This window comes from Streptomyces sp. DSM 110735, assembly GCF_016482685.1.
GTDB lineage: Bacteria > Actinomycetota > Actinomycetes > Streptomycetales > Streptomycetaceae > Streptomyces.
Window position 1 is genome coordinate 113,842 of the sequence record NZ_JACYHF010000013.1, and the last position, 50,393, is coordinate 164,234.

Here is a 50,393-nt window from a genome sequence, read left to right on the forward strand (position 1 = left end):
GCGGCCATATCCCGCTGGCCGAGGCGGCGGAAGCGGTCCACCGTCTGGAGAACAAGACCGGCGACCCCATCCGCCTGGTGCTCATCCCCTGAGCGGCGGGAGCGGCTTCGAGTCGGACCAGCGCATGCCTTGAAAAGCCTTACGGAGCTTGGTCTTTGTTCTCTGTGCATGCGTCAAGTCGTCATGCCTGTTCCGACGCCGAATCCATACGGTCATGGCATACATCACGTCAATTTCCGCCAGTTTCATGGAAATTGAGGAGTATGGTCGAAGATGCCATTGAAAGTAAGCCCTTGAGCTTCATTCTCCAAGAATCTTGAGGGGCAAAGAAAGGAAAGATGATGGCATTCAAGATTGCGCGTCGAGCCGGCATTGCGGCAGCTTCCGTCGCTGTCGCCGGAGGCGCGCTTCTCGCCGCCGGCGGTTCGGCCTCGGCCGCGACTCAGCCGGCCCACTCCCCGGTCTCCGCCTCTGTGGAGTCCGCCGGATTCGCCTCCCACGACGGAAGCGGCCGCGGTGTATGGGGGCACTACGGGAACTCGAACCACGGAGAGCGTCGGCACGACGCGAACCGTGGCTGGGACCGCGACCGCGACGGCTTCCGTCACGGGGACCGCGACTGCGACCGGTTCGGCCACGGCAACCAGTACGGTTACGGCGAGAACCGCTGGCACAACAACAGCGAGCGTACAGAGCGATTCTGACGCGGCAGTTGGTGTGAACAGGTGAGGAATGCTGTCTTCGGTGGACACGGAACGTCCACCGAAGACAGCTTTCAGGGTACAGCAGGTCGGTTCGTTTCCCCTTGGCTGGCGCGATTATTTGGTGTTCTCCTGGGAGGCCGGTGTGCGCACTCGCCTTGCGGTTCTCCTTTTCTTTCCCGGGCGCAGTGCTCGCGGCAGGAGGAACCACAGGATGGTGAAGATGATCAGGGTCCCCGCCGTGATGCCGATGGCCGTGGGGAATCCGAGGACGAAGTCGGTCACCAGCAGAACGGCGCCGTTGAGAGCCAGGGCGAGACACGCAAGACCGGTCCTCGCCAGATACGCCGCTATGGGGACGATGGTCGGGTTCCTTCCGCTGTGGCCCATGCGGCGGTGCAGTGCGATAGGGGTCGCGATGATGGCGGTGGTGACGACCGTGAGGATGAGAGTTCCGATGTAGACGCCGACTTCGAAGTCGTCCAGCAGGGTGAAGCGCCCACTGAAGGCCAGGCCGAGGAGAAAAGCGAAGAGAATCTGTACGCCTGTCTGGACCGCGCGGAGTTCCTCGCGCAACTCGTCGAGGGTGAGATCGCGTAGCTCGCGGGCGCTCTCACGGCGCAGTGTCCTCAGATGGCGTGGCAGCGGCATGGCTTCCCTCGGCGACGAGGACCAAGTGGGCCCGCACGCGGAGCGTGCTCGCAGTCGCCCAGCGCGGGTGGCCTCGCTACGGCTCTTCGGGATCAGGATCCAGCATCGGGGTGCGTCTCCCTTCTTCCATGCTAGGAGCCGCGCGGCTGCCTGCAATTCGGGCATGGAGGTGACCCTCCGCAGGCGCTTCACGCCGTACGGCATTCCTGTCGGCGCCCTGCGATGCCGTAGCCCCATGGAGCCGGGCGCGTACATGCGGGGTCGCCCGCTGCCAGGAGGGGGAAGCCGTGGGGGCTGGAGCCGCCGGGTCCAGTGGAGCTGGCAGGGCGTATATCAGATGGGGTGTCAGCCGGTGTGCGCGACCGCGGTGGTGAGCACGTCGGCCAGCCCCTGGGTGAGGCGTTCCTCGTGGACGGCCAGTTCCCTGGCCAACGTCGGGTCGCGTGCCGCGTGAACTCCATGGACACCAGGAACCACTGGCGTTCCTGCGGGGTTGCACTAGTGGTTCTCGATGTCCGGGACGCACGTGCCTCCGGGAGTGGCGGTTCGACGGTCGGCTCACTCCACGGGCGTCACGACACTGAATGCAGCGTGTATCCGATACATGGTGTATGCGAACCAGCGGGCGGTGCCGCCGCCGCTGTGCGGAGAGCACGAACTGCCGGGCGATGTTGGTGCTTGCAGTCCATTTCGCATGCTCTGAGACGTGCTTAGGCTGTTTGTCGGAGGCGCTGGAGACGGCACGCCGAGCAGCCGTCAGGCCGTTCATCCGCTGTACGGTGTTTCCGTGGATACGGACAGTATTGAAGTGACCGATCTGCTGTCGGCGGTGGCATCGAGAGTCAAGGTGTATGTCGCTGAGGTCAACAGAGACATCTGGGATCACATTATTTCCGAAGTTCCGGAACTCCGTGGCGATGAAGCAATTCTCGCCATGCATCGGGCGAGTGTCGAAGAGAACGTCGCCGCGGTCCTGAATACGTTCGAAAGCAGTATTCCCGTAGAGAATGTCGGAAGCCCTCCGGCGGCCCTTGAATACTCGCGGAGACTGGCACAGCGGGGCATCTCGGTGACTGCGCTCGTAAGGGCGTATCGCATGGGGCATTGCCGTTTTCTGCAGTGGTGCCTCGACGAACTTCGCAGGCAGTCGACCGGCGACCAGGTCCATGCCGCGGCCACGCAGCGGATGCTGCGTATCAGCTTCAGGTACATCGACCGCGTCTCCGAAGCCGTGATCGAGGAACATCAGGTCGAACGGGACCGCTGGTTGCGCAACCAGAGCGCGGAGCGCGCGGCATGCGTGCGGGCGTTGCTGGGGCGAGAGCAGGTGGACACCGGCCGTGCCGAGGAGACGCTCGGATACCGGCTGGACCAGAACCACGTGGGCATCGTTCTGTGGCTGCCGGAGGTGACCCCTCCCGGGGAAGGGCTTGCCCGCCTGGACCGGCTCACCAGCGAGATCGCCGAACGGGTCGGACGCCAGGAGCGCCCCTTGTTCGTCGCCCAGGACGAATCCCTGGCCTGGGGATGGCTGCCCGGCGGCGAAACGCGATCACTCTCCCTCGACCTCGTCGCGGACGTGGTCGAGGACCGGGATCCCGCGGTGCGCGTCACGGTAGGCGCTGTCGAGCGGGGCACCAGCGGCTTCTGCAGAACGCACAGACAAGCCGTCAGGACCCAGGAGCTGGCCATGGCGGCGAACCCCGGTACGCGGGTCACCGTCTTCGAGTCCGTCAGCCCCATCGCCCTGCTGTGCGCCGACATCGACGACACGCGTGGCTGGGTGCAGCACGTCCTGGGAGATCTCGCCGTGGACGACGAGTACTGCGCTCGGCTTCGGGAGACCCTGTACGTGTTCCTCACCGCCGGCTGCAGTTACACCGCCACGGCCAGCAGGCAGATCCTGCACAGGAACACCGTGCAGTACCGGGTGCGCCGAGCGGAGGAGACCATCGGCAAGTCGATCAGCGACCGGCGGACGGATCTGGAGGTCGCCCTCCTGGCGTGTCAGCACCTGGGGGCGTCGGTGTTGCAACCGCCGCTCGCGCCGACCGCGGACGAGGTGAGCCATGCTCAGCCGCCCGGAAGCACGGCATAGCGGAGCCCTCTGGTGGTGAGGGACTCTAACGGGCGGGCGCGCCGACCCCGGCCAGCCCGGTCAGCGATCCCACCGAGACGATCTCGCGGGGCGCTTGCTCGGCGACCGGTCCGTCCGGAAGCGGCACGGCGCGCAGATTGCCGCCGAGATCGGAGACGTAGGCGACACCCGCCTCCCCGTCGACAGCGAGACCGATCGCCTCCTGGAACCCGTCGGCAAGAATCTCGGGCGCCTCGCCCCGTTCTCCGGCCGCCGGAAGGGGCGCCCGGTTGAGCGTGTTCCCGGTCGGCGGTGCGCCACGATCGGTCCAGTACAGCCGGTCGCCGTCGACGTGCAGGTCGATCGGCTCCGGCAGGCCGTCCCACAGCACCTCGATGTCGGAGCGGTTCTCGGCGGTCTGACCGGCGGGTATGTCGAGCCCGGCCCGGAGGATCCGGCCCACGCCGCCCTTGGCGGGACCCTTCTGGGTCCAGTACAGGTGCCCGTGGGCGGGATCGACGGCCACGCCGACGCACTCGCCCATGATCCCCTCGTCGGCGGGGTTCACGACCAGATCGGTCAGCCCGGTGCCGTCCACGCGGACGCTGCTGACCCGGTGCCCCTCGCGGTCACCCCAGTAGAGCCTGCCCCTGCCGTCGGAAGCCAACTGCTTGCCGGTGGTCATCGCCCCGAGCGGGACCAGGTCACGCCGCCCTCCGCCGTCCAGGTTCACGGCGTGCACGCTGCCGTTGCGCGCGGAGAAGTCCAGTCCGGCTTCCCCGGGAGTGGCTTCATCGATCTTGGGCTCGCCCATTGTCGTCCAGTAGACGGTGCCGTCCTCCACCACGATGCCGTCCGGTGCGGGACCCGCGTCCGGCAGGAAGGTGGACACCCGGCCGTCCGGGACGCTCACCCGGAGCACCCTGCCCGACTTGATCTCCAGGGCCAGCAGTTCTTGCCACATCGCGGTCATCCTTTCTCGTCGTCGCTCGCCGTGGCGCCTGTCACGGAGCCCGGTCACTTCTCCTGGTCGTCGGCGGTCGGCGGCTGTGGCCAGCCCAGCGGTTCGAGAACGGCGCGGGTGCGCCCGTCCCGGAGGGCGACGAGCTTCTCGTAAGCCGACTCGCCGGTGCCGTACGCCTCTTCGACCGCGTCGAAGACCTCGCCCATGCGGGAGGGATCCGGCTGGCCGATCTCGAAGGTCATCTGCGAGCCGACATGCTCCGCCAGGTGCCGAAGACCCGCCGGACCGCCCCCGAGGGCGCCGCTCTGGAACGGACCGACGGTCGCGTAACGCAGGCCCAGTGAGGCCCGGACCAGGTCGTCGAGGTCCGCCACGTCGATGACGCCCTGCTGTACCAGGTAGGTGGCCTGCTCGTTGAAGACCTTCTGCAGCCGGTTGCCGACGAAACCCGGAATCTCCCTCTTCAGCCGGATCGGCAGCTTGTCCAGCTCGCGGTAGACCTCGACCGCCCGGTCCATCGTGCGCTCCGAGGTCGCGGGTCCGGGCACCACCTCGACCAGGGGCATCAGCTCCGGCGGATTGAACGGGTGGCCGATCACGATCCTGTCGGCCGCCGGATTCCCGGCCGCGATGTCGGACGGCAGAAGCGAGGACGAGGAGGAGGCCAGCACCACGTCGTCACGGGTGTGCGCGGCGAGCGTGGCGAACATCTGCTCCTTGATCTCGATCCGCTCCGGCCCGCATTCCTGAACGAAGTCGGTGCCGTCGGCCGCGGCGGCGAGGTCGGTGAAGAGCGTGACCGGCACGCCGGTGAGCTGCTGCTCCACCACCTCCGCCAAGTCGGGCCGGGGATCGCTGATCCGCACCTCCCACCCGGCCGCGCCGAACAGACGGGCCCAGGAGAGCCCGATCACGCCCGCACCTACGACTGTGACTACTGCCATGACGAAACACTCCTGCCGAGTGAAGGAGACGAGGAAAGACGTGCGCCTTCCCGTCGGGCGACCGGACGGGAAGGCGGGAAGGGTCAGCGCGGTGTGGTGCGCCAGGCCGGCTTGTCGGCCCCCATGGGGCTGAGCACCGTCGTGAAGTCCCCCTGACGCAGGGAGGAGAACTCCAGTTGGTCGGTCATGCCCTGGTAGGCGCCGAGCGGGGTCTTCGCGGTGAAGAGGTCGGGGTCGACGAGGGTGTGCTCAGGAGTGGAGTCGACGGTGGCCTGCACGTAGTCCCGGTCGAAGACACCGAGGGACATGAGCCACAGGCAGATCTTCGTCAGCGAGACCCTGACGCGGTAGGAGCCGCCTTCGCTCGCCCGCCGCCGCAGCGCCGCGAGGGTGCCGATCGTCCCCAGCCACCCGACCACGTTGTCGACGATGGGCAGGATCGGGGGCTGCCTGGGGTCTTCGAGGGTGCCCTCGAGTGCGAAGATTCCCGCGACGCAGGCACCGATCTCGTCGAACCCGGGGCGGTTCGCCCAGGGACCGGACGGGCCGTGCAGGGTCACCTCGGTGTGGATCAGCCCGGGGTATTTCGCGGCAAGGTCCTCGGCCGTCAGCTTCTGCTTCGCGAGGAACCCGGGGTGCCGGTTGGAGAAGAACACGTCGGCGTCCGCGAGAAGCTGTTCGAGGCGTTCACGGTCCGGCTCGGAGTCGCCGAGATAGGCCGAACGCATACCGACCTGGGTGTCCCAGTAGAACGGCTCGATCTCGACATCGTCGGGACGCCAGATGTTCAGCACGTCCGCGCCGAAGGAGGCGAGATCGCGCCCTATCGCCGCGCCCGCGATCACGTGGCCCATGCCGAGCGCGCGGATGCCGTCGAGCGGCTGTCGCGCACCGTCCGTGAACGGCACGGGCGCGCTGTCCGCGATCTTCTCGACCTCGATGAGCGGAAGGTCGGCGAGCACGTCGGTGTACTGGGGCTCGGTGAGGAACTCCTCCAGGGAGCGCACCTTGGCCAGGACGATGCCCGCGTCCGCCGCCGCCTTTTCGAGCTCGTCCGCGTCCCAGCCGGCGATGGCGGCGTCCAGGGCCTCGGTCGTGTCCGGGCAGTCCAGGAGGGCGAGCGCCTTGCTGCGGAGTCCCGGATAGACGTTGAGCGTGACGACGCTCTTGCCGTCCTTGGTCCGGCGGAAGAACGGCAGGTTCACGAAGGGGTTGCGCTTGTTCCACTTGATCGACGGCTTCCTGCCGTTGATCAGCTCCCACCGGAGGTCCGCAAAACCGGCGAACCGGCGGAACGCCTTCCGGACGTCGATGGTGACATCCTGGGGCTCTCCTCCGCGGTCCCGCCAGATCGCCGACGCCGCGACCCCCTTGCCCGCGAGGGCGATCGCGGCAGCGGACCCGAACCGGAAGCGACCGGGTACCAGGGGATCCGCCCCCGAGGTGAACGACACCGAACCGCCGCAGTCCTCCGGCGACAAGCCGGCCTCGCGCAGGATTTCCTCGAGGTGCCCAGCGAAATCGAATTCGTCCGACGTGATCGGGTTCTCGAGCGCATGACGAAGCCGCTTGGTCAAATTCATCGCTTTGCCTCTTCCTTCCGAGGTGACACCAGCAGTCGGCAACCCATGTCGGGTGACAAGACACCTGGAGGGCAAGAGGGCGACACGCCGGGGTCAATTACATATTCTATCCGCTCGGCCCGGAATTGCCTTGTTCTGAAGGGGTGGCCCAGTCCGGTGTGCCCGCTTGGTCAATTCGAGCACCTGTGAACCAGTTGACACCCGTCGGCTGGCGTCTGTCCAATACATGATTCAGTCATGATCCATACGATTCAGGGTATGGCTCTGCTCTGTGATGTCTACTTACATGTCGTTTCACCATGAGGCTGCCGCGGAGTCTGCGGCCGTCTTCCTTCATCGGAGCTGGACCGGCTACGGAGTTTTCGCGGCGATCTTCGCGCCGGTCGACGGCCGAGAGGTCGGCGTGACACATCGCCTGCAACCGCTCCGGTCACGTCCTGCACAGCATCTACGGACAGAACTTGACCACCCCGCGCGAGGGCGGCGGCGAACCACTCGCGCAGGACGGCCCGGGCGAACTCGCGGACACCATCGCCCAATCCTTCGGTGACTTCGCCTGGTTCAAGACCCAGACGTCCAAGGGCGCCGACGCCACGCAGGGAACGGGCTGGGGCGTGCTGGCCAGCCCTTTCCGTGTTTCGGTCACTGATGCCGCGCGCCCCTGACGCCATGCCGCCGAGCCCCGGTGACGGCGCTGCCGCCCGCCACCAGGAGCGCCAGTGCCCACAGCGCCTCGGTACGCGCGTCGGTGCCGGTCGCGGCGAGTTCGCCGTCGGCGGTCGCGTCGTTCCCGCTCGTGTCGCCCGGTACGTAGGCGCTCGTGGTGTCCGACGGGGTCGGGGTGTCGGGCACGGTGCTGATGTCGGGGGGTGCGGCCGACGACGTGGCCGAGGGTGAGGCGGTGCCCGTGTGGGAGGGACGGGGCGTGGGCGACGGTGAGGTGGAAGCGCTCTCGCTGGGTGACGGCGGCGGAGAACTCGGGGTGCCGCTGAGGGACAGGGTGCCGAAGGAGATCCCCGTCGAGCCGCCCAGCGCCTGGGTGGAGGCGCGTACGTCGGAGCCCTGCTGGCCGTCGGCGGCCACGTTGAAACCGCCGTCGGCGTTCTGCTGACCCGCGAGGAAGGCGAGGGTCTTGGTGATCTGCGCCTGGTAGGTGTCCGCGTCCAGGCTGAGGCCCTGCACCGCCAGGCCCGCCGAGTTGGTGGAGTCGCCCGCGGCGCCGGGGAAGTCGCCGTCCGCCTTCTGCTGTTTCGCGATCCAGGCGACGCCCTTCGTCACGGCGGCCGAGGCGGACTCGTCGTCAGGGAGGAGCGCCAGGGCCATCACCGCCATCGCGGTGGAGTCCACGTCCGTGTCGCCGGTCGAGGGAATCAGGCTCGGCCAAGAGCCGTCGGCGTTCTGGAGCTTCTTCAGGTACGCGACCGGCGCGGCCGCGTTGGCGGTGTCGCCCGCCCGTAACTGGGCCATGACACCGAGGGATTGGGAGAAGACGGACGGCGCGTAGCTGTAGGCGCCCGGCGCCGGGCAACTCGTGTCCGCCGTACTCGCCTCGGTGCACACGGCGTTGTCCAGGGCGGCGATCAGGTCCTGGCCGCCGAATGCGCGGGGGTCCCTCCCCGCCACCTCCGCGAGCAGCGCCTCCTTGCCGATCGCGCCGCCGCTCGCGTACGAAGTGCCGATCCCTGTCCAGTCGTTGACCGTACGGGCGGTGCCGTCGGTCTTCCGCTGGTCGAGGAAGTCCACGATCTTCGTGAAGGCGGCGTCGTTCTTGCGGGTCGCGGCCAGCGCGTACGCCCCGTCGATCGTCAGGCCGAAGTCGGCGAAGCCGCCGCCGAAGGGCTCGTAGTAGTGCCCGTCGGTCAGTTGGGCCGGGGCGACCAGATAGGCGGTGCCCTTCTCCAGGTCGGGGGTCGCGGCCCGTACGGCGGGGACCCTGAGCGGCGCCGCCCCGGACGCCGAGGGGGTCGCCGGGGCCAGGGGGGCGGCGTGGGCAGGGAGAGCCGCCGTCCAGAGGGAGACACCGGGCGCCGACAGCAGCAGGAACGCGGTGGCGACCGCCGCCGTTCTCCCCCCGCTGCTCGGTCTTCCACTCGGAACTCGGTGCACGTCGTCCCCCTCGGTCGGCCGCGAGCGACGCGTGCGCGGAGGCGGAGTCCGGACCGGGGCAACCCGGAGGAGCGCTCCACACCGCAGTCCTCGACGGTGTTGGATCGTGTGACGGTCTCAGCGCAGGTAATCCGGCTCGCCCATCTCCCGATGAGCCCACGGTTGCGGGTCAGCGCCGGATTCCGACCGGCTTCCCCTGGCCGCTGAAACGCAGAGCATCTCACCATGGCCGGGAGGCGTCGTCAACGCGTCACGACGAGTGAGTAGTTGAGTGGGAGGAGCCGAGGCGGTCGCCCCGGCTCCCGCCCGCGTCTCAGTGCGCCCGCACCGAGTCCGGGGTGAACTTCGGCTTCCCGGTCGTCCCGTCGATGCTCGTCGAGCCGTAGACCCACGCCTCGACCTCACCGGCCTTCGGCTTGTCGCTCATGGCGCCGAGCGGGCTGTACGTCCAGGTCGACTGGCCCGCCGGGGCGATCCAGTAGGACCAGTACGCGGAGGCGGGCGGGGTGAGGACGCAGGCGTCCTGCGCCGGGGTCGGGTACTGAGTCCCGCTGTTGAAGCCCGAGTTGCCGATCCGGCAGATGAAGGCGGGACCGTCGTGCTGCGTACCGGCGGTGGTGAAGCCGCCGTTGTGCAGCAGGTTGTAACCAGTGGTCGGGCTGGCGTCGCAGCCGCGCACCACCGAGCCGCCCCACGGCGCGAAGTCGACCGCGACGATCGCGCCCTTGGTCGGAGTGCAGCTCGACAGCGGATCGGCCGCCGCCGGGGTCGCCGTACCCGTCACGGCGGCTCCCGTCGCGGCCAGGGCGAGCGCGGCCGCCGCGAGCGCTCGCGGAACGGCACGTCCGGCAACGGCACGTCCGGCAACGGTGCGTTCGGTGGCGTTCTTCATGGCAGCCCCTCCAACTCGGCCGTGGGCGACCGGGCGTGGAAGGTCGGCGGCGCACGGGCACAGCCCCGTACCGCCTTCCGGTCCACGCCGCAGTCCACGACGGCGCTTCGGTCCTGGCTCCAGCCCAGGTGCTCCGGCTCGCCCATCCGCCGACGGGCCTACGGTTGCGGGACAGCGCCGGACTTCGACCGGCTTCCCCTGAGTGCTGAAGTGAAAGCGCGTCATGCGACCACGGTCGAGCCGCCCGCGTCAATGGGTGGCCACATCGCCGCTGAGACGGCGGGCGTGCGCGCCGGCCCGTCCTTGACGGCCGCACAGCCCCGTCCTTGACGGCCCTTTCGGATCGTGCTCAAATCCGCCTGAGAAGCAACAAGTTCCAGGGGAAGCCGGTCGAAAACCGGCGCTGACCCGCAGCCGTGGGCCCACCAGGAGGTGGGCGAGCCGGAATGCCTGGAGCGAGATTCAGAGAGCAACTGACGCCGTCGCGGACTACGGCGTGGTGCGAACGGCTGTCGTACCCAGGGCACTTGAGCCCGGTGCGGGAGCCTTGAGCCACGTTCCCGCCTGCGCCGGTCTCGACGCGTACGAGGGGGACGGCGATGGGCACACCGGGGCACAGAGACACGCGGAGGCGGGGCAGACTCGCCGGACTCCTCGCGGCACTCGGCTTCACGGCAGCCCTGCTCACCGCGACCTCCCCGCCCGCGAGCGCGGACCCGCAGGCCATGGGTCGCTGCACCACCACCTCCGGCGTCGTCCTCGCCGTCGACTTCAGCCATTGGGGCGGACCGATCCTGCGTTCCTGCGGCACCACCCCCACCACCGGCTACGCGCTGCTGAACCAGGGCGGCTGGCGGACGACCGGCACCGGTCACGACGGTCCGGCGTTCATCTGCCGTATCGGCTACAGCGGTTACCAGGGCGGCAGGCAGTACCCCACCCCCGCCGACGACGACTGCGTGCTCACCCCGCCCGCCTCCGCCTACTGGTTCTACTGGCACGCCGACCCCGGCGCCAAGGACTGGACCTACAGCCAGCTCGGCGCGATGCTCTACCGTCCCAAGCCCGGCAGCGTCGACCTGTGGGTCTTCGGCGGCACGAACATCGAGGGCACCCAGGGCCGCCCCCAGGTCAGCCCCGACCAGGTGCGCGCCCGCAACACCGCCCCGCAGGGCGACGCGGGCAAACCCGCCTCCACCGCGAAGGCGCCCCCGCTGCCGCCGGACGTCGACACCGGTCCGGCGCCCGGACGGCAGCCTGACCGGCCGTCCCGTACCGCACCCGCCGTACCGAAGCCGCCGATGAAGAAGCCCACGCCCACGTACAAGCTCAAGGCCGAGCCGAATCCGTCGAAGAGCGCGAGCGCCACCCCGTCGTCCACCGCCAGCCCTGCCCCGACCGTGTCGGTCAAGGCCGCGCCCACCACCCGTACCAAGGTCGTCGACGCGGCCCCCGCCGCCGACGCCCAGCACGACTCCGGCTCGGTGCTGCCCGTCGCCGCCGCGGGCGGACTGGTCGTGCTGATCGGCGGCGCGGCCGTGTTCGAGGCACGCCGACGCCGTCGCGCCGAGTGACCCCGATGGCCCGTACGACCCTCACGGCGGCGCCCGCCACCCCGGTCGGTCCGGCGCCGGACACGGGCGGCAGGCGCCTGCCGCGCACGCTGCATCCGGTCGCCTGGTGGGTGTGGGCGCTGTCCCTCGCCACCGCCGTCAGCCGGACGAACAACCCCTTGCTGCTCTTCCTCGTGCTCGCCGTCCTCGGCTACGTCGTCACCGCGCGGCGCACCGAGGCGCCCTGGGCGCGGGGCTTCACGTACTACCTGTATCTCGCGCTCACGGTCGTCGCGATCCGGGTGGTCTTCCGCGCCGTGTTCGCCACCGGCGTCACCCCGCACGACCACTTCCTCTTCTCCCTGCCCCACATCCCCACCCCCGACTGGTACGCGGGCATCCAGCTCGGCGGCCCGGTCTCGCTGGAGGCGCTGCTCTCGGCGGCGACCGACGGACTGCGGCTCGCCTGCATGCTGTGCTGCATCGGCGCCGCCAACACCCTCGCCAACCCCAAGCGCGCCCTGCGTGTACTGCCCGGCGCGCTGCACGAACTCGGCGTGGCCGTCACCGTCGCGATCAGCGTCGCCCCCCAGCTCGTGCAGAGCGTTCAACGAGTCTCTCGCGCACGGAAGTTGCGCACCGGACGGACCAAGGGCGCCAAGGCGCTGCGCGGTATCGCCGTACCCGTCCTTGAGGACGCGCTCGAGCGCTCCCTGCGCCTGGCCGCCGCCATGGACTCCCGGGGCTACGGTCGCGCGGGCACCGCCACCCGCCGCTCCCGGCGGATCACCGGCGCGCTGATGCTGCTCGGCATGTGCGGCCTGTGCGCCGGAGCCTACGGACTGCTCGACGCCAGTGCGCCCGCGTTCCTGGGGCTGCCCGCGATGGGCGTCGGAGCCGCGCTGTGCGGGGCGGGACTACGGCTCGGCGGGCGCCGTGTCACCCGCACCGCCTACCGGCCCGACCCCTGGCGGCTGCCCGAATGGGCCGTCGCCGGAAGCGGCGTGCTGTCCGCCGTCCTCCTCTTCGCCAACCTCGGCTACGACCCCGCCCAGCTCAACCCCACCTACTATCCGCTGACTTGGCCGGAACTCCCCCTCGTCCCGACCGCCGCGATCCTCCTCGCCGGTACGGCCGCCTTCGCCGCACCCCCGCCCCACCCGCACCGGAAGGCGGGACCCGCGTGATCACCTTCGACCAGGTCACCCTGCACTACGACGACATGCCCGAACCCGCCCTGCGGGACGTCGACCTCACCGTGGAGGAGGGCGAACTCTGCCTGGTCGTCGGGCACACCGGCGTCGGCAAGTCCACCCTGCTCGGCGCCGTCAACGGTCTCGTGCCGCACTTCACCGGCGGCACCCTGTACGGTCGCGTCACCGTGGACGGACGCGACACCGCCCGGCATCCGCCGCGTGAACTCGCGGACGTGGTGGGGGTGGTGGGCCAGGACCCGCTTGACGGCTTCGTCACCGACACCGTCGAGGAAGAACTCGCCTACGCCATGGAGCAGTTGGCGATCCCGCCCGCGACCATGCGCAAACGCGTCGAGGAGACCCTGGACCTGCTCGGCCTGGCGGACCTGCGCCACCGCGCCCTGCGTGAACTCTCCGGCGGACAGCAACAGCGCGTAGCCATCGGCTCGGTGCTCACCGCGCACCCCCGCGTGCTCGTCCTGGACGAACCCACCTCCGCGCTCGACCCCACCGCCGCCGAAGAGGTCCTCGCCGCCGTCACCCGGCTCGTGCACGACCTCGGCGTCACCGTGCTGATGGCCGAGCACCGCCTCGAACGCGTCGTGCAGTACGCCGACCGCGTCATCCACCTCCCCGGCGACGGCCACGCCCGCATCGGAACGCCCGCCGACATCCTGCGCACCTCGTCCATCGCCCCGCCGATCGTGGAGCTGGGCAGGCTCGCGGGCTGGTCACCGCTCCCGCTGTCCATCCGGGACGCCCGCCGCGCGGCAGCGCCCCTGCGCACCCGGCTCGCGGACGTGGTCCCGGACCCGGTCCGCACGCCCCCGGCGACCACCCCGGCGACGCTGCTCACCGCGCGCGGTGTCACGGTCGCCTACCGGGGTGTGCCCGCCGTCCGCGAAGTCCAACTGGACCTGCGCGCAGGGGAGGTGACCGCGCTGATGGGCCGCAACGGCTCCGGAAAGTCCTCCCTGCTCTGGGCGTTGCAGGGCTCGGGACCGCGCCGCTCCGGCACGGTGAAGGTCGAGCACGCGGGCACCTCGGTCGACCCGCACAGCGTGCCCGCCGCACGGGCCAGGCGCCTGGTCGGACTTGTCCCGCAGACCCCCGCCGACCTGCTCTATCTGGAGAGCGTCACACAGGAACTCGACCAGGCGGACGCCGAGTCGGGCACGGACGTACGGGCTCGCGAACTGCTCGACCGGCTCGCGCCCGGCATCGACGACACCACCCACCCCCGCGACCTCTCCGAGGGACAGAAACTCGCCCTCGTCCTCGCCGTCCAGCTCTCCGCCGCACCCGAGGTCGTCCTCCTGGACGAGCCGACCCGGGGTCTGGACTACCGGGCGAAGGAACAGCTCATCGCCATCGTGGACGCGCTCGCCGCCGAGGGCCGTACCGTCGTGATCTCCACCCACGACGTCGAGTTCGCCGCCCGTGCCGCCGACCGCGTGATCGTCATGGCCGAGGGGGACATCGTGGCCGACGGTCCCACCGCCGAAGTCATCGTCTCCTCACCGGTGTTCGCGCCCCAGACGGCGAAGATCCTGGCACCCGCGCCGTTCCTGACGGTCAATCAGGTTCGCACCTGCACGGGGGACCCGGCATGACGCCGCACGCCATCCGGCTCACCCTGCGCGTCGGCGTGGTGATGGTCCTGGCCGCCTTCCTCGGAGTGGTCGCGTTCTTCTGGCCGTTCGTCGTCGCGCCCGGCACCTTCGGCTCCAGCTACGCGCCGCCGCTGATCTTCGGCGTCCTGCTGGTGCTGGTACTGTGCGTGGTGCTCTCGGAGATCGCGGAGGGCGGCATCGACTCCAAGGCGCTCGCCATGCTCGGTGTCCTGTCCGCCGTCAACGCTGCCCTGCGCCCCCTCGGCGCCGGAACGGCGGGCATCGAGACGGTCTTCTTCGTGCTGGTCCTGGCCGGCCGGGTCTACGGCCCCGGCTTCGGCTTCACCCTCGGCTGCACCTCACTCTTCGCTTCCGCGCTCATCACCGGGGGAGTGGGTCCCTGGATGCCGTACCAGATGTTCGGCTGCGCGTTCGTCGGGATGCTCGCCGGATTCCTGCCGCGTGCGAGCGGTCGCCGCGAAGTGCTGATGCTCGCCGTCTACGGCTCGCTCTCCGGCTACCTCTTCGGCTTCCTCCTCAACCTCTCCTTCTGGCCTTTCGCCCTCGACCCCAACAGCTCCATCGCCTACCTCCCTGGCCTCCCCTTCACCCAGCAGTGGCACCGCTACGTCGCCTTCGACCTCGCGACCTCGCTGGGCTGGGACACGGGCCGCGCGGTGACCAACTTCGTGTGCGTGCTCCTCGCGGGACCGGCGGTGCTCACGACCTTCCGCCGGGCGGCCCGGCGGGCGCGGTTCCGGGCGCCGGTGCGGTTCGCGGCGCCGTGAGAGACCGGCACCTCCTGAACTCCGGCCCTCACCCCTCGTCGTAGACGTGGAACCCGCGCCCGGTCTTCCGTCCGAGGAGCCCGGCCTCGACCATGCGCTGGAGCAGCGGGGGAGGGGTGTAGAGGGGTTCGCGGAACTCGTCGTACAGCGACTCCGCGATCGAGGCGACGGTGTCCAGACCGATGAGGTCGGCGAGCTTGAGCGGACCCATCGGATGGGTGCAGCCCAGCTCCATTCCGGCGTCGATGCCGGCGGCGGTGGCGAAGCCGGACTCGGCCATCCGGACGGCGGAGAGCAGGTAGGGGATGAGCAGGGCGTTGACGACGAAACCGGCGCGGTCCCGCGAGCGGATCACCGTCTTGCCCAGCGTGCGCGTGGCGAAGTCCTCGACGGCGAGCGTCGTCTCGGCCGAGGTGTGCAGTGAGCTGACCACCTCGACGAGGGGAAGGACGGGGACCGGGTTGAAGAAGTGCAGGCCCACGACCCGGTCGGCGCGGGAGGTGGCCATGCCGAGCCGCATGACCGGGAGGGAGGAGGTGTTGGTCGCGAGAACCGCCGCCGGATCCGTGACGATCTTGTCGAGGGCGGCGAAGACCTCGGTCTTCGCGTCCGGGTTGTCCACGACTGCCTCGACGACGAGCTGCCGGTCGGCCAGGTCGTCCAGAGTGCCGGTGAACACCAGCCGGGCGAGCGCGTCCCGTGCCGCCGCCCGCTCCAGCCTTCCGCGCCGTACCGCGCGGTCGAGCGATGCGGCGACCCGGTCGCGTGCCGCACGCGCGGCGACCGCGTCCACCTCGCAGACCACGGTGTCCAGCCCCGCCCGCGCGCAGACCTCCGCGATACCTGCGCCCATCTGGCCACCCCCGACGACGCCGACGCGTGCGATCACCGCGCTCACGCCCGAGCCTCCGTCCGGTGCACGAGGTGGTGGGTGTAGGCATCCGGGGTGAAGAACAGGGGCAACTCACCCTTCATGGCGGTCCGTTCGAAGAGGGCGCGGATCTCGTCGACGGGTGCCCACGGGTACTCGGCGCCGAGCGCGACGATCTCGTCGTCGAGTATCCGCTCCACGGTCCGCCGGTCGACGACCTGGTGGCGGAGCCACTGCCAGATCTGCACCCGGGCGATCTCGGCGGTGGCCGCGTCCTCCATCAGCCCGTCCAGCGCGACCGCGCCCTGCCCGCGCAGCCACGCCGCGAAGTAGCGCAGCGCGACGGAGATGTTGGTGCGCACGCCCTCGGTGGTCGGCGGACCGCTGATCCGCCGCACCGACAGCAGGTCGGCCGGTGTCACCGCCACGTCGTCCCGGGTGCGGTCGATCTGGTGCGCCCGGTCGCCGAGGACGCCGTCGAACACCTCGCGGCACACGGGGACGAGCGCGGGATGAGCCACCCAGGACCCGTCGAAGCCGTCCTCCGCCTCCCGCTCCTTGTCCACGCGCACCTTGGCCGTCGCGGCTTCGTTCGCTGCCGGGTCCTTGCTCGGGACCTGTGCGGCCATGCCCCCGATGGCGTGGGCGCCGCGCTTGTGGCAGGTGCGGACGAGGAGTTCGGTGTACGCCCGCATGAAGGGCGCGGTCATCGTGACCTTGGCCCGGTCGGGGAGGAGGAAGTCCGTGCGGTGCCCGAAGGTCTTGATGACGCTGAAGAGGTAGTCCCAACGACCGGCGTTCAGGCCCGCGCTGTGCTCGCGCAGCTCGTAGAGGATCTCCTCCATCTCGAACGCGGCGGTGATCGTCTCGATCAGGACCGTGGCGCGGACGGTGCCGCGCGGGATGCCGAGCAGGTCCTGGGCGGCGATGAAGACGTCGTTCCACAGCCGGGCCTCGTACCGGTTCTCCAGCTTGGGAAGGTAGAAGTACGGCCCGTACCCGGCGTCGATCTGGCGCCGCGCGCAGTGGAAGAAGTAGAGACCGATGTCGACGAGCGCGGCGGACACGGGGCGCCCGTCGTACTCCAGGTGCTCCTCGTCCAGGTGCCAGCCGCGCGGGCGGACCATGATCGTGGCGACCTGCTCGCCCAGTTGGTACTCCCTGCCCTCGGGCGTGGTGAAGTCGATCCGGCGCTCGATGGCGTCGAGCAGATTGAGCTGGCCGCCGATCACGTTGTCCCACAGCGGCGCGGTGGCGTCCTCGAAGTCCGCCATCCACACCTGGGCACCGGAGTTGAGGGCGTTGACGGTCATCCGGCGGTCGGGCGGACCGGTGATCTCCACGCGCCGGTCGGTGAGCCCGGGCGCGGGCGGCGCGACCCGCCAGCCCGGATCGTCACGCAGGGCGGTGGTGACGAGGGGGAAGCCGAGCGGGGAGCCCGACGCCAGTCGAAGCGCCTGCCGACGGCGCTCCTTCATCAGATCGCGCCGCCGCGGCTCGAACTCCTCGGCCAGCTTGCCGACGAAGTCCAGGGCGGCGGGTGTGAGGATCTCGTCGTGCCGGTGGCCGGGTGCGGCGAGGACACGGACCCGCTGGGTGAACGTGGTGATGGACATCGGGATCTCCTCGGGGGTGGGAGCGGAGGGGGACGGAGACGGTCGTCCCCCTCCGCTCGGCTACGGCGGCTTAGTGGAACTGCTCCTGCTCCGTGGAGCCCGACAGCGCGGTGGTGGAGGAGGCGGGGTTGACGGCGGTGGACACCAGGTCGAAGTAGCCGGTGCCGACCTCCCGTTGGTGCCTCACGGCGGTGAACCCGTGCTCCTGCGCGGCGAACTCCCGCTCCTGGAGGTCGACATAGGCGGTCATGCCGTGCTCGGCGTAGCCGCGCGCCAGGTCGAACATCCCGTGGTTGAGGGAGTGGAAGCCCGCGAGGGTGATGAACTGGAACCGGTAGCCCAGCGCGCCGAGTTCGCGCTGGAACTTGGCGATCTGGTCGTCGTCCAGCGCCGCCTTCCAGTTGAAGGACGGCGAGCAGTTGTACGCCAGCATCTGGTCCGGGTACCGCGCGTGGATCGCCTCGGCGAACTCGCGGGCCTGCTCCAGGTCCGGGGTGCCGGTCTCGACCCAGAGGAGGTCGGCGTACGGGGCGTAGGCGAGACCGCGCGCGATGACCGGCGCCATGCCGCCTCGGACGCGGTAGAAACCCTCAGCCGTGCGCTCACCCGTCACGAACTCGGCGTCGCGCTCGTCGACATCACTGGTCAGCAGGTTGGCGGCCAGCGCGTCGGTGCGGGCGACGATGACGGTCGGCACGTCCGCGATGTCGGCGGCGAGGCGGGCCGCGTTGAGGGTGCGGATGTGCTGCGAGGTCGGGACCAGGACCTTGCCGCCCAGGTGGCCGCACTTCTTCTCGGAGGCGAGCTGGTCCTCGTAGTGGATGCCCGCCGCGCCCGCCGCGATCAACGCCTTGGTCAGTTCGAACGCGTTCAGCGGACCGCCGAAGCCCGCCTCGGCGTCGGCGACGATCGGCGCCAGCCAGTCGGTGGTGTCGCCCGCGTCCTCGGCGGTGGCGATCTGGTCGGCGCGCAGCAGCGCGTTGTTGATCCGACGGACCACCTGGGGAACGGAGTTGGCGGGGTACAGGCTCTGGTCGGGGTAGGTGTGCCCGGCCTGGTTGGCGTCCGCGGCGACCTGCCAGCCGGACAGATAGATGGCCTGGAGACCGGCCTTGACCTGCTGCACCGCCTGGCCGCCGGTCAGCGCGCCCAGGGCGTGCACGTAGTCCAGCTCGTGGAGTTGGCGCCAGAGCCGCTCGGCGCCGCGCCTGGCCAGCGTGTGCTCCTCGCGGACGCTGCCGGAGAGCCGTACGACGTCCTCGGCGGTGTAGGTGCGCTCGATGCCCTGCCACCTCGGGTCGGTGGCCCAGCGCCGCGCCAGCTCCTCGGCCGCCTGCGTCCTCGCTTCTGCCATGACTGTCACCGTCTCCTCGATCTGTGCCGGTTGCCAATCCCGCCGTCCGGATGAACCGGGGGTGGCACTGTGTGTCGTCATGTTGGGATGCGGCCCGCCGGAGCCCCGGGAGGCGGAACTGAGCGATGGTGCGGTACAAGCCCCCGCCACTGCCGGGATGTCCGACGTCAGGGCAGTGAATCGCACCCCGGTTCCGGGCGGTGGCCGCTGGGTTCCGGCGGGCCGTGCTTCGACTCTGGCACTGGCACCGAGTGCCATCAAGCGGGGATCAGTGCCAACTTCTGCGAATCTTCTCGCCGCCTTTTGCCAACTTTGCGAAGGAGTTGACAGGGCTTCGGTCCCGTACGCTGACCGAATCCAGTCCCCGGTACGGAGGAGCGGTCGGTGGGCAAGACGTACGCGGGGGCGCGGCTGCGGCGGCTGCGCGAGGAGCGCCGGATGAGCCAGGCGGAACTGGCCCGGGTCCTGGGCATCTCGCCGAGCTATCTCAACCAGATGGAGCACGACTCCCGGCCGCTCACGGTCCCGGTCCTGCTGCGGCTGACCGAGACCTTCGGCGTCGACCCCGGCTTCTTCTCCGAGCGGGACGCGACCCGGCTGGTGGCCGACCTCCGCGAGGCGCTGGCCGGGGAGATCGCCGAGTCCCGTGTCTCCGCCGCCGACATCACGGACCTCGCCGCCCGGCTGCCCGGCATCGCGCAGGTGCTGGTCGACCTCGGCCGCCGCAACCAGCGGCTGTCCGAACGCCTGGCCGGAGCGGCGGACGGCCGAGGCGGAGACGGAGCGACCGTTTCCTCACCCCACGAGGAGATCCGGGACTTCTTCTACCGCCGCCAGAACTACCTGCACGACACCGACCTCGCGGCCGAGCGCCTGGCCGAGGAGATCGGCATCCGGCCCGGCGAGGTGATCGGCGCCCTGACGACGCGACTTGCCGAGGTCCACGGCGTCCGCCTCTCGGCTGAGTCCGGTGAACGCCTCCACCGCTACGACGACAAGAGCCGCACCCTCCACCTGTCGTCCCGGCTGCGCCCCGGTCAGCGCGCCTTCCGCATGGCGACCCAACTGGCCCTGCTGGAACACGAGGAGGACCTCACGCTGCTGGCCGCCGAGGACTTCGAGCCCGGCTCACCCACGCACGCCCTGGCCCGCATCGGCATCGCCCACTACTTCGCCGCCGCGCTGATCCTGCCGTACACCGCCTTCCACGCGGCCGCCGAAGAAGCGCGCTACGACATCGAACGCCTCACCGACCACCACGGCGTCGGCTACGAGACCGTCTGCCACCGGCTCAGCACCCTCCAACGCCCGCGCCTGCGCGGGGTTCCCTTCTCCTTCGTCCGGGTCGACCGGGCGGGCAACATGTCCAAACGGCAGTCGGCCACCGGCTTCCACTTCTCCCGCGCGGGCGGCACGTGTCCGCTGTGGAACGTCTACGACGCGTTCGCCGCGCCCGGCCGCATCCACGTCCAGGTCGCCGAAATGCCCGACGGGCGACGGTACTTGTGGACGGCGCGAGCCGTCACCCGGCACCGCGGCGGCTGGGGCGAGCCCGGCAAGACCTTCGCCGTCGGCCTGGGCTGCGAGATCCGCCACGCCCACCGCCTCGTCTACTCCGACGGCCTCGACCTCTCCCGTACCTCCGCGGCCACCCCGATCGGCATGGGCTGCCGCGTCTGCGAACGCCTCGACTGCTCCCAGCGGGCGGCGCCACCATTGGGGCGCCCCCTGCTCATCGACCAGAACAGCAGCACGTTCGTGCCCTATCCGGCTGAGGACGGTGCGGTCGTCGGGTGACCGGGTGCGGGCTGCGGCTGCAGAGCGTGTTGACGGCGTGGGGCCCAGCGGACAGCAGGTGATGCAGAGGGCGATGAGTGGAGTGCGCTGCGTGGATCAGAGCATCACGGGAAGCGAATCCAGCCCGCGAACGAGACGGGTGTGCCGCCACCCCAGTCGATCCGGCGGTACGGCCAGCCGGATTCCGGGGAACCGTGTCAGTACCGCACACAGGGCGATCTCCGCTTCCGCCTTGGCCAGCGGAGCGCCGACGCAGCGGTGGATGCCGTGGCCGAAGGCGAGATGCGCGGTGGCGTCTCGGGACAGGTCGAGCAGGTCAGGCGAAGGGAACCGTTCCGGGTCGCGGTTGGCCGCGCCGAGGGCGACCAGGACCGGGGCACCGGCGGGGATCTCCGTACCGCCGAGCGTGACGGGCTCCGTGGTGAAGCGGAAGGTGGCGGTGCTGACGGGGGAGTCGAACCGGAGCAACTCGTCCAGTGTGGACGGGATTTCGTCCGGGTTCTTCCGAAGGCGGTCCAGTTCCGCGGGGTGTTGCAGCAGGGCGAGGAGAGCGTTGCCGAGGAAGTTGGTGGTGGTCTCGTGTCCGGCCACGAGCAGCAGGACCGCCAGAGACACCAACTCCTCCTCGCTCAGCCGGTCGTGTCCGTCGCGAGCCGCGACGAGCTGGTCGAGGAAGGAGTCGCCGGGGTTCGTTCGCTTGGTGGCGATCAGGTCCGTCATGTAGTCGGCCATGGAATGCGAGGCGGCATCGATGACATCCGGTTTCCCCGCCGCGAACAGCTCCCCGGACCAGCGCTGGACCTCGGACCGATCCTCCTGCGGCACTCCGAGCAGCTCGCAGATCACGATGACGGGGAGCGGCACGGCCAGTTCGGCCACGAAGTCGACAGGCAGCCCGTCGGCGCGCCATCGGTCCAGCAACTCGTCGGTGACCCGGGCTATGAACGGACGGAGCTTCGTGACGGCCCCCGTCGTGAACGCCTTGGTCACCAGTCGGCGCAGCCGGGTGTGCCGGGGCGGGTCGGTGGCCAGCATGGTGTGTGCGACGGCGGGGTGCAGGCGACGTCCTGATTCCCTGCCCGCGAAGAAGGTGACCGTGTCCTTGGAGAGCCGAGCGTCGCCGAGGGCCGCTCGTGCTTCCGCGTAACCGGTCACCAGATAGCTGGGGCGTCCGCCGGAGCCGCCCGGTAGGGGCTGTACGGGGCAGGCGGCCCGCATGGTCGCGTAAGCGGGGTACGGGTCCTGGAGGAAGCGGGGGTCCTGTGTCGGGTCGGTCATGCTCTCAGGCTCCAGCCGGCTCCGGCTCGTGGGCGTCAGCGACACGCCCAACGGGGCGCCCGTAAGCACGAATTGCCAGGAGAAGCCCCGTCCAGGCGGGCGGCGTTCGCGTCCAACGCGGTCCGGGCGACAGGGCCACGGTTCCCACGAGGTGCGCGAGGAGCCCGAGACACACAGAGAGGAACACGCCCCGTCCGGATGCTCCGGACAGGGCGTTTCGGCGATGGCTGCGACGGGTCGCGCCGGACGCGTCGTACCAGGGCCGTCAGAAAGAGTTACGGCTGTCGGCCTCGGCGCGGGCGATGGCCTCGGCTTCGGCATCGGCCAGCGCGATCGCGACGCCGAACGCCTTGGCGATGTGGCCCGCTGCCGACATGACGCGTGCCGTCCCCACGATGGGGGCGATGGCGACGAGAAGATCCTGCAGTTGCTCGGCGGTGAAGTCGGCTTTGAGCGCGGGGTCTATGTGCGCCAGGTAGGAGACCGCCGGGGCGTCCATCGCCACGAGCGCGGCGATGCGGCTGAGGACGAGCGTGTTGTCGTCCATGTGACAGCGCTCGAGGGAATCGAGGGTCATGGCGGCGATCGTGTCGATCACGGGGGCAGATGCGGTGGCCATGGTGAACCGCCTTTCGGTGCTGCGGGGAACGGGCACCGCCCTCCACGGACCGTGGACCCCCCGCCTGCGGCGGCATATCTCCAGCTAACCACCGAAGGGTCGTCGGTGCGTGCCGAGCCGGAGCGCCGCGGAACTGCCGCACTCACGCCGCCGACGGGTACGCCGGTGCGCCGAAAAGCCCCGGCTGGCCGCCCGGATCAACTCGGCGCACCATGGATGGCACGGGGCACCGCGATGCCCCGGACCGGCAGCGGACGCGCCCGCCCGGTGCCCCCGCCTCGTCATCCGTTCCCGATGGTGCGAGGTCCCCCCGAGGCACGGACTCCTCCGGAGAGCCGCCGGAGGGACGACGAAGGGACAGCGCCGATGAATCTCGCGTACGACTACCCTCTGCTGAACGCCTTCTGGACCATGCTGTGGTTCTTCCTGTGGATCATGTGGTTCTTCCTGCTCTTCAAGGTCATCGTCGACATCTTCCGCGACGATGACCTGCACGGGTGGGCGAAGGCCGGCTGGCTGGTCTTCGTGGTCCTGCTGCCCTTCCTCGGCGTCTTCGTGTACGTCGTCGCCCGAGGCAAGGGCATGGGCGGACGCGAGCGCAAGCACATGACGGAGCAGCGCGCGGCCTTCGACGCCTACGTCAAGGACGCGGCGGGCGGTCCGGTGCCGAACAGCGCCGATCAGCTCGCCAAGCTCTCCGAACTCCGCAAGCGCGGTGACATCACGCAGGAGGAGTTCCAGCGGGCGAAGGAAATGGTCCTCAGCGGCGGAGACACCCCGGACCGCCCCCGGCCCGGAACACCCGCCACCTGAGGACCGGGTGCTCCGGCTGTCGGCGGTCTCTGCGCGGGCACCAAGGTCGACGCGTCGGCAGTGTTCTTGACGGACCGTAAATAACACTGCCGACGTCGAGCCGGGGGAACCGGGCGAGTCGGCGACGGCCGCCGCACCCGCCGTCGCCCCGCCCGACGACTTCCCGTCAGAGGACCTTCGCCACCGTCAGCAGCAACGTCGAGTCCTCCAGCGCCTCCAGCCCGTGCCGGGTCGGCGGTACGACGAGGAAGTCACCGGTGCGCCCCTCCCAGGAGGTGTCGGCGCTGGTGAGCCGTACCCGCCCGCCGAGCACCTGGACGGTCGCCTCGCCCGGGTTCTCGTGTTCGGCGAGGACGGTTCCTTCGGTCAGGGCCATGAGGGTCTGCCGCAGTGTGTGCTCGTGGCCGCCGTAGACCGTCGTGGCGCTGCGTCCGGTGGTGGCCTCCTTCGCACGCTGGAGCTGCGAGCGGGCTTCGGCGTCCAGGGAGAGCTTGCGCATGGGTCGTCCGTTCTCCGGAGATGTCGGTGCCTGGCAAGAACAACGATGCCGGACGGTGCCGGTTCGCGCCCACGCACACCGCTCTCACGTCGTACGAGGCATCAGTACGCCGGGTCCAACGCCACCTTCCCCACCGTCCGCCGCGCACGGAGGTCCTCCTGGGCGCGAGCCGCCTCGGTGAGGGGATAGACGGTGACGGGGGGAACCCGGAGGTCCCCGGATCGGACCGCAGCGAACAGATCGTCCGCTGCGTCCGTCAGCAGCTCGCGCTTTCCGTAGAGGAGGGGGAGCCAGAAGCCCTGGATGGACTTGCCGGTCGACATCAGTTCCCGGGTGTTGACGGGGGACTCCATCGTGACGGCGCCGCCGTACACGGCCATGCGTCCCAGGGGAGCGAGCGCGTCCATCGTCGCGCGCAGCGTGTCGCCGCCGGTCATCTCCAGCGCGGCGTTCGCGCCGCCGCCCGCCGCCTCCGCGAGATCGTCGGCGAGGGAGTCGGACCTGCTGTCCACGACGGCGTCGGCGCCCAGCTCCGCCGCGAACGCCCTCTTCTCCGGCGACCCCGCCATCGCCACCACGCGCGCCCCCGCACGCTTGGCGAGCTGGACGGCGAGCGAGCCGATGCCACCCGCGGCTGCCGGGACGATCACGGTCTCCCCGGACCGCACCTGCAGCACCGTGTGCAGCAGATGCCAGGCGCTCTGCCCCTGGAGGGTCAGCGCCAGCGCGGTGTCGTCGTCGATGTCGTCCGGGACGGGGAAGGCGGTGGCGAGCCGGGCCTGCGAGACCTGCGCGTAGCCGCCGCCTCGCATCAGCGCGGCCACGCGCTCACCGTCGGAGCGGCCGACCACCTCGTTCCCCGGGACGAAGGGCAACGGCACGCCGGTGAGGTAGTCGTCCTCGCGGACCAGCAGATCCGCGAAGTTGACCCCCGAGCGAGTCACCTCGATGCGCCGGTGCTCCGGCTCGATCCCCGGCTCCGGAACGTCCCGCACCTCAAGGACCTCGGGCCCTCCGTAGCGCTCCATCACGACTGCTCGCACCGCGTACCTCCGTGCTCTCCGGGCGTTCCCGGGCCGGGCTCCGGCTCTGTTTGCACACCCGTCCGGCGTGTGACACCTTCGCTGTGGAGGCACTCCCTCCCGACGATCGTGGCGCCCCCGACGATTGTGGCGCCGAAACCGAGCACGGGCATTCCGATCGAGCGCTGTCCGTGGTCCGTCCCGCAGGGCGTGAAGCGAAACAGCCGCAAAGGACCGAGCCGGTATGACAACCTCGCGCGTTCCGCTGTCGATCCTCGACCTCGTGCCCGTCGCCTCCGGCACCGACACGACCACCGCGCTGAACCAGTCCGTGGAACTGGCACGCCTCGCCGACTCGCTCGGCTACCACCGCTACTGGTACGCCGAGCACCACAACGTCGTCACCTTCGCCTCCTCCGCCACCTCGCTGCTCATCGGCCGCGCCGCCGAGCACACCGAGCGCATCCGGCTCGGCTCGGGCGGCGTGATGCTGCCCAATCACAGCCCCCTGATGGTCGCGGAGTACTACGGCACCCTCGCCGAGATGTACGGCGACCGCATCGACCTCGGACTCGGCCGCGCCCCCGGAACGGATCCGACGACAGCCGCCGCGCTGCGCCGTGGCGCCGCCGCCACCGACACGTTCGTCGAGGACGTCGTGGAGCTGCACCGCTACCTCGGTTCCCGCGACGGGGGACCGGGAACGGTGAAGGCGCTGCCGGGCCGGGGCACCGAGGTCCCGCTCTGGATGCTCGGATCGAGCCTCGACGGCGCCGCCGTCGCCGCCTATCTGGGTCTGCCGTACGCCTTCGCCTCGCACTTCGCGCCCCAGATGCGGCACCAGGCGCTGTCGCTGTACCGCTCACGCTTCTCGACGGAGTTCAGCACCGCCGAGCTCAAGCGCCCGTACGCCATGGTGGGCGTCAACGTGCTCGTGGCGCCGACCGACGACGAGGCGCGGTACCTGTTCACCACGGCCCAGCAGATGGCCGCGGGCATCTACACCGGTCGGCGCGGTCCGCTGCAACCGCCGGTCCAGGACCTGGCCGCCGTGCTCAGTCACGAGGTCGCCCACTTCGTGGACGACTTCCAGCAGGTGCGCGCGGTCGGCTCGCCGGAGACGGCCGTAGCCGAGCTGGAGGCGATCGTCGCGGACCTGGAGGCCGACGAACTCATCATCACCACCTACACGTACGACCCCGCGCACCGGACGCGTTCGTTCGCGCTGCTCGCCGAGGCGTGGGGTCTGGACAGCCACGCCGAGTGAGCCGAGGAAGCGAGGGGCGATCATGGCAAGGATCCTGATGGTGCTGTCGGGCGTCAATTACTGGACGCTCGACAACGGCGACAAGCACCCGTGCGGTTACTGGGCCGAGGAGTTCGTGGTCCCGCACCGCGTCCTGAGCGAGGCGGGGTTCACCGTGGACATCTCCGCCCCCGACGGCGGCAAGCCCGTGCCCGACCCGGTGAGCCTCAAGCCCGAGGTCGCGGGTCCGAAGGCGCCCGAGTACGCCGCGTACATCAAGGAGCACGCCGCGGAGTTGGCGAGCCCGCTGCCGTTGTCCGAGGTCGATGTGGACCTGTACGACGCGATCTTCATCCCCGGCGGGCACTCCCCGATGGAGGACCTCGCGTACGACCCCGATCTCGGCCGGATCCTGCAGGAGGCCGAAGCCGTCAAGAAGATCATCGCGCCGGTCTGTCACGGTCCCGCCGGGCTGCTGTCGGCGAACCTGCCCGGTGGCCGCTGGCTCTTCGAGGGGCGGACCATGGCCGCGTTCAGCAACGAGGAGGAGAAACTCAACGGCACGGCGGAACACGCCCCCTGGCTGCTGCAGAACATGCTCACGGCGCGCGGTGGCACGGTCGAAGATGTCAAGGCGTGGGACCCGCACGTCATCGTCGACGGCAACCTGCTCTCCGGCCAGAATCCGGCGTCCGCCGGACCGCTGGCCGAGAAGGTCGTCTCCGTGCTCAACAGCCGCTGATCCGCGTTCAACAGCCGCTGACCTCAGCCCAGTTCATACGACTGGGCGCCCGCGCCCGCGAGGTTGCCCCCGTCGACGATGAGGTACTCCTCGCACATCGGACGCCCCTCGAAATAGCACTGCAGGATGTCGAGGGTTCCGGCGGCATAACGCGCCTGCGCGGAAAGCGTCGTACCGGAGATGTGGGGCGTCATGCCGTTGAACTGCATGGTGCGCCAGGGGTGTTCGAGCGGCGCGGGTTCGGGATACCACACGTCGCCCGCATAACCCGCGATCTGACCGGACTTGAGCGCCTGAACGACGGCGTCCCGGTCCACCAGGCGTGCGCGTCCACAATTGATGACGTACGTCCCGCGCTTCATCTTGCCGAACATCTCCGCGTCCAGCATGTTCTCCGTCGACGGATACAGCGGCAGTTGCAGGCTCACGATGTCGATGTCACGGATCATCGATTCCAGATCGGAATGATAGGTGAGGCCCAACTCCTTCTCGATCTCCGCATCGAGAGGGTGGCGCTGGTGGTAATGCAGTTCCAGGCCGAAGGGCTTCAGCCGCTCCAGCACGGCACGGCCGATCCGCCCGGCGCCGACGGCTCCGTACTTCATCCCCTGTACGTCGTAGCCGCGCTCCACACAGTCCGCGATGTTCCAGACGCCACCGGCGGAAATGGTGTGCGACGGAAGGTAGTTGCGGACCTGGGCCAGGATCATCATGACGACGTGCTCCGCCACGCTTTTGCTGTTCGAGCCCGTGACCTCCGCGACCGTCACGCCCGCCTGCGCGGCGGCTCCCAGATCCACGTGGTCGGAGCCGATCCCCGCCGTGAGCGCCAGCTTCAGCTTCGACGCCTTGGCCAGGCGCTCCTTCGTGAGATACGCGGGCCAGAACGGCTGCGAGATGACGACCTCGGCCTCGGGGAGGTACTTCTCGAACTCGGACTGCTCTCCGTCCTTGTCGCTCGTCACGATGAACGTGTGACCGAGCTTTTCGAGATAGTCACGCAATCCGAGTTCGCCCGACACGCATCCGACAAGCTCACCCGGAGTGAATCCGAGAGGGCCCTGAGGAGCGGGAGCCGGTCGACCGTTCGGATACCAGGGGACTTCCGGGATGTCGTCCCGGGCATAGACCGGCGGATATCCGGACTGAGGATCGGGATAAAGCACGCACAGAACCGTCGCCATCAGTGAACCCTTCGCGATTTAAGGGGGAGTTGTCCGGGTGCACGACCCCGACCGTGCACATCATGGGGCGCCCGTCGACAAGGCCGTGGGCGGTCGAGCGGCTACGGCACGGTGAGCAGCACCTTGCCGACATGACTCTCGTCCATCACCCGGTGTGCCTCGGCGGCGTCGCGCAGGGGCAGTTCGCGGTCGATGACGGGGCGAATCTTCCCCGAGGCGATCAGCGGCCAGACGTGCTCGCGCACACCCGCGACGATGGCGGCCTTCTCCTTCAGCGGCCGGGACCGCAGCGAGGTCGCGGCGACGGACCCCTCCTTCATCAGCAGGGCGGCGATGTCCAGCTCGCCCTTGGTGCCTGCCTGGAGACCGATGATCACGAGGCGTCCGTTGACGGCGAGCGCCGCGACATTGCGGTCCAGGTACGTGCCGCCGCCCATGTTGTCCAGGATGACGTCGGCGCCCGCGCCGTCGGTGGCGCGCTTGATCTCGGTGACGAAGTCCTGCTCGTGGTAGTTGATCAGGATGTCGGCGCCCAGCTCGGCGCAGAGGTCCAGCTTCGCCTTCGATCCGGCGGTCACCGCGACCCGGGCGCCGAGGGCACTGGCGAGCTGGATCGCCATCGTCCCGATGCCGCCGGACCCGCCCTGCACCAGGAACACCTCGCCCGCGCGCAGATGGCCGACCATGAAGACGTTCGACCACACCGTGCACGCCACCTCGGGCAGCGCCGCGGACTGCACGAGACTGAGTCCCTTCGGCACGGGCAGCAGTTGCCCCGCCGGAACGGCGACCTTCTCGGCGTACCCACCGCCCGTGAGCAGCGCGCACACCTCGTCGCCGACGGACCAGCCGGAGACGCCGGGACCGAGCGCGGCGATCCTGCCGGAGCACTCCAGACCGGGGTAGGGGGACGCGCCGGGCGGCGGATCGTAGACCCCCTGCCGCTGCATGATGTCGGCCCGGTTGACGGCAGCCGCCGCCACATCGACCAGCACCTCACCCTCGCCGGGCACCGGATCGGGCACCTCGCTCCACGTCAGCTTCTCGGGCCCACCGGGTTCGGAAATCGTGATCGCGTGCATGGCGGCGACGGTACCCCTGCGGGGGGCGTGTGCCGGGGAGGCGGTTTCGACCCGTTTGGTGGTGTTCCCGAATTGCGCCATGCGTGTCTCGATCCGTGGGGGAGGCGTTGGAAGGTTGCCGGTCTCGTGAGCCGAAGGGCGGATCAAGGTGAGCAGGAAGCGCAGGGTGGACGTCGTCGTGCTCACCATGAACGACCGGGACGAGGAGTTCCGTACGGCGACGGCGTCCGTCCTCGCCCAGCAGGACGTGGACCTGCGCGTCGTGATCGTCGGGAACGGCGTGCAGCCGGACCACGTACCCGACGGCGTACTCGGCGTCGCGCTCGCCTCCAACACGGGTATCCCGGAGGGTCGCAACGTCGGAGCGGACGCCCTTGCCGCGGGCGGCGCCGAGTTCGTGCTGTTCTTCGACAACGACGCCGTCCTCCCGGACCCGCACACCCTCACCCGGCTCATCGCCGAACTGGACCGCCACCCGGACGCCGCCTACGTCCAGCCCCGCATCGCCGACCCCGCCACCGGCGAGACCCTGGGCCGCTGGGTGCCCCGGCTGCGCGCCGGGGACGCCCGGCGCTCGGGCGTCGTGACCGTCATGGCTGAGGGCGTCGTCCTCGTCCGCCGGGCGGACTTCGACACCGCGGGCGGCTGGCCCGGCCACTTCTTCCTCTTCCACGAGGGCATCGACCTCTCGTGGCGCCTGTGGGACCTCGGTCGCACCGGCTGGTACGCCGCCGACACCGAGGTCCACCATCCGGCGACGAACCCCGCCCGGCACGGCCCCTACTACCGCCTGGTCGCCCGCAACCGGGTCTGGCTGGCCCGACGCCGCCTCCCCGCTCCCCTCATCCCCGTCTACCTGACGACTTGGACGGTGCTCAGCCTGTGGCGCCTGCGCACCTCCGGAAACCTGACCGTCTGGCTCAAGGGCTTCGCGGAGGGGCTGCGCGGAGGCCACGGGGAGCGGCGACCGATGTCCTGGCGGACGGTGTGGCGACTGACGCGGGCGGGGCGGCCGCCGGTGGTGTGACGCCGACTGACTTCTACCGGGAGGGCGCGCTTCGACGGTCGTGCTCGTCCTCCCAGACCATCAGCAGGACTTGGGGGTCGGCGCCGCACGCCCTGGCGTAGACGATGGTGAAGCGCCGGGTGGGGAACCGGCGCCCGGTGAGAACGCCGGTGATGTGGTCGAGGCCCGTGCCGGTCTTCCGTGCCAGGGCTTCCGGGCTCAAGTCGGCTTGCCTGCGGACTCGTTCCATGACGTGTCCGATGTGAGCCGGGCTGCTCCCCGCGTGGCTGGATTCAGGTGACATCGAGAGCCTCGCGGGCGCCGGAGTCCTGGGGGCGCTCCGTCTCCAGAGCGGGTCGGTCGTGCGTGCGGGGAACATGGGGGCAGCGCCGTCCGACCACGCGCAGCAGCAGAAGACCGGCACTCATCGCGATGCTGAGCCAGTGTTCGGACGGGTGCGTGAAGAGCGATTGCCCGGCGGGCCCGGTGGCCGCTTCGAGTGCCTCCACCACGCAGACCGGGCACGGGTGGACGAGACGCATACGGCGCGGGCGGGCATGGCGCGGTTTACGGCGCCGTCGCCCCGGGGAAAGGGACATGGCGGCCTCCTAGGGGATGTCGTTGACGCCGGGCCCCGGTCGTTGACCTCGAAATCACTGCACCGGGGCCCCGGTGCCGCTCGGCGCATCGCCGAGTACGAAGGACGCTAGGGCGAACTCCGGCTTTGCGGAATCCACTTGAGCGGCAGAACATGGCATTGCCAGTCCGGTCGGCGACTCGACTGCGCGGCGCATTCACGAGCGCAGCCCGCGCGGCGTTCGATTTTCTCGAAGTGTGCGCCCCATTTACGCGCCCCTTGATTTCCTGTTGAGAGCCCCTGTGGCGCGGTGCAACTCGTCATCTTTTCTTAGGGTGTACGAAATACCTGGCGCCTGGCTGTGCCGGGTGCATATTCCAGGGTATTTTGCATTCGCGGTCCGGGGGGCGGCGAACTCGCCGGAACGTCCGGCGCACTTGCACGGGCGAGCCAATCGAATCAAGACATTGTTGCTTCAACCATGCATACATGGCGCGGGGAGCGGCGATCCTCCCCACGTCGGGCCGGATGCAATTGCATCCCGGCAACGGGGAGTTCGTTCACCGCAGGAGGTTGCCCGGTGGGGAAACCGACGATTGTGAAGCGGCACAGCGCGCAGCGGGCTGGTGTCGCGTGGCGGAAGAGTTCGTACAGTCTCCCGGAGGGGTCGTGCGTGGAGGTCGCGGAGCCGACCGGTGACCACGTGCTCTTCCGTGATTCCAAGGACCAGGGCGGTCCGGTGATGGCGGTGTCGAAGGGGACTGCCGCCGCGTTCGTCGCCGCTGTCGACAGCGGCGACCTCTGAGGCAGCCGACCGGGTCGCCGGGAGATATCGGCCGCCGCCGCGGTCGGTTTCTCCCGGCGGCCTTTGCGCGGAGCCGTGTTCGTGCGGTCCGTGCGGTCAACTCGGCAGTGACATCTGTTCGGGAAGTCGAGAAAATCGTTCAGCTATGGACATCGCCGCTGAACGGCCGGTACGGATGGGAATAATGCAAGTGCATTCCGCACCTGGCACGGACGGGTGTTCGCGAATGCCGGGGAGGAGCATGGTGGGGGAGCGGGCCGCACATGGGCACGGGCCGGACAATAGCGATCTGTTCTTAAGGCAGGACCGCGCACACAGCGCGCGGATGTACGACTACTACTTGGGCGGCAAGACCAACTACGCCGTGGACCGCGAGGCGGCCCAGGCGGTGATCAAACTGTTTCCGGCGATCGAGACCGTGGCCCGTGTGAACCGCGCCTATATGCACCGCGCCGCACGGTACATGGCACAGCGGGGAGTGCGGCAGTTCATCGATGTGGGGACGGGAATCCCCACGGCGCCCAACCTGCACGAGGTGGTCCAGAAGGTCGCCCCCGAGTGCGGGGTCGTCTACATCGACAACGATCCGATCGTCCTCGTCTACGCGGACGAGCTTCTCGCCGGTACACCGGAGGGTCGAACGGCCTTCGTCCAGGCGGACGCCACCGATCCGGAGCGGCTCTTCGCCGCGGTCGAGGCTGAGGACATCGTGGATTTCAGCCGGCCGGTCGGTCTCAGCCTCCACGCGCTGCTGCACTTCATCCCCGATGACCAGGCGCCGTACGACATCGTCCGCGGATTCATGGACCGGCTGCCGTCCGGCTCCTGTCTGAGCCTGACCCACTGCACGGGCGACTTCGCCCCCGAGGCGTGGCAGGCCATCATCGACACCTATGTGCGGCGCGGAACCCCCGCCCAGGTACGTACCCGGGCGGAAGTCCTGCGCTTCTTCGACCAGTTGGAGCTCGTCGAACCCGGACTGGTACCGGCGCACCAGTGGCGCCCGGAGGTGGGCAGCGGACCGGGGGTTCTGAGTGACCGGCTGGTGTCCTTGTATGCCGGGGTCGCGCAGAAGGTCTGACGGCGCCAGGCCGGCGCGGTCACTTCTTGTAGAAGCCGGTCGTCAGCATGTCTGTCAGTCGCCGCTTCATCGCGTGGGGCGCGAGCGAACTGGCGGCAAGCGCGTCGAACGCCTTCACCCGGCGATCGACCATTTGCTCATCGTCGATGACCAGGCCCCCGTCGTACCCCTCCGCGAAGGCGATCGTGGGGAGGCGGCCCGCGAAGTCGAAAATGGTCGTGGCGCCCAGCTCGACGTGCACGTTGTAGTCGTTCAGCGGGGCCAGGTGGAGCTGGAAGCGAGGATCGGCTGTCAGCGTGATCAAGTGCTGCAGTTGTCCGCGCATGATCTCCGCTGATCCGACGGGACGCTTCAGCGTGGCCTCGTCCACAACGCAGATCAACTTCCTGTCCGGTTCCGCGGTGAACCGCTCATGGCGCTCGGTGCGGAACCGGGCCAGTTCGTCGTGCCCGCTCGCAGAGCCGCGGCCTCGCTCGATCAGCGCGCGGGCGTATTCGGGCGTCTGCAACAGGCCGTGCAGATATATGGGTTCGAAGGACCTGACCCGGGTGGCCATGTCCTCGAAGCTGACCACGGCCTGAAGGTACTTCGGCGCGACCGCCGACCAGGGCTGCCACCAAGCGGGCTGACTGGCCGTCACGGACAACTCGTACAGCCGCGCCTGTTCTTCCGGATCCGTGATCCTGTACAGCGCGTAGAACTTCAGCAGATCCTGCTGCTTGAGGGCGAACGTGCCGGACTCGATCCGGCTCACCTTCGAGGGCGAGCCCCCCAACTGCCGGGCTGCCTCACCCGCGCTCAGACCGATGGCCTCCCGGCGATGGCGCAGGGCGTTGCCCAGCACCATGCGTGCCGCGAACGGCGCTGCCTCGTTCTGCAGGTAGCGCACCGCACCCCTACGCCCTGCCTTCTGGCCGGAGCCGTCGTCGGGCTCCGCGGGGATGGGCAACTGCTTGGCCACCTATGCTCCTTGGTTCCTGGACTCACTGTGATCCCCCGGGCACACATGGTGCCCGTCGCCGCCTTCTCGGGAGAGGGAATCGCAGAAAAGTCCGGTTTTGCTCAGACGTCCGACCGGAAGTCACCCGCCCGTCACTCCTCATCAGGGTCGAGAGGCAGGGCGGCACGAGTCAACGTGGCTCGCCCTGGCGTGAGTTGGCGGGACGTGACGCATACGGGACCCGGGTGGTCACCCCGACGGACTGCTGTCCGTGCGGGACTCCTCCAGGGCGCGGAGGACCTCCTCGTCGGTGGTCTGGTCGAAGTCGTCGTACCACTGGCCGACGGCCTGGAAGTCGGTCGGCTGGTACAGGCAGATGATGTCGTCGGCGACCGGGCGCAGGTCGTGCACGGCGCCGGGGGCGCCGACGGGGACGGCGAGGATCAGGCGGCCGGGGGAGCGGGTGCGCAGGTGGTGGAGGGCGGCGCGGGCGGTGGCGCCGGTGGCCAGGCCGTCGTCCACGAGGATCACCGTCCGGGCCGTGAGGTCGGGGGTGGGGCGGTCGCCGCGGTAGAGGTGCTCGCGGCGATGCAGTTCGGTGCGTTCGCGGGCCACGTCCGGGGCGAGTTTCTCCTCGTTCAGGCCGAGGACCGCCAGTGCGCGGCGGTCGAACAGCGGGGGGTCGTCGCCCACGATCGCGCCGATGCCGGTCTCCGGGCGACCCGGTACGCCGATCTTGCGGACCACCAGGATGTCGAGCGGTGCCCCGAGTGCTCGGGCGACCTCGGCCGCCACCGGGACACCTCCCCGGGGCAGCGCCAGAACCACGGGCTCGACGAGATCGCCGTCGGCGGCCCACTCCATCAGCCGGACGCCCAGTTCCTGGCCGGCGTGGCGGCGGTCGGGGAATCGCATGGGCGGTCACCTGCCTTCCGGCGACTCCTGCGGACGCATCTCCCGGTCCCCGGGGTTTCCCGTGGGCGGCTCACCAAACCCTGCCCGTCCGCCGGACCCCGGCTGTCCGTCGAACCCCAGCCGTCCGCCGCACCCCGCCCGGACGGGCGACCCGCCGGGATGATCGGCGTGCGTCGGGGTAACCGGCACCTCATGAACAACTCCGCCGAATACATCGCACTGTCCGGGGGCGGCTCGCTGTGGTTCCTCGTGGTGGGGATCATCGTCGCCGTCGTCCTGCTCGGCGCGTTCTGGCTCGGAAGCCGACGGGCGCGCGAGCGCCGCGCGTCGACTCCGGCGCCCGGCTCCCAGGCGCGCCGGGGCGGCATCGAGAGCCGCGAGGGCGTCGGCTGGAGCACGCCGGACGCTCGCAAGGACGCGGAGGACTGACGGCGGTCCCCGGCTGAGGGCGCGCGCACAACTGACCGGCGGCGGAACAGGGTCGTAACCCGCTCCGCCGCCGTCACCGGCTCCGGCCCGCCGTGGGACGGGACCTCAGTGCCCTCAGTGGGCGCCCAGGCCCCCGCCGCCGAAGGAGCCGCTCGAACCCTTGCTCCAGCGCGGGCGCTCCTTCGCCGTGCTGGGCTTCGTACCCATGTTGGACAGCTCGTACGGGGTCAGCGGACGCCCGCCCTTGGGCATCTGCGGGACCTCGTCGGGCTCCCGGTTCTCCTGAACCTCCCGGGTGGCACCCTCCGGAGGCAGATGTGGCTGCTCCTCGGGGCGCGGCCGGGGTGGCTCGCTCTGCTTGACGCGGGAAGTGATCCAGAAGCCGCCGCCCAGCAGTGCGAGCAGTGCGACGGCGATCAGAAACAGTACGAGACTCAGCAGGCCGCTCGGCGCCGCCAACTGGACCATTGGAGTACTCATACGACCGGAGTACCCCGTACGAAACGGGATGAACCGGACTCGATGAGTGGGGAAACGCGCACCCTGCGCAACCCCCCCTCCGGCGTCGCACCGGCGTCGCGCCGACGCGTTTACGCCGCCCCGCCACGGCTACCCGCCCCTTCGTGACCACACCGCCGCCCCCGCGAGACGCGCCCTACCAGTTCCTGGAGGACCGCTTCGCCTGCGCGCAGGCGTGCGCCGAGTGCGCGCGGGAGTGCGCGGTCCGCGCGAGCCTCGTCGGGGCGTACGGCTCCGCGCGGCGGATCGGGATCATGTGCGCGGAGGTCTGCGACACGACCTGCCATCTGCTGTCCGAGGAGGGCAGCGTGGAGGTCGACGGCACCGAGACACGGATCAGGCTCCAGTTGGAGTGGTGCCGCTCCGTCTGCCTGGAGGGCGTCCACGCCTTCGAGGGGCTGACCGGCGCCGAGGCAGCCGCGACCGCGTGCCGGACCTGCGCCGAGGCGTGCACGGCCTTCATGGCCGCCCTCGACTGACCCGCACACGCGAGCGCACTCGCCGTTCCGGTGACGCGTACCCGAGAGCGCACTCGCGCTGCCCGGACCCTCCCCGTCGCCCACGTCTCCGCGTTAACCTGCGCCCATGGACGGCATCCGGTCCGCCGACCCCGGCCTGTTCACCCCGCGCTCGGTGACCTGGCAGATGCACGGCGACCCGATGATGTGGATCGCCGGGATCCGCGCGCTCTACCTCCAGGCACTCCACCCCCGCGCCGTGCGCGGCGTCATGGAGAACTCCGACTTCCGGCGCGACGCCTGGGGCAGGCTGATGCGCACCGCGGACTTCGTCGGGGTCACCACCTACGGCACCACCGACGCCGCCGAACGGGCGGGCGCCCGGGTCCGCCGCATCCATCGCACACTGTCCGCCACCGACCCGGACACCGGCGAACGCTACGGCATCGACCGTCCCGACCTGCTGCTCTGGGTGCACTGCGCGGAGATCGGCTCCTATCTGGAAGTGCTGCGCCGCTCCGGCTTCCCCCTCACCGACGCCCAGGCCGACCGCTACCTCGCCGAACACCGCGTCAGCGCCCGCCTGGTCGGTCTCGACCCGGACACCGTGCCCGCCGACCGGGCAGCGCTCGCCGCGTACTTCGAGAAGACGCGCCCCGAACTCGTCGCCGGACCCGACGCCCGCGAGGTGGACGACTTCCTGCGGCGACCGCCGATCCACCCCGTGTTCGTCCCGGCGCGCGCACTGCTGTGGCGGCACGTGGCCCGGCTCGCCTACGCCTCGTTGCCGCCGTACGCCCACGAGCTGTACGGCCGCCCGGCGCCCGAGCCCGCCGTCGTCGACCGGCGGCTGCGGGCCACCGGCGCCCTGCTGCGCGCCGTCCCCGGTCGGCTGCGCAGACGGCTGCCGCCGCAGCACGTCCTGCACGCCGTGGCGCGGCTCGGTCCGGCGGCCAGTCCCTCGCCGCGCAAGGTGCGGTGAGGCGCCGGACACGCACCTCTATCCGTCGAAGATCATCCCGTGTTACCAAGAACCATGCCTGCACGCGAGGGAACCCGGACGTACGACGTCGTGATCGTCGGCGGCGGACACAACGGCCTGGTCGCCGCCGCCTATCTGGCCCGCGCCGGCCGCTCCGTACTGGTGCTTGAGCGGCTTGACCACACCGGGGGCGCCGCCGTCTCCACCCGCCCGTTCGCCGGGGTCGACGCCCGGCTGTCGCGCTACTCCTACCTGGTCAGCCTGCTGCCGGACAAGATCGTGCGCGATCTCGGTCTCGACTTCCGCGTCCAGAGCCGGACCGTCTCCTCGTACACCCCGATCGAGCGCGGCGGACGCGCCACCGGACTCCTCGTCGGCGGCGGGGAGGAGCGCACCCGTGAGGCGTTCGCCGCGCTGACCGGCGGCGAGCGCGAGTACGCCGTCTGGCAGCGGTTCTACGGCATGACCGGGCAGGTCGCCGAACGCGTCTTCCCCACGCTCACCGAACCCCTGCCCACCCGCGAGGAGCTGCGCCGCCGGGTCGACGACGAGACCGCCTGGCGGGCGCTGTTCGAGGAGCCGATCGGTGTCACGATCGAGGAGAACTTCAGCGACGACCTGGTCCGGGGCGTCGTCCTCACCGACGGCCTGATCGGCACCTTCGCGGACGCCCACGATGCCTCCCTCGCCCAGAACCGCTGCTTCCTCTACCACGTCATCGGCGGCGGAACCGGCGCCTGGGACGTGCCCGTCGGCGGCATGGGCGCCCTCACCGACGCCCTCGCCGGAGCCGCCCGCGCCGCCGGAGCCGTCATCGCCACCGGGCACGAGGCGGTCCGCATCGACACCGACGGGCAGACCGCCGAGGTCACCTACCGCACCGCCGACGGCGAGGGCACCGCCGTCGCACGGCACGTCCTGGTCAACGCGTCGCCGCGAGAGCTGGCCGCGCTCACCGGGGACACCGCTCCCGAACCCGCCGAGGGCGCCCAGCTCAAGGTGAACATGCTGCTCAAGCGGCTGCCCCGGCTCCGCGACAGCACGGTCGACCCCCGCGAGGCATTCGCCGGGACCTTCCACATCGCCGAGGGCTACGGGCAGCTCGCCACCGCCCACGCCCAGGCCGCCGCGGGCGAACTCCCCGCCGCGCCGCCCTCGGAGATCTACTGCCACTCCCTCACCGACCCCAGCATCCTCGGCCCCGACCTCGCCGCACGCGGCTACCAGACCCTCACCCTCTTCGGCCTGCACACCCCCGCCCGGCTCTTCGCCCGGGACAACGACGCCGTACGCGACGAACTGCTCAAGTCCACCCTCGCCCAGCTCGACGCCCACCTCGCCGAACCCCTCGCGGACTGCCTCGCCACCGACGCCGACGGGCGCCCCTGCATCGAGGCGAAGACCCCGCTCGACCTCGAACGCGACCTCGGGCTGCCCGGCGGCAACATCTTCCACCGCGCCCTGTCCTGGCCCTACGCCCAGGAGGACACCGGCCGCTGGGGCGTGGAGACCCGGCACGCCAACGTCCTGCTGTGCGGCGCGGGCGCGGTGCGCGGCGGCGGGGTGAGCGGCGTACCGGGACACAACGCGGCGATGGCGGTCCTGGGGGAGTAGCCACCTCGGCGAGAGTCACCCCGGCCCTTCGGCAACCCGTCCGGCCGAGCCCCGAGGATCTTGACCTGGGGCCCGGCCGGCCCCAGGATCGGCTGACATGACACAGGGGCTGACATGACACAGGGACAGGGCAGCACGGTCGACGGGGTGCTGCGGCGCAGCGCCCGGCGCGTCCCGGCGCGCGTCGCGCTGGAGTACGGCGAACGGACCTGGACGTACGCGGAACTCGACGACGCCGTCTCCCGCGCCGCCGCGCTGCTGCTCGCCGAGGGACTCGTCCCCGGCGACCGGGTGGCCGCCTACGGTCACAACTCCGACGCCTACCTGATCGCCTTCCTCGCCTGCGCCCGCGCGGGCCTGGTGCACGTCCCCGTCAACCAGCACCTGACCGGCGACGACCTCGCCTACCTCCTCGGCCAGTCGGGCAGCGCGCTGGTGCTCACCGACCCGAAGCTGGCCGCCCAACTCCCGCCGGACGTACGGCGGATGCCCCTGCGTGACGCCGACGACTCCCTGCTCGCCCGGCTGCCCGGCACCGAGCCGTACGACGGACCCGAGCCGCGCACCGAGGACCTGGTGCAGTTGCTCTACACCTCCGGGACCACCGCGCTGCCCAAGGGCGCGATGATGACCCACCGGGCGCTGGTCCACGAGTACCTGAGCGCGATCACCGCCCTCGACCTGAGCGCCGGTGACCTGCCCGTGCACGCGCTGCCGCTCTACCACTCGGCGCAGATGCACGTCTTCCTGCTGCCCTACCTCGCGGTCGGCGCGAGCAGCATCCTCCTCGACGCGCCCGACGGCGACCGTCTCTTCGACCTGATCGAGGAGGGTCGCGCCGACAGCCTCTTCGCCCCGCCCACCGTGTGGATCGCGCTGACCAACCGCCCCGACTTCGCCGACCGCGACCTCACCGGTCTGCGCAAGGCGTACTACGGCGCCTCGATCATGCCGGTGCCCGTCCTGGAGCGGCTGCGCGAGCGGCTGCCGAAGCTCGCCCTCTACAACTGCTTCGGGCAGAGCGAGATCGGTCCGCTCGCCACCGTGCTGGCACCCACCGAGCACAAGGGCAGGCTCGACTCCTGCGGCCGGACCGTGCTGTTCGTGGACGCCCGGGTGGTGGACGAGAACGGCGAGGACGTGCCCGACGGGACGCCCGGCGAGATCGTCTACCGCTCCCCACAGCTCTGCGAGGGCTACTGGGACAAGCCCGAGGAGACCGCCGCCGCCTTCCGTGACGGCTGGTTCCACTCCGGGGACCTCGCGGTCCGCGACGCGCACGGCTACTTCACGATCGTCGACCGGGTGAAGGACGTCATCAACTCCGGCGGTGTCCTGGTCGCCTCCCGCCAGGTCGAGGACGCGCTCTACACCCACGAGGGTGTCGCCGAAGCCGCCGTGATCGGGCTGCCGGACGAACGCTGGATCGAGGCGGTCACGGCCGTCGTCGTCCCGCGCGGCGAGGTCACCGAGGAGCAGCTCGTCGCCCATGTCCGCGAGACACTGCCCGCGTTCAAGGCGCCCAAGCGGGTCCTCTTCGTCACCGAGCTGCCCCGCAACGCCAGCGGGAAGATCCTCAAGCGGGAGCTGCGGGACAGGTTCGGCGACTGAGCGGCGGTCCGGACCGGGCGACGACCCGGCGCTAGCGCGGTCGCAGATCCACGATCCGGCGTATCTTCCCCACCGACCGCTCCAGGGACTCCGGCTCCACGATCTCCACGGACACCGACACCCCGATGCCGTCCTTCGCCGCGGCGGCGATCGACCGCGCCGCCGCCTCCCGCACCTCGGGCGTGGCACCCGGCCGGGACTCCGCGCGCACGGTGAGCGCGTCGAGCCGCCCCTCCCGGGTCAGCCGCAACTGGAAGTGCGGCGCCACACCGGGCGTGCGCAGCACGATCTCCTCGAACTGGGTCGGGAACACATTGACCCCGCGCAGGATCACCATGTCGTCGCTGCGTCCGGTGATCTTCTCCATCCGGCGGAACGCCCGCGCCGTGCCCGGCAGCAGCCGGGTCAGATCCCGCGTGCGGTACCGGACGATCGGCATCGCCTCCTTCGTCAGCGAGGTGAACACCAGCTCACCCGGCTCGCCCTCCGGCAGCACCTCGCCGGTCACCGGGTCGACGACCTCCGGATAGAAGTGGTCCTCCCACACATGGAGACCGTCCTTGGTCTCGGCGCACTCCTGGGCCACGCCGGGACCTATCACCTCCGACAGCCCGTAGATGTCGACGGCGTCGATCGCGAACCGCTCCTCGATCTCCCGCCGCATCTCCTCCGTCCACGGCTCGGCCCCGAAGATCCCGACCCGCAGCGAGGTGCTCCGCGGGTCCACGCCCTGGCGCTCGAACTCGTCCAGGAGCGTCAGCATGTACGACGGCGTGACCATGATGACCCGGGGTTCCAGGTCCTGGATCAGCCGCACCTGCCGCGCCGTCATGCCCCCGGATGCGGGCACGACCGTACAGCCGAGGCGTTCGGCGCCGTAGTGCGCGCCCAGCCCGCCCGTGAACAGCCCGTATCCGTACGCCACATGGACCACGTCGCCGGGGCGCCCGCCCGCCGCGCGGATCGAGCGGGCCACCAGGTCGGCCCACAGAGAGAGGTCGCCCTCCGTGTAGCCCACGACCGTGGGCAGTCCCGTGGTGCCGCTGGAGGCGTGCAGACGGCGGATGCGCTCGCGGGGGACGGCGAACATGCCGTACGGGTAGTTCTCCCGCAGGTCGCTCTTCACGGTGAACGGGAAGCGCGCGAGGTCGGCGAGCGATTGGCAGTCCTCCGGGTGTATTCCGGCCTTGTCGAAGGACTCCCGGTAGAAGGGTACGTTCTCGTAGGCGTGCCGCAGCGTGGCGCGCAGGCGCTCCAACTGGAGGGCGCGCAGCTCGTCGAGTCCGAGCCGCTCGCCCGCGTCGAGCAGATCCGCCGTGTCCGTCATCGGAAAAGGCCCCCTCACGCGCCACGCACATACGCAATACGGACGACCGATCATTCGGTCGTTTCCTTCGAGGCAAGTAATTCAGGCCGACGGTTCCGAGGCAAGAGGCGGGGACCCGGATTTTTCCCAGGGGCGCGCGCCGACCGGCGCACGCCGTCCGCACGTCCCCCTCACGTGGCCTGTCCGCCGCCCGGACCGGTCGCTAGGCTGACTCGCGGACGACGAACCGGGAGGAGCACGGACGTGGCCGAGAGCATCACCCAGCGGCAGCCGCTCGCGGACTGGGACAAGGACAAGCCGGACCTCGACCTCAGCGGAGCGCAGTGGCGCTCCGGCAGCCGGGGGCTGGGAGACGTCCAGATCGCCTTCGTCGAGGGCTTCGTCGCGATGCGCAACGGCGACCGTACGGAGGCCGCCTCCCTGATCTTCACACCCGCCGAATGGGGCGCCTTCGTCTCGGGCGCCCGCGCCGGGGAGTTCGACCTGACCTGAGCGTCCCCACCAGGACATCCGGAGCCGAACCGGGGGTGTTCACGCCCGATTTCCGGACACGCGACCAGGGGCGGCCCGCCGGAGCGGGCTGCTGAGCCAGGCTGGCCCCGACAGGGGAAGGTCGTGTTCCGGAGGTGAGGAACGATGAGCGCAGCGCCGGTCATCGCGGCGGTGGACGGGTCCGAGGACAGCGTGCGCGCACTGGAGTGGGCGCTGGACGACGCCCGCAGGCGCCAGGCACCGCTGCGGATCGTGCACGTACGCCAGTACGCCCCCTGGGGCCAGGAGGACGTGCTGGTCGCCGACGCCGCCGAGCAGGACGGCGACCCCGTCCTCGACGAGGTGCGCACCCTGCTGCGCGACCGCGAGGACGTCCCCGAGACGGAGTACGTGACCGTCGAGGGCGCGCCCGCCGCCGTCCTGCCCGAACTCGGCGCCGACGCCCAGCTCCTCGTCCTCGGCTCGCGCGGCCGGGGCGGCTTCACCGGACTGCTCCTCGGCTCCAACGGCGTGGCCACCGCCCGCGACGCCCGCTGCCCCGTGGTCGTCGTGCCCCGCCCCGGCCGCGAGGTCGACGGCGAACCCGCCGAACCCGGTCCCCGCGTCGTCGTCGGCGTGCACGTGGACCACCCCGACGAGGCGTCCCTCGACTTCGCGTTCACCGCCGCCGCCCTGCGCGACGCGCGCGTCCAGGTGATCGCCGCCTACCCCTGGCCCGTGCAGTCCTGGTCGGCGCCCGGCCAGCTCGTGCCCCCGGCCGTCGACCAGGCCGCCGTCGAGACCGAGACCCGCGCGCTCGCCGACACCTGCCTCGCGCCCTACCGCGAGCGCCACCCCGGGGTCCGCACCGACATCGAGGCGCTGCCCGGAAGCGCCGCCGGACTGCTCGTCGGCGCCTCCGCCGGAGCCGACCTGGTGGTCGTCGGCCGCCACCGGCGCCGCCCGCTCGCTCCCGCCCCCATGCTCGGCTCGGTCACCCACGCCGTGCTGCTCCACGCGGCGAGCCCCGTCGCCGTCGTACCGCCCGTTCCCACGGACGAGTGACCCGCGCGGGCGGCGGGCCCGGTCCTTCCGTGTGCCCCGCCGCGCGCGGCCGTTGTCCAGGGGCGCCCGCACGCCGCCGCGCGCTCCCGGGCACGTACCATTGCCGCATGTCGTTCCTCCGCCGCCGCAGCGCAACCCCCGCCGGCCCCGATTTCGACGTGCTGGCCATGGACCCGGGCGACTGGCCGGGCAACCTCGGCGCGGGCCTGCTGCCCGCTCCCGACGGCACCTGCCAGGGTGTCTTCCTGCGCTACGACCTGTTCGGCGGGCGCGGCCCCGCCATGATCATCGGTAATCTCCCCGAGGGCTCCCCGGCCCGGGAGACCGCCGAGGGCGAGATCCCCTTCGAGGTCGCGCAACTGCTGCTCGCGCTGGAGAACGACGAGGAGGTCACCGTCGTCGGCACCGAGGACACGCCCGTCCTCCAGGGCGACAACCTGCTGATCGTGCGCCGACTCAAGCTCTCCGAGAGCCGTATCTCCTGCGTGCAGTTCGACCGCAGCGACGGCGTGCTCGTCACCATCGCCGCCTGGGACCGGCCCATCACCGACGACCTGTACGCCCTGCTGAAACCGCTCCCGGCGGAGCTGTTCCAGCAGGGCTGAGGCCCCGCCTCAGCGGCGCGCGGCCGCCAGTGTCACATCGGCCGCGCGGACGAACGCCACCCGGTGGCCGTACTGGATCTCGTAGTACAGGTCCTTGCCGACGACCACCTTGTGGGAGTCCTCGGTGAAGGTGACCGCGTAGTAGTACTCGCCCGGCATCTCGTCACCGACCACGTACTTCTGCCCGGCCGGGATCGTGTACGGCAGCGACACCACCGACTGCGCGGGGACGCCCGCCGGGTACGCCTCCTTCTCCGGGTACGCCCGGCCGTAGACCGGCACGCTCGCCAGACCGTCCTTCGGGGTGATCGTGAACCCGGACGCGGGAACCGCCGTCGCGTGCCGCCTCGGGTTCTCGAACCACGCCTTCTGGCCGAGGTACCAGATCGCCGTCCAGTCGCCCCAGCGGTCCGCGACCGCGTACTGCTGGCCGGTGGAGACGCGTGAGGACAGGTCGTTCACCCCGGTCGTCGGCGCGGTGCCCAGCCCGACGTCCTTGACCAGCGGGGCGTTCACGTCGTGGTCCGTGTACAGCCGCACCTCGCCGGAGCCGTGCGCCGGGCAGGAGGCGGCAGCCGCGTCGCAGCCCGTGTACACCGGCTGGTTGGCGGCGTAGTCCGGCCGGATCGTCACCAGCCCGGAGCGGGCGGTGCCCGTCGCCCTGAACGGGTGGCCCAGCAGGTGGAAGTAGTGCCGCCAGTCCCAGTACGGACCCGGGTCGGTGTGCATCCCGGGCACCGTCGAGGCGGTCGGACCCGGCACGTTGTCGTGACCGAGGATGTGCTGCCGGTCCAGCGGGATGCCGTACGTGCGCGACAGATAGCGCACCAGGCGCGCCGAGGAGCGGTACATCGCCTCCGTGTACCAGGCGTCCGGCGCCGTGAGGAAACCCTCGTGCTCGATGCCGATCGAGCGGGCGTTGACGTCCCAGTTGCCCGCGTGCCAGGCGACGTCCTTCGCCTTCACATGCTGGGCGATCAGTCCATCGGTGGAGCGGATCGTGTAGTTCCAGGACACATAGGTGGGGTCCTGGATCAGGTTCATCACCCCGTCCCAGCCGCCCTCGGTGTCATGGATGACGATGTACTTGATCCGCTGCGAGGCAGGGCGGTCGCCCAGGTCGTGGTTGCCGTAGTCGTTGTCCCCGAACTCCTCGTACGGCGCCGGGACCGACACACAGGACACCGACGCCGGGCATTCCACGCCGTCCGTCTTCGGCGTGCGCAGACCGGTCCGCTTGAGCTGGGCGGTGTCGCCGCGCACTCCGGGGGCTGCCTTCAGGGCGACGTGCTGGCCGGAGTCGGTGGTGCGGGACTCGCCGGTGCGCAGCACGTCGAAGACGTCGTCGGCGTACGCGGCAGCAGTCGCCGAGTCGTCGGCACCGGAGAACCGGGCCACCGCGCCGTACCACTCGGCCGGATCGGCGCCCGGCTTCTCGCCGAGCTGCTTCTGCTCGGCGGCGAGCAGCGCGGCGCCCCCGGCGACGTTCGCCGCCGGGTCGGTACGCAGCCTGGACGCGGACAGACCGGTCAGCTCCGCCGCGCGGCGCAGCGTGGTCAGCCGCGCCGGGATCGCGGAAGCGGGCGGCGTCTCGGCGCGCGGGTGCAGGGGAGCGCGGGCGCTGTCGCCGCGCGGGTCCTCGGTGCCCTCGGCGTAGTGCTCGGTGGTGGCGAGCGCCGTGCGGGCGTCGGTCAGATGCATCGGTCCGTACCCGCCGCTCACGCTGGGGGCACCGGCGTGGGTGTCCCAGCGGGACTGGAGGTAGGAGACGGCGAGCAGCAGGCTCTGCGGCACGTGGTACTCGGCCGAGGCGTCGGCGAAGGCGCGCTGGAGAGTGCCGTCGGACGGGGCGGGGTCCGCGCCCGTGGACGGGGCGGCGCCGAGCAGCGGCAACAGCAGGACGGCGCCCGCGAGGGCGCCGGTGGTGCGGTGCAGCCGTCCGCGGCCGGGTGCGGATGTCGGGGCGGTGGCGAATCCTCGCAATGCGGCCTCCTGTGACGGGCGGGCGTGGCGGGGCGGGCGGCGCCGAGCTGGGTCAGTGGTACCGGCTGGCCGACGATCCGTCAATCATGCCCTCGGAGAGGCGATTTCCCATGTCACAGATGGGTCCGGCGAGTTTCGCGGTGGTGGGTGGCGGGCCTGCGGGGCGTCAGTGGCGTAGACCAATAGCCGCCCCCGGAAAGGAGAATCCGCGGTGCGCCGCCGCTCCGGGCGCACCGCGGAGTCTGGGTCAGCGGGTGCCCACCGCCGCCCGCACCGCCTGCCGGGCCAGGTGGCAGTCGTCGTGCAGGCGCCGCAGCACCAGCCGCTGCTCCTCCCCGCTCGGCACGCCGCCCGCCCGGGGCGCGGCCGGGGTCGTCTCGTGCATCGAGCGCTGGACGGCCGTCTCGTAGTTCCGGATCTCCCGGGTCAGCACCAGCATCAGGTTCACCAGGAAGGCGTCGCGCGAGGCGGGACCGCCGAGCTGGGCGATCTGGCTGATGTGCCGCCGCGCGTCCGGGGCGCTGCCCAGGGCGAGCCACAGGGTGGCCAGGTCGTACCCCGGCAGGTACCAGCCCGCGTGCTCCCAGTCGACAAGCACCGGACCCGCGGGCGAGAACAGGATGTTCGACAGCAGGGCGTTGCCGTGGCAGAACTGCCCCATGCCCTGACGGCCCGAGGAGTGCGCGATGCCGTGCAGCAGCTTCTGGAGGTCGCCCAGGTCTCGGTCGGTGAGCAGCCCCAGCTCGTGGTAGCGGTTGATGCGGTCCGCGTAGTCCAGAGGGGCGTCGAAGGTGCCCGCCGGGGGGCGCCAGGCGTTCAGCCGGCAGATCGCGCCGAGCGCGGTCCGGATGTCCGGGCGGGCTGGGGCGTCCATGGGGTGGCGCTGGAGCGCGGCGACCCGGCCGGGCACGCGCTCGATCACCAGTGTGCAGTTGTCCGGGTCCGCCGCGATCAGCCTCGGCACCCGCACAGGGGGGCGGTGCCGGACGAACGAGCGGTATGCCGCTATCTCGTGCCGGACGCGCTCGGCCCACGAGGGCGACAGGTCCAGCAGACACTTCGCCACGGCCGTGGTGCGGCCCGCCGTGCCGACGAGGGTGACGGAGCGGCCGGTGCGGCGCAGTACCTGCACCGGGGCGAACTCCGGGCAGATGCGGTGCACGGCGTTGATGGCGCCGCGCAGTTGGGCCCCCTGGGGGCCGGACAGGTCCAGTCTGCCGCTGAGCGGCTGCGCGCCGGGCTGGCCCGGGATGCGCGCGGCGCGGCCCACGACCGGCACGGATGTTCCGGGCCGCGCCGCCGGGTCGAGATACGGTCCGCCGCCCGCCGGGCGGGGACGCGGTGGCCGGGGCGGAGCGGACACGGAGGACGATGCTGCGTACATGGGAGATACAGATCCCTTCGTGTGCCTGCGGTGCCTGTCCTGACAGTCCATGAGCTGTGCTCGCGCCGCCCGGCCCGGTCCCTCGGGAACACCCTGGGGAATGTCCCGGGGTGACCGGGTCGGGGTGGCGCTTTCCTACCTGACACCCGATGTCCACTGGCACACCATCTGGCGCACCCTGGCGAACCCTGGCGAATAGTCGCCCGGCAACCGGCACGGGGCTACTGTCAACTCAGCCGAGAACCTGGGGGCTTGACGTGAGCGGACCACCCAACACCCGCTTCGCTGACCTGTTCGGCCTGGCCGGCTGGTCGAAGGGCGAACTCGCGAGACTGGTCAACCGGCAGGCGGCGGCCATGGGCCACCCCCAGCTCTCGACCGACACCTCGCGGGTGCGGCGGTGGATCGACACGGGAGAGATCCCGCGCGATCCGGTGCCGAGGGTGCTGGCGGCTCTGTTCACCGAGCGACTCGGCCGTGTCGTGACCATGGAGGACCTCGGTCTGGTACGGCACGGGCGTGCGGGGAAACGGCAGGGCGACGGGAAGACGGATCATCCCGACGGCGTGCTGTGGACGCCCGGACGGACCGCCGCGGTCCTCACCGAATTCACGGGAATGGACCTCATGCTCAACCGACGCGGCTTGGTGGGCGCGGGTGCCGTGCTCGCCGCGGGAGCCACACTCAGCAGTTCCATGCGCGACTGGCTGCACACCGACCCTGCCCTGAAGGCCGACGCCCCCGTCTTCGACGATCCCCTGCACGCCGACCCCGCCGGGTTCGACCGCTACGAGGCCGCCCCCATCGGGACGCAGGAGGTCGAGGAACTGGAGAACTCCGTCACGGTGTTCCGCGCCTGGGACGCGGCACGCGGCGGCGGTCTCCAGCGCAAGGCGGTCGTGGGCCAGCTCAACGAGGTGGGCGGCATGCTCGCCTACCACCACCCACCCCAACTCCAGCGGCGCCTGTGGGGCGTCGCGGCCAACCTCGCGGTCCTCGCGGGCTGGATGTCGCACGACGTGGGCCTGGAACCCACGGCACAGAAGTACTTCGTCATCGCCGCGCACGCCGCGCACGAGGGCGGCGACCGGCCGCGCGCCGGGGAGGCACTGTCCCGGGCCGCCCGCCAGATGGTGCACCTGGGGCGGCCCGACGACGCCCTGGACCTGATGAAGCTCGCCCACTCCGGCTCGGGGGAACGTCTCCAGCCGCGCACGAAGGCGATGTTCCACACCATCGAGGCGTGGGCGCAGGCCGCGATGGGCAAGGGCCAGGCGATGCGGCGCACGCTCGGCCAGGCGGAGGACCTCTTCGTCTCCGACCGCCGGGACGAGACCCAGCCGGACTGGATGCAGACCTTCAAGGACGAGGATCTGTACGGGATGCAGGCCCTGGCCTACCGCACCCTGGCCGAGTTCGACCCGAGCGCCGCCGCGCACGCCCAGTACTACGCGGAGAAGGCCCTGGCGCTGAGGGTCGACGGACGGGAGCGGTCGAAGATCTTCGACCATCTCTCCATGGCCTCCGCCTGCTTCATCGCCGACGACCCCGAGCAGGCCGACCGGTACGCCCGGCTCGCCCTCATGGCGATGGGCGCCAACTCCTCGCGCCGCACCTGGGACCGGCTGCGCCAGATGTACCGGCTCAGCGCGGAGTACGCGGGCTACCCGAGGATCCACGAACTGCGCGAGGAGATCAGAATGGCGCTGCCCAAGCAGCGGGGGAGGAGTACGGAAGCCTGAGCCAGGGCCCTACGCGGTGACCCTGGCCACCAGCAGGCAGGCGTCGTACGCCCGCCCCCGGGTGCCGAACGACTCGGCGACGATCCGCGCGCACTCCGGCGCGGTGGACGCCGCGTCGAGGAGCGGACCGAGTCCGAGGAGCCGGTCCAGTGCCGTGGACCCACCGGCGCCGAGGAGCAGTCCCTCGGTGTGCAGCAGGAGCAGATCGCCCTGCTCCAGGGTGACTTCGGCCTGCCTTGTGGCGCTTCCGGGCGCGCCGTCCGGTGCGGTCAGCACGCGCCCCGTCCCGGCGCGGAACAGCAGCGGGGCGGGGTGGCCCGTGCGCGCCCAGATGAGGGTGCGGTCGCCGGGCGCGTAGTGGCAGCAGACGGCGCCGCTGAGCCGGGCGGGCGGCGCGGAGGCGCCCAGCACCTGGTCGAGCACGGCGAGCAGCCTGCCGGGTCCGGTGCCGGACAGGGCCATGCCGCGTACGGCGCCGAGAAGGACCGTTACGGCGGGTACCGGGCTGCCGTGCTGTCCGGTGAGGTCACCGGCGCTCAACAGGAAAGCGCCGTCCGGCAGTTCGAGTGCGTCGCACCAGTCGCCGCCAGCCGTGGCGACCGACTCGGAGGGCAGATGCCGGGCGGCGACGTCGAGGGTGCCCGTGCCATGTCGTGTGGGCTCGCTCCACAGCGGCAGCAAGGTTTCGCCTGAAGGTGTCGCGGGTCGCTGACGGAGGCGTAAGGAGTCGCCGGTCTCGCGCACCGTGCGTCCCCGGCGGCGCAGTTCGCTGACGTCCCGGAGCACGGCCCACATCGAGACGGTGCCGCCGTCGGCGTCCAGTACGGGCTCGCCCATCATGTGCACGGTGCGCTCCGAGCCGTCGGGTCGTACGACGCGGAACTCGCCGTCGATCGGCTTGGCGTCGATCAGGCAGGACGTCACCATCGCGGTCAGCCGGGGGCGGTCCTCCTCGTGCACCAGGGACGGGAGTTCGTCCAGGGTGAGGGCGGGCTCGACCGGGTCCAGGCCGAGGATGCCGTACAGCTCGGCGGACCAACTCGCCGCGTCCGTCAGCAGGTTCCACTCCGCGCTGCCGACCCGGCCGAGCAGCGATGCGCCGTCGTCCTCGGGGCGCCGGGGGTCGGGACCGTCCCGGAGCTGGGCCAAGTGGGCGTCGAGGTCGTCGAGTTGGTGTAGGGCGAGTTCGTACAGGGCGCGCTGCCAGCGTTCCTCCGGGGCTGATCCCTCGCCCGGGGTGTCGCGTCGTACGGCGGCCATGTCGCCCTTGAGTCGCCGTGTCTGCGAGATGAGCGCCTCGACCGAGCCGCGTCCGGGCGACGGGGCGGGGCGGTCCGCGGAGACAGGGGACGGCATGACGCACTCCGATGGGAACGGTACGGCCGGGAGAACGGTGGAACCGCTACGACTGTCGCACAGCGGGCGAACCCCCGTAAGGGATTTGGCAACACCCGATGCGGTGGTGCTTCTGGCATATGTCAGAGTCTTCCCGGCGTGGTCTCCGGGGGGTTCGGCTGTACGGGGGCGGGGTGTCAAGTCGTAGGTGAGCTAAGGCATTTGGCCCATCGGGAGTGGCGGGGCCGGGGGGGCGGCCCCCCCGGGGGGGGGGGCGGGGGGGGGGGGGGGGGAGGGGGGCGGGGGGGCCCCCCCCCCCCCCCCGGCCGCCCCCCCGGGGGGTATAAAAAAAA

At 70.7% G+C, this 50,393-nt stretch carries 47 protein-coding genes, 2 pseudogenes and 3 riboswitches (1 of these 52 running past the window's edge); of the genes and pseudogenes, 24 read left to right on the top strand and 25 right to left on the bottom strand.

The window, feature by feature from the left end:
• On the top strand, positions 1-92 hold the 3' portion of the coding sequence (locus IF655_RS20620) for a zinc-binding dehydrogenase (protein WP_199586459.1). It extends 955 nt beyond the left edge of the window; 92 of the gene's 1,047 nt are visible here — the last part of the coding sequence; its start codon lies beyond the left edge, outside the window; it ends in the stop codon at positions 90-92.
• A gap of 249 nt (positions 93-341) precedes the next feature.
• A complete protein-coding gene (locus IF655_RS20625; protein WP_199586460.1) occupies positions 342-704 on the top strand; it encodes a hypothetical protein in 363 nt (120 codons plus the stop codon).
• A gap of 114 nt (positions 705-818) precedes the next feature.
• Here the strand turns inward: IF655_RS20625 and IF655_RS20630 are convergent, their stop codons facing one another.
• Positions 819-1,352 carry a DUF6328 family protein gene (locus IF655_RS20630; protein WP_199586461.1) on the bottom strand — a complete coding sequence of 178 codons (534 nt, stop codon included), beginning with the start codon at positions 1,350-1,352 and terminating at the stop codon, positions 819-821.
• 345 nt (positions 1,353-1,697) lie between these two features.
• Complete coding sequence (locus IF655_RS31520; RefSeq protein ID WP_277952699.1) at positions 1,698-1,829, bottom strand: hypothetical protein; 132 nt, start codon at positions 1,827-1,829, stop codon at positions 1,698-1,700.
• Between the two features lie 310 nt (positions 1,830-2,139).
• Here IF655_RS31520 and IF655_RS20640 point away from each other — a divergent pair, with 310 nt between their 5' ends.
• Entirely contained in the window at positions 2,140-3,450 is a 1,311-nt protein-coding gene (locus IF655_RS20640) for a CdaR family transcriptional regulator (RefSeq protein WP_199586462.1), read from the top strand.
• A 25-nt stretch (positions 3,451-3,475) separates the two neighbouring features.
• On the opposite strand, the gene IF655_RS20645 is transcribed toward IF655_RS20640, so the two are convergent.
• From IF655_RS20645 to IF655_RS31525, 3 genes are all read right to left on the bottom strand, one after another.
• Positions 3,476-4,393 carry a hypothetical protein gene (locus IF655_RS20645; protein ID WP_242488845.1) on the bottom strand — a complete coding sequence of 306 codons (918 nt, stop codon included), beginning with the start codon at positions 4,391-4,393 and terminating at the stop codon, positions 3,476-3,478.
• Between the two features lie 53 nt (positions 4,394-4,446).
• Positions 4,447-5,337 carry a 3-hydroxyacyl-CoA dehydrogenase NAD-binding domain-containing protein gene (locus IF655_RS20650; RefSeq protein WP_199586464.1) on the bottom strand — a complete coding sequence of 297 codons (891 nt, stop codon included), beginning with the start codon at positions 5,335-5,337 and terminating at the stop codon, positions 4,447-4,449.
• 83 nt (positions 5,338-5,420) lie between these two features.
• Positions 5,421-6,791 carry a CoA transferase gene (locus IF655_RS31525; protein ID WP_199586465.1) on the bottom strand — a complete coding sequence of 457 codons (1,371 nt, stop codon included), beginning with the start codon at positions 6,789-6,791 and terminating at the stop codon, positions 5,421-5,423.
• A 548-nt stretch (positions 6,792-7,339) separates the two neighbouring features.
• On the opposite strand from IF655_RS31525, the pseudogene IF655_RS20660 reads away from it, so the two are divergent.
• Positions 7,340-7,543: pseudogene (locus IF655_RS20660) on the top strand (Fe-Mn family superoxide dismutase); the annotation flags it as partial.
• Positions 7,544-7,562: 19 nt separating this feature from the next.
• Here the strand turns inward: IF655_RS20660 and IF655_RS31810 are convergent.
• Both IF655_RS31810 and IF655_RS20670 read right to left on the bottom strand, forming a co-directional pair.
• Complete coding sequence (locus tag IF655_RS31810) at positions 7,563-9,026, bottom strand: prenyltransferase/squalene oxidase repeat-containing protein (protein ID WP_374100310.1); 1,464 nt, start codon at positions 9,024-9,026, stop codon at positions 7,563-7,565.
• A 103-nt stretch (positions 9,027-9,129) separates the two neighbouring features.
• A riboswitch (cobalamin riboswitch) is annotated at positions 9,130-9,255 on the bottom strand.
• 90 nt (positions 9,256-9,345) lie between these two features.
• Positions 9,346-9,918: pseudogene (locus IF655_RS20670) on the bottom strand (peptidase); the annotation flags it as partial.
• A gap of 127 nt (positions 9,919-10,045) precedes the next feature.
• Positions 10,046-10,116: riboswitch (cobalamin riboswitch) on the bottom strand.
• A gap of 180 nt (positions 10,117-10,296) precedes the next feature.
• A riboswitch (cobalamin riboswitch) is annotated at positions 10,297-10,370 on the top strand.
• Positions 10,371-10,517: 147 nt separating this feature from the next.
• On the opposite strand from IF655_RS20670, the gene IF655_RS20675 reads away from it, so the two are divergent.
• The 4 genes from IF655_RS20675 to IF655_RS20690 are packed head-to-tail and all read left to right on the top strand — an operon-like array spanning position 10,518 to position 15,068.
• Positions 10,518-11,492, top strand: coding sequence for a hypothetical protein (locus IF655_RS20675; RefSeq protein ID WP_199586466.1), 975 nt, complete (start codon positions 10,518-10,520; stop codon positions 11,490-11,492).
• 5 nt (positions 11,493-11,497) lie between these two features.
• A complete protein-coding gene (locus IF655_RS20680) occupies positions 11,498-12,658 on the top strand; it encodes an energy-coupling factor transporter transmembrane component T (RefSeq protein WP_199586467.1) in 1,161 nt (386 codons plus the stop codon).
• Complete coding sequence (locus IF655_RS20685) at positions 12,655-14,280, top strand: ABC transporter ATP-binding protein (RefSeq protein ID WP_199586468.1); 1,626 nt, start codon at positions 12,655-12,657, stop codon at positions 14,278-14,280. Before IF655_RS20680 ends, IF655_RS20685 begins: the two co-directional genes overlap by 4 nt.
• Positions 14,277-15,068 (top strand): ECF transporter S component, encoded by a 792-nt coding sequence (locus tag IF655_RS20690; RefSeq protein ID WP_199586469.1) that lies wholly within the window; start codon positions 14,277-14,279, stop codon positions 15,066-15,068. Before IF655_RS20685 ends, IF655_RS20690 begins: the two co-directional genes overlap by 4 nt.
• Positions 15,069-15,096: 28 nt before the next feature.
• On the opposite strand, the gene IF655_RS20695 is transcribed toward IF655_RS20690, so the two are convergent.
• The 3 genes from IF655_RS20695 to aceA all read right to left on the bottom strand — a co-directional run bounded on the left by IF655_RS20695 (position 15,097) and on the right by aceA (position 18,909).
• On the bottom strand, positions 15,097-15,966 hold the full coding sequence (locus tag IF655_RS20695; protein WP_199586470.1) for a 3-hydroxybutyryl-CoA dehydrogenase: 870 nt from the start codon (positions 15,964-15,966) through the stop codon (positions 15,097-15,099).
• Complete coding sequence (gene aceB, locus IF655_RS20700) at positions 15,963-17,555, bottom strand: malate synthase A (protein ID WP_199586471.1); 1,593 nt, start codon at positions 17,553-17,555, stop codon at positions 15,963-15,965. Before aceB ends, IF655_RS20695 begins: the two co-directional genes overlap by 4 nt.
• 70 nt (positions 17,556-17,625) lie before the next feature.
• The gene (aceA, locus tag IF655_RS20705; RefSeq protein ID WP_199586472.1) at positions 17,626-18,909 is read right to left on the bottom strand and encodes an isocitrate lyase; all 1,284 of its coding nucleotides are present in this window, start codon (positions 18,907-18,909) and stop codon (positions 17,626-17,628) included.
• A 384-nt stretch (positions 18,910-19,293) separates the two neighbouring features.
• Between aceA and IF655_RS20710 the strand changes: the two genes are divergently transcribed.
• A complete protein-coding gene (locus IF655_RS20710) occupies positions 19,294-20,706 on the top strand; it encodes a short-chain fatty acyl-CoA regulator family protein (RefSeq protein WP_199586473.1) in 1,413 nt (470 codons plus the stop codon).
• 96 nt (positions 20,707-20,802) lie between these two features.
• Here the strand turns inward: IF655_RS20710 and IF655_RS20715 are convergent, their stop codons facing one another.
• Both IF655_RS20715 and IF655_RS20720 read right to left on the bottom strand, forming a co-directional pair.
• On the bottom strand, positions 20,803-21,984 hold the full coding sequence (locus tag IF655_RS20715; RefSeq protein ID WP_199586474.1) for a cytochrome P450: 1,182 nt from the start codon (positions 21,982-21,984) through the stop codon (positions 20,803-20,805).
• A 265-nt stretch (positions 21,985-22,249) separates the two neighbouring features.
• Positions 22,250-22,603 carry a carboxymuconolactone decarboxylase gene (locus IF655_RS20720; RefSeq protein WP_199586475.1) on the bottom strand — a complete coding sequence of 118 codons (354 nt, stop codon included), beginning with the start codon at positions 22,601-22,603 and terminating at the stop codon, positions 22,250-22,252.
• A 366-nt stretch (positions 22,604-22,969) separates the two neighbouring features.
• Between IF655_RS20720 and IF655_RS20725 the strand changes: the two genes are divergently transcribed.
• The gene (locus IF655_RS20725) at positions 22,970-23,416 is read left to right on the top strand and encodes an SHOCT domain-containing protein (RefSeq protein WP_199586476.1); all 447 of its coding nucleotides are present in this window, start codon (positions 22,970-22,972) and stop codon (positions 23,414-23,416) included.
• Between the two features lie 166 nt (positions 23,417-23,582).
• Here IF655_RS20725 and IF655_RS20730 read toward each other — a convergent pair whose 3' ends face one another.
• Complete coding sequence (locus tag IF655_RS20730; RefSeq protein WP_199586477.1) at positions 23,583-23,915, bottom strand: cupin domain-containing protein; 333 nt, start codon at positions 23,913-23,915, stop codon at positions 23,583-23,585.
• 101 nt (positions 23,916-24,016) lie between these two features.
• The gene (locus tag IF655_RS20735) at positions 24,017-24,958 is read right to left on the bottom strand and encodes a zinc-binding dehydrogenase (protein WP_307814988.1); all 942 of its coding nucleotides are present in this window, start codon (positions 24,956-24,958) and stop codon (positions 24,017-24,019) included.
• Between the two features lie 223 nt (positions 24,959-25,181).
• Between IF655_RS20735 and IF655_RS20740 the strand changes: the two genes are divergently transcribed.
• Positions 25,182-26,204, top strand: a complete 1,023-nt coding sequence (locus IF655_RS20740) for an LLM class flavin-dependent oxidoreductase (RefSeq protein WP_199586478.1) — start codon at positions 25,182-25,184, stop codon at positions 26,202-26,204.
• Between the two features lie 22 nt (positions 26,205-26,226).
• Positions 26,227-26,925, top strand: a complete 699-nt coding sequence (locus tag IF655_RS20745) for a type 1 glutamine amidotransferase domain-containing protein (RefSeq protein WP_242488846.1) — start codon at positions 26,227-26,229, stop codon at positions 26,923-26,925.
• A gap of 23 nt (positions 26,926-26,948) precedes the next feature.
• Here the strand turns inward: IF655_RS20745 and IF655_RS20750 are convergent, their stop codons facing one another.
• The gene (locus tag IF655_RS20750) at positions 26,949-28,109 is read right to left on the bottom strand and encodes an NAD-dependent formate dehydrogenase (RefSeq protein ID WP_199586479.1); all 1,161 of its coding nucleotides are present in this window, start codon (positions 28,107-28,109) and stop codon (positions 26,949-26,951) included.
• Between the two features lie 101 nt (positions 28,110-28,210).
• Complete coding sequence (locus IF655_RS20755; RefSeq protein ID WP_199586480.1) at positions 28,211-29,191, bottom strand: NAD(P)H-quinone oxidoreductase; 981 nt, start codon at positions 29,189-29,191, stop codon at positions 28,211-28,213.
• A 166-nt stretch (positions 29,192-29,357) separates the two neighbouring features.
• Here IF655_RS20755 and IF655_RS20760 point away from each other — a divergent pair, with 166 nt between their 5' ends.
• Entirely contained in the window at positions 29,358-30,218 is an 861-nt protein-coding gene (locus IF655_RS20760) for a glycosyltransferase (protein WP_307814990.1), read from the top strand.
• Positions 30,219-30,231: 13 nt separating this feature from the next.
• Here IF655_RS20760 and IF655_RS31680 read toward each other — a convergent pair whose 3' ends face one another.
• Positions 30,232-30,576, bottom strand: a complete 345-nt coding sequence (locus IF655_RS31680; protein WP_307814991.1) for a helix-turn-helix transcriptional regulator — start codon at positions 30,574-30,576, stop codon at positions 30,232-30,234.
• On the bottom strand, positions 30,491-30,796 hold the full coding sequence (locus IF655_RS20770; RefSeq protein ID WP_199586483.1) for a hypothetical protein: 306 nt from the start codon (positions 30,794-30,796) through the stop codon (positions 30,491-30,493). The genes IF655_RS31680 and IF655_RS20770 overlap by 86 nt, the downstream gene beginning before the upstream one ends.
• A 459-nt stretch (positions 30,797-31,255) precedes the next feature.
• Here IF655_RS20770 and IF655_RS31685 point away from each other — a divergent pair, with 459 nt between their 5' ends.
• Positions 31,256-31,579 carry a DUF397 domain-containing protein gene (locus IF655_RS31685; protein WP_199586484.1) on the top strand — a complete coding sequence of 108 codons (324 nt, stop codon included), beginning with the start codon at positions 31,256-31,258 and terminating at the stop codon, positions 31,577-31,579.
• Between the two features lie 241 nt (positions 31,580-31,820).
• Positions 31,821-32,660 carry an SAM-dependent methyltransferase gene (locus tag IF655_RS20780; RefSeq protein ID WP_199586519.1) on the top strand — a complete coding sequence of 280 codons (840 nt, stop codon included), beginning with the start codon at positions 31,821-31,823 and terminating at the stop codon, positions 32,658-32,660.
• Positions 32,661-32,679: 19 nt separating this feature from the next.
• Here the strand turns inward: IF655_RS20780 and IF655_RS20785 are convergent, their stop codons facing one another.
• Together IF655_RS20785 and IF655_RS20790 are read right to left on the bottom strand one after the other, a co-directional pair.
• Positions 32,680-33,621 carry a helix-turn-helix transcriptional regulator gene (locus IF655_RS20785; RefSeq protein ID WP_307814992.1) on the bottom strand — a complete coding sequence of 314 codons (942 nt, stop codon included), beginning with the start codon at positions 33,619-33,621 and terminating at the stop codon, positions 32,680-32,682.
• 228 nt (positions 33,622-33,849) lie between these two features.
• Positions 33,850-34,515 (bottom strand): phosphoribosyltransferase, encoded by a 666-nt coding sequence (locus IF655_RS20790; RefSeq protein ID WP_199586485.1) that lies wholly within the window; start codon positions 34,513-34,515, stop codon positions 33,850-33,852.
• A gap of 192 nt (positions 34,516-34,707) precedes the next feature.
• On the opposite strand from IF655_RS20790, the gene IF655_RS20795 reads away from it, so the two are divergent.
• The gene (locus IF655_RS20795) at positions 34,708-34,944 is read left to right on the top strand and encodes a DUF6479 family protein (protein ID WP_199586486.1); all 237 of its coding nucleotides are present in this window, start codon (positions 34,708-34,710) and stop codon (positions 34,942-34,944) included.
• A gap of 114 nt (positions 34,945-35,058) precedes the next feature.
• On the opposite strand, the gene IF655_RS20800 is transcribed toward IF655_RS20795, so the two are convergent.
• The gene (locus IF655_RS20800; RefSeq protein ID WP_242488848.1) at positions 35,059-35,424 is read right to left on the bottom strand and encodes a DUF6479 family protein; all 366 of its coding nucleotides are present in this window, start codon (positions 35,422-35,424) and stop codon (positions 35,059-35,061) included.
• Between the two features lie 143 nt (positions 35,425-35,567).
• On the opposite strand from IF655_RS20800, the gene IF655_RS20805 reads away from it, so the two are divergent.
• From IF655_RS20805 to IF655_RS20820, 4 genes are all read left to right on the top strand, one after another.
• Positions 35,568-35,942 (top strand): ferredoxin, encoded by a 375-nt coding sequence (locus IF655_RS20805; protein WP_199586487.1) that lies wholly within the window; start codon positions 35,568-35,570, stop codon positions 35,940-35,942.
• 106 nt (positions 35,943-36,048) lie between these two features.
• Positions 36,049-36,903, top strand: coding sequence for an oxygenase MpaB family protein (locus tag IF655_RS20810; protein WP_199586488.1), 855 nt, complete (start codon positions 36,049-36,051; stop codon positions 36,901-36,903).
• A 54-nt stretch (positions 36,904-36,957) separates the two neighbouring features.
• Positions 36,958-38,517, top strand: a complete 1,560-nt coding sequence (locus tag IF655_RS20815; protein ID WP_199586489.1) for an NAD(P)/FAD-dependent oxidoreductase — start codon at positions 36,958-36,960, stop codon at positions 38,515-38,517.
• Positions 38,518-38,631: 114 nt separating this feature from the next.
• Positions 38,632-40,128, top strand: coding sequence for an acyl-CoA synthetase (locus IF655_RS20820; protein WP_199586490.1), 1,497 nt, complete (start codon positions 38,632-38,634; stop codon positions 40,126-40,128).
• A 31-nt stretch (positions 40,129-40,159) separates the two neighbouring features.
• Here the strand turns inward: IF655_RS20820 and paaK are convergent, their stop codons facing one another.
• Positions 40,160-41,455 carry a phenylacetate--CoA ligase PaaK gene (paaK, locus tag IF655_RS20825; RefSeq protein WP_199586491.1) on the bottom strand — a complete coding sequence of 432 codons (1,296 nt, stop codon included), beginning with the start codon at positions 41,453-41,455 and terminating at the stop codon, positions 40,160-40,162.
• A gap of 243 nt (positions 41,456-41,698) precedes the next feature.
• On the opposite strand from paaK, the gene IF655_RS20830 reads away from it, so the two are divergent.
• The 3 genes from IF655_RS20830 to IF655_RS20840 all read left to right on the top strand — a co-directional run bounded on the left by IF655_RS20830 (position 41,699) and on the right by IF655_RS20840 (position 43,596).
• On the top strand, positions 41,699-41,947 hold the full coding sequence (locus IF655_RS20830; RefSeq protein WP_199586492.1) for a DUF397 domain-containing protein: 249 nt from the start codon (positions 41,699-41,701) through the stop codon (positions 41,945-41,947).
• Between the two features lie 144 nt (positions 41,948-42,091).
• Positions 42,092-42,991, top strand: coding sequence for a universal stress protein (locus tag IF655_RS20835; protein ID WP_199586493.1), 900 nt, complete (start codon positions 42,092-42,094; stop codon positions 42,989-42,991).
• A 107-nt stretch (positions 42,992-43,098) separates the two neighbouring features.
• Positions 43,099-43,596, top strand: a complete 498-nt coding sequence (locus IF655_RS20840; protein WP_018546107.1) for a hypothetical protein — start codon at positions 43,099-43,101, stop codon at positions 43,594-43,596.
• Positions 43,597-43,605: 9 nt separating this feature from the next.
• Here the strand turns inward: IF655_RS20840 and IF655_RS20845 are convergent, their stop codons facing one another.
• Both IF655_RS20845 and IF655_RS20850 read right to left on the bottom strand, forming a co-directional pair.
• The gene (locus IF655_RS20845) at positions 43,606-45,579 is read right to left on the bottom strand and encodes an N-acetylmuramoyl-L-alanine amidase (protein WP_199586494.1); all 1,974 of its coding nucleotides are present in this window, start codon (positions 45,577-45,579) and stop codon (positions 43,606-43,608) included.
• A gap of 247 nt (positions 45,580-45,826) precedes the next feature.
• On the bottom strand, positions 45,827-46,963 hold the full coding sequence (locus IF655_RS20850; protein WP_199586495.1) for an aminoglycoside phosphotransferase family protein: 1,137 nt from the start codon (positions 46,961-46,963) through the stop codon (positions 45,827-45,829).
• 257 nt (positions 46,964-47,220) lie between these two features.
• On the opposite strand from IF655_RS20850, the gene IF655_RS20855 reads away from it, so the two are divergent.
• Positions 47,221-48,705, top strand: a complete 1,485-nt coding sequence (locus tag IF655_RS20855; RefSeq protein WP_199586496.1) for a hypothetical protein — start codon at positions 47,221-47,223, stop codon at positions 48,703-48,705.
• A gap of 9 nt (positions 48,706-48,714) precedes the next feature.
• Here IF655_RS20855 and IF655_RS20860 read toward each other — a convergent pair whose 3' ends face one another.
• A complete protein-coding gene (locus tag IF655_RS20860) occupies positions 48,715-50,061 on the bottom strand; it encodes a PP2C family protein-serine/threonine phosphatase (protein ID WP_199586497.1) in 1,347 nt (448 codons plus the stop codon).
• Between the last annotated feature and the right edge of the window lie 332 nt (positions 50,062-50,393).

What these genes read in the sequence shown, in the direction of transcription:
- IF655_RS20675 (WP_199586466.1), top strand. Translation starts at nt 10,518, where the DNA reads ATGGGCACACCGGGGCACAGAGACACGCGGAGGCGGGGCAGACTCGCC.
- IF655_RS20835 (WP_199586493.1), top strand. Translation starts at nt 42,092, where the DNA reads ATGAGCGCAGCGCCGGTCATCGCGGCGGTGGACGGGTCCGAGGACAGC.
- IF655_RS20815 (WP_199586489.1), top strand. Translation starts at nt 36,958, where the DNA reads ATGCCTGCACGCGAGGGAACCCGGACGTACGACGTCGTGATCGTCGGC.
- IF655_RS20630 (WP_199586461.1), bottom strand. Translation starts at nt 1,352, where the DNA reads ATGCCGCTGCCACGCCATCTGAGGACACTGCGCCGTGAGAGCGCCCGC.
- IF655_RS20820 (WP_199586490.1), top strand. Translation starts at nt 38,632, where the DNA reads ATGACACAGGGACAGGGCAGCACGGTCGACGGGGTGCTGCGGCGCAGC.
- paaK (WP_199586491.1), bottom strand. Translation starts at nt 41,455, where the DNA reads ATGACGGACACGGCGGATCTGCTCGACGCGGGCGAGCGGCTCGGACTC.
- IF655_RS20795 (WP_199586486.1), top strand. Translation starts at nt 34,708, where the DNA reads ATGAACAACTCCGCCGAATACATCGCACTGTCCGGGGGCGGCTCGCTG.
- IF655_RS20755 (WP_199586480.1), bottom strand. Translation starts at nt 29,191, where the DNA reads ATGCACGCGATCACGATTTCCGAACCCGGTGGGCCCGAGAAGCTGACG.
- IF655_RS31680 (WP_307814991.1), bottom strand. Translation starts at nt 30,576, where the DNA reads ATGTTCCCCGCACGCACGACCGACCCGCTCTGGAGACGGAGCGCCCCC.
- IF655_RS20790 (WP_199586485.1), bottom strand. Translation starts at nt 34,515, where the DNA reads ATGCGATTCCCCGACCGCCGCCACGCCGGCCAGGAACTGGGCGTCCGG.
- IF655_RS20745 (WP_242488846.1), top strand. Translation starts at nt 26,227, where the DNA reads ATGGCAAGGATCCTGATGGTGCTGTCGGGCGTCAATTACTGGACGCTC.
- IF655_RS20720 (WP_199586475.1), bottom strand. Translation starts at nt 22,603, where the DNA reads ATGGCCACCGCATCTGCCCCCGTGATCGACACGATCGCCGCCATGACC.
- IF655_RS20715 (WP_199586474.1), bottom strand. Translation starts at nt 21,984, where the DNA reads ATGACCGACCCGACACAGGACCCCCGCTTCCTCCAGGACCCGTACCCC.
- IF655_RS20810 (WP_199586488.1), top strand. Translation starts at nt 36,049, where the DNA reads ATGGACGGCATCCGGTCCGCCGACCCCGGCCTGTTCACCCCGCGCTCG.
- IF655_RS20740 (WP_199586478.1), top strand. Translation starts at nt 25,182, where the DNA reads ATGACAACCTCGCGCGTTCCGCTGTCGATCCTCGACCTCGTGCCCGTC.
- IF655_RS20625 (WP_199586460.1), top strand. Translation starts at nt 342, where the DNA reads ATGGCATTCAAGATTGCGCGTCGAGCCGGCATTGCGGCAGCTTCCGTC.
- IF655_RS31685 (WP_199586484.1), top strand. Translation starts at nt 31,256, where the DNA reads ATGCATACATGGCGCGGGGAGCGGCGATCCTCCCCACGTCGGGCCGGA.
- aceB (WP_199586471.1), bottom strand. Translation starts at nt 17,555, where the DNA reads ATGTCCATCACCACGTTCACCCAGCGGGTCCGTGTCCTCGCCGCACCC.
- IF655_RS20645 (WP_242488845.1), bottom strand. Translation starts at nt 4,393, where the DNA reads ATGTGGCAAGAACTGCTGGCCCTGGAGATCAAGTCGGGCAGGGTGCTC.
- IF655_RS20730 (WP_199586477.1), bottom strand. Translation starts at nt 23,915, where the DNA reads ATGCGCAAGCTCTCCCTGGACGCCGAAGCCCGCTCGCAGCTCCAGCGT.
- IF655_RS20850 (WP_199586495.1), bottom strand. Translation starts at nt 46,963, where the DNA reads ATGTACGCAGCATCGTCCTCCGTGTCCGCTCCGCCCCGGCCACCGCGT.
- IF655_RS20750 (WP_199586479.1), bottom strand. Translation starts at nt 28,109, where the DNA reads ATGGCGACGGTTCTGTGCGTGCTTTATCCCGATCCTCAGTCCGGATAT.
- IF655_RS20680 (WP_199586467.1), top strand. Translation starts at nt 11,498, where the DNA reads ATGGCCCGTACGACCCTCACGGCGGCGCCCGCCACCCCGGTCGGTCCG.
- IF655_RS20860 (WP_199586497.1), bottom strand. Translation starts at nt 50,061, where the DNA reads ATGCCGTCCCCTGTCTCCGCGGACCGCCCCGCCCCGTCGCCCGGACGC.
- IF655_RS20690 (WP_199586469.1), top strand. Translation starts at nt 14,277, where the DNA reads ATGACGCCGCACGCCATCCGGCTCACCCTGCGCGTCGGCGTGGTGATG.
- IF655_RS20650 (WP_199586464.1), bottom strand. Translation starts at nt 5,337, where the DNA reads ATGGCAGTAGTCACAGTCGTAGGTGCGGGCGTGATCGGGCTCTCCTGG.
- aceA (WP_199586472.1), bottom strand. Translation starts at nt 18,909, where the DNA reads ATGGCAGAAGCGAGGACGCAGGCGGCCGAGGAGCTGGCGCGGCGCTGG.
- IF655_RS20840 (WP_018546107.1), top strand. Translation starts at nt 43,099, where the DNA reads ATGTCGTTCCTCCGCCGCCGCAGCGCAACCCCCGCCGGCCCCGATTTC.
- IF655_RS20725 (WP_199586476.1), top strand. Translation starts at nt 22,970, where the DNA reads ATGAATCTCGCGTACGACTACCCTCTGCTGAACGCCTTCTGGACCATG.
- IF655_RS20800 (WP_242488848.1), bottom strand. Translation starts at nt 35,424, where the DNA reads ATGAGTACTCCAATGGTCCAGTTGGCGGCGCCGAGCGGCCTGCTGAGT.
- IF655_RS20770 (WP_199586483.1), bottom strand. Translation starts at nt 30,796, where the DNA reads ATGTCCCTTTCCCCGGGGCGACGGCGCCGTAAACCGCGCCATGCCCGC.
- IF655_RS20780 (WP_199586519.1), top strand. Translation starts at nt 31,821, where the DNA reads ATGGTGGGGGAGCGGGCCGCACATGGGCACGGGCCGGACAATAGCGAT.